Source organism: Pantoea brenneri, from assembly GCF_038594305.1.
Lineage (GTDB): Bacteria > Pseudomonadota > Gammaproteobacteria > Enterobacterales > Enterobacteriaceae > Pantoea > Pantoea brenneri.
The window spans coordinates 1-56,605 of the sequence record NZ_JBCGBG010000011.1 but is presented as its reverse complement, the minus strand read 5'-3'; the positions used below and the strand labels follow the sequence as shown (position 1 = coordinate 56,605).

At 51.9% G+C, this 56,605-nt stretch carries 61 protein-coding genes, 1 tRNA gene and 1 pseudogene (1 of these 63 cut by a window edge); 37 read left to right on the top strand and 26 right to left on the bottom strand.

The features are described from left to right. The 3 genes and pseudogenes from darA to AABB92_RS22640 all read left to right on the top strand — a co-directional run. Positions 1-2,182: the 3' portion of an antirestriction phage head protein DarA gene (gene darA / locus AABB92_RS22650; protein WP_052720730.1), read on the top strand. Its footprint begins 302 nt before the window's first position; the window shows 2,182 of its 2,484 coding nt (coding positions 303-2,484); its start codon lies off the left edge, out of view; it ends in the stop codon at positions 2,180-2,182. After that, complete coding sequence (locus tag AABB92_RS22645; protein ID WP_052720729.1) at positions 2,179-2,403, top strand: hypothetical protein; 225 nt, start codon at positions 2,179-2,181, stop codon at positions 2,401-2,403. Before darA ends, AABB92_RS22645 begins: the two co-directional genes overlap by 4 nt. Continuing rightward, a pseudogene (locus tag AABB92_RS22640) lies at positions 2,382-3,452 on the top strand (hypothetical protein); the annotation flags it as partial. The gene AABB92_RS22645 and the pseudogene AABB92_RS22640, both read left to right, overlap by 22 nt. 165 nt (positions 3,453-3,617) lie before the next feature. On the opposite strand, the gene AABB92_RS22635 reads toward AABB92_RS22640, so the two are convergent. Continuing rightward, complete coding sequence (locus AABB92_RS22635; RefSeq protein WP_046289634.1) at positions 3,618-4,532, bottom strand: hypothetical protein; 915 nt, start codon at positions 4,530-4,532, stop codon at positions 3,618-3,620. A gap of 259 nt (positions 4,533-4,791) precedes the next feature. On the opposite strand from AABB92_RS22635, the gene AABB92_RS22630 reads away from it, so the two are divergent. Continuing rightward, positions 4,792-5,283, top strand: a complete 492-nt coding sequence (locus AABB92_RS22630; RefSeq protein ID WP_031378030.1) for a glycoside hydrolase family 24 protein — start codon at positions 4,792-4,794, stop codon at positions 5,281-5,283. Here AABB92_RS22630 and AABB92_RS22625 read toward each other — a convergent pair. Both AABB92_RS22625 and AABB92_RS22620 read right to left on the bottom strand, forming a co-directional pair. Continuing rightward, positions 5,280-6,170: a hypothetical protein gene (locus tag AABB92_RS22625; RefSeq protein ID WP_031378031.1), complete on the bottom strand. Its 891-nt coding sequence runs from the start codon at positions 6,168-6,170 to the stop codon at positions 5,280-5,282. The two genes, AABB92_RS22630 and AABB92_RS22625, sit on opposite strands and share 4 nt — an antisense overlap. Before the next feature lie 391 nt (positions 6,171-6,561). Then, positions 6,562-7,563: a hypothetical protein gene (locus AABB92_RS22620; protein ID WP_031378032.1), complete on the bottom strand. Its 1,002-nt coding sequence runs from the start codon at positions 7,561-7,563 to the stop codon at positions 6,562-6,564. Between the two features lie 276 nt (positions 7,564-7,839). Between AABB92_RS22620 and AABB92_RS23510 the strand changes: the two genes are divergently transcribed. The 3 genes from AABB92_RS23510 (at position 7,840) to AABB92_RS22610 (ending at position 8,923) form a co-directional block, all read left to right on the top strand. Then, complete coding sequence (locus tag AABB92_RS23510) at positions 7,840-7,998, top strand: ash family protein (protein ID WP_152659139.1); 159 nt, start codon at positions 7,840-7,842, stop codon at positions 7,996-7,998. Beyond that, positions 7,991-8,248 (top strand): Thoeris anti-defense Tad2 family protein, encoded by a 258-nt coding sequence (locus tag AABB92_RS22615; RefSeq protein ID WP_031378033.1) that lies wholly within the window; start codon positions 7,991-7,993, stop codon positions 8,246-8,248. The genes AABB92_RS23510 and AABB92_RS22615 overlap by 8 nt, the downstream gene beginning before the upstream one ends. A 228-nt stretch (positions 8,249-8,476) precedes the next feature. Then, complete coding sequence (locus AABB92_RS22610; RefSeq protein WP_052720727.1) at positions 8,477-8,923, top strand: hypothetical protein; 447 nt, start codon at positions 8,477-8,479, stop codon at positions 8,921-8,923. A gap of 995 nt (positions 8,924-9,918) precedes the next feature. On the opposite strand, the gene AABB92_RS22605 is transcribed toward AABB92_RS22610, so the two are convergent. Then, positions 9,919-11,511: a phage portal protein gene (locus tag AABB92_RS22605; protein ID WP_238585888.1), complete on the bottom strand. Its 1,593-nt coding sequence runs from the start codon at positions 11,509-11,511 to the stop codon at positions 9,919-9,921. 187 nt (positions 11,512-11,698) lie between these two features. On the opposite strand from AABB92_RS22605, the gene AABB92_RS22600 reads away from it, so the two are divergent. From AABB92_RS22600 to AABB92_RS22530, 15 genes are all read left to right on the top strand, one after another. Next, positions 11,699-18,571, top strand: a complete 6,873-nt coding sequence (locus AABB92_RS22600) for an SNF2-related protein (protein WP_046289633.1) — start codon at positions 11,699-11,701, stop codon at positions 18,569-18,571. Between the two features lie 30 nt (positions 18,572-18,601). Then, positions 18,602-19,030, top strand: a complete 429-nt coding sequence (locus tag AABB92_RS22595; protein ID WP_031378207.1) for a hypothetical protein — start codon at positions 18,602-18,604, stop codon at positions 19,028-19,030. Between the two features lie 8 nt (positions 19,031-19,038). Further along, positions 19,039-19,320, top strand: a complete 282-nt coding sequence (locus tag AABB92_RS22590; protein WP_046103137.1) for a hypothetical protein — start codon at positions 19,039-19,041, stop codon at positions 19,318-19,320. 154 nt (positions 19,321-19,474) lie between these two features. Continuing rightward, positions 19,475-19,639, top strand: coding sequence for a hypothetical protein (locus AABB92_RS22585; protein WP_161797064.1), 165 nt, complete (start codon positions 19,475-19,477; stop codon positions 19,637-19,639). A gap of 49 nt (positions 19,640-19,688) precedes the next feature. Next, positions 19,689-20,366: a PDDEXK family nuclease gene (locus AABB92_RS22580; protein WP_238585887.1), complete on the top strand. Its 678-nt coding sequence runs from the start codon at positions 19,689-19,691 to the stop codon at positions 20,364-20,366. Further along, entirely contained in the window at positions 20,367-20,885 is a 519-nt protein-coding gene (locus tag AABB92_RS22575) for a hypothetical protein (RefSeq protein WP_046289631.1), read from the top strand. A gap of 59 nt (positions 20,886-20,944) precedes the next feature. Continuing rightward, complete coding sequence (locus tag AABB92_RS22570) at positions 20,945-21,181, top strand: hypothetical protein (protein WP_152659138.1); 237 nt, start codon at positions 20,945-20,947, stop codon at positions 21,179-21,181. Between the two features lie 140 nt (positions 21,182-21,321). Next, positions 21,322-22,611 (top strand): DNA-directed RNA polymerase subunit alpha C-terminal domain-containing protein, encoded by a 1,290-nt coding sequence (locus AABB92_RS22565; protein WP_152659137.1) that lies wholly within the window; start codon positions 21,322-21,324, stop codon positions 22,609-22,611. A gap of 428 nt (positions 22,612-23,039) precedes the next feature. Continuing rightward, positions 23,040-23,112, top strand: a tRNA-OTHER gene (locus AABB92_RS22560). 954 nt (positions 23,113-24,066) lie between these two features. Further along, a complete protein-coding gene (locus AABB92_RS22555) occupies positions 24,067-24,195 on the top strand; it encodes a hypothetical protein (RefSeq protein ID WP_255352441.1) in 129 nt (42 codons plus the stop codon). Between the two features lie 754 nt (positions 24,196-24,949). Continuing rightward, the gene (locus tag AABB92_RS22550; protein ID WP_031378182.1) at positions 24,950-25,165 is read left to right on the top strand and encodes a hypothetical protein; all 216 of its coding nucleotides are present in this window, start codon (positions 24,950-24,952) and stop codon (positions 25,163-25,165) included. A 2-nt stretch (positions 25,166-25,167) separates the two neighbouring features. Beyond that, entirely contained in the window at positions 25,168-25,752 is a 585-nt protein-coding gene (locus AABB92_RS22545) for a Thoeris anti-defense Tad2 family protein (protein WP_031378181.1), read from the top strand. A 521-nt stretch (positions 25,753-26,273) separates the two neighbouring features. After that, positions 26,274-26,558 (top strand): hypothetical protein, encoded by a 285-nt coding sequence (locus tag AABB92_RS22540; protein ID WP_031378180.1) that lies wholly within the window; start codon positions 26,274-26,276, stop codon positions 26,556-26,558. Positions 26,559-26,568: 10 nt separating this feature from the next. Then, complete coding sequence (locus AABB92_RS22535; RefSeq protein ID WP_072051053.1) at positions 26,569-27,036, top strand: type II toxin-antitoxin system PemK/MazF family toxin; 468 nt, start codon at positions 26,569-26,571, stop codon at positions 27,034-27,036. 352 nt (positions 27,037-27,388) lie between these two features. Then, on the top strand, positions 27,389-27,796 hold the full coding sequence (locus tag AABB92_RS22530) for a hypothetical protein (RefSeq protein ID WP_031378179.1): 408 nt from the start codon (positions 27,389-27,391) through the stop codon (positions 27,794-27,796). A 15-nt stretch (positions 27,797-27,811) separates the two neighbouring features. On the opposite strand, the gene AABB92_RS22525 is transcribed toward AABB92_RS22530, so the two are convergent. Both AABB92_RS22525 and parM read right to left on the bottom strand, forming a co-directional pair. Continuing rightward, a complete protein-coding gene (locus AABB92_RS22525) occupies positions 27,812-28,354 on the bottom strand; it encodes a hypothetical protein (RefSeq protein WP_031378178.1) in 543 nt (180 codons plus the stop codon). A gap of 2 nt (positions 28,355-28,356) precedes the next feature. Continuing rightward, positions 28,357-29,484, bottom strand: a complete 1,128-nt coding sequence (parM, locus tag AABB92_RS22520) for a ParM/StbA family protein (RefSeq protein ID WP_031378177.1) — start codon at positions 29,482-29,484, stop codon at positions 28,357-28,359. A 185-nt stretch (positions 29,485-29,669) separates the two neighbouring features. Here parM and AABB92_RS22515 point away from each other — a divergent pair, with 185 nt between their 5' ends. Both AABB92_RS22515 and AABB92_RS22510 read left to right on the top strand, forming a co-directional pair. Next, positions 29,670-30,947 (top strand): hypothetical protein, encoded by a 1,278-nt coding sequence (locus AABB92_RS22515; protein WP_031378176.1) that lies wholly within the window; start codon positions 29,670-29,672, stop codon positions 30,945-30,947. Next, positions 30,947-32,458, top strand: a complete 1,512-nt coding sequence (locus tag AABB92_RS22510) for a terminase (protein ID WP_046289630.1) — start codon at positions 30,947-30,949, stop codon at positions 32,456-32,458. The genes AABB92_RS22515 and AABB92_RS22510 overlap by 1 nt, the downstream gene beginning before the upstream one ends. Positions 32,459-32,584: 126 nt before the next feature. Here AABB92_RS22510 and AABB92_RS22505 read toward each other — a convergent pair whose 3' ends face one another. Continuing rightward, on the bottom strand, positions 32,585-33,664 hold the full coding sequence (locus tag AABB92_RS22505; protein ID WP_031378175.1) for a hypothetical protein: 1,080 nt from the start codon (positions 33,662-33,664) through the stop codon (positions 32,585-32,587). 611 nt (positions 33,665-34,275) lie between these two features. Here AABB92_RS22505 and AABB92_RS22500 point away from each other — a divergent pair. The 6 genes from AABB92_RS22500 to AABB92_RS22475 all read left to right on the top strand — a co-directional run bounded on the left by AABB92_RS22500 (position 34,276) and on the right by AABB92_RS22475 (position 38,177). Then, on the top strand, positions 34,276-35,307 hold the full coding sequence (locus tag AABB92_RS22500) for a tyrosine-type recombinase/integrase (protein ID WP_008927019.1): 1,032 nt from the start codon (positions 34,276-34,278) through the stop codon (positions 35,305-35,307). Between the two features lie 93 nt (positions 35,308-35,400). Next, positions 35,401-35,733: a hypothetical protein gene (locus tag AABB92_RS22495; protein ID WP_031378174.1), complete on the top strand. Its 333-nt coding sequence runs from the start codon at positions 35,401-35,403 to the stop codon at positions 35,731-35,733. Next, positions 35,733-36,191, top strand: coding sequence for a hypothetical protein (locus tag AABB92_RS22490; RefSeq protein ID WP_031378173.1), 459 nt, complete (start codon positions 35,733-35,735; stop codon positions 36,189-36,191). Before AABB92_RS22495 ends, AABB92_RS22490 begins: the two co-directional genes overlap by 1 nt. 107 nt (positions 36,192-36,298) lie before the next feature. Continuing rightward, positions 36,299-36,790, top strand: coding sequence for a MarR family transcriptional regulator (locus AABB92_RS22485; RefSeq protein ID WP_046289629.1), 492 nt, complete (start codon positions 36,299-36,301; stop codon positions 36,788-36,790). Then, on the top strand, positions 36,777-37,373 hold the full coding sequence (dut, locus tag AABB92_RS22480; RefSeq protein ID WP_072051052.1) for a dUTP diphosphatase: 597 nt from the start codon (positions 36,777-36,779) through the stop codon (positions 37,371-37,373). The genes AABB92_RS22485 and dut overlap by 14 nt, the downstream gene beginning before the upstream one ends. Positions 37,374-37,382: 9 nt before the next feature. Continuing rightward, a complete protein-coding gene (locus AABB92_RS22475; RefSeq protein WP_031378170.1) occupies positions 37,383-38,177 on the top strand; it encodes a hypothetical protein in 795 nt (264 codons plus the stop codon). 181 nt (positions 38,178-38,358) lie between these two features. Here the strand turns inward: AABB92_RS22475 and AABB92_RS22470 are convergent, their stop codons facing one another. Further along, positions 38,359-38,712, bottom strand: coding sequence for a hypothetical protein (locus AABB92_RS22470; RefSeq protein WP_152659136.1), 354 nt, complete (start codon positions 38,710-38,712; stop codon positions 38,359-38,361). Between the two features lie 193 nt (positions 38,713-38,905). Between AABB92_RS22470 and AABB92_RS22465 the strand changes: the two genes are divergently transcribed. Further along, positions 38,906-39,283, top strand: coding sequence for a peptidase (locus tag AABB92_RS22465; RefSeq protein WP_031378168.1), 378 nt, complete (start codon positions 38,906-38,908; stop codon positions 39,281-39,283). 2 nt (positions 39,284-39,285) lie between these two features. Beyond that, positions 39,286-40,548 carry a translesion error-prone DNA polymerase V subunit UmuC gene (gene umuC, locus AABB92_RS22460; protein ID WP_031378167.1) on the top strand — a complete coding sequence of 421 codons (1,263 nt, stop codon included), beginning with the start codon at positions 39,286-39,288 and terminating at the stop codon, positions 40,546-40,548. A 61-nt stretch (positions 40,549-40,609) separates the two neighbouring features. On the opposite strand, the gene AABB92_RS22455 is transcribed toward umuC (AABB92_RS22460), so the two are convergent. From AABB92_RS22455 to AABB92_RS22410, 10 genes are all read right to left on the bottom strand, one after another. Continuing rightward, positions 40,610-40,855: a hypothetical protein gene (locus AABB92_RS22455; protein ID WP_046289628.1), complete on the bottom strand. Its 246-nt coding sequence runs from the start codon at positions 40,853-40,855 to the stop codon at positions 40,610-40,612. Positions 40,856-41,183: 328 nt separating this feature from the next. After that, complete coding sequence (locus tag AABB92_RS22450) at positions 41,184-41,411, bottom strand: hypothetical protein (protein ID WP_152659135.1); 228 nt, start codon at positions 41,409-41,411, stop codon at positions 41,184-41,186. Positions 41,412-41,730: 319 nt separating this feature from the next. Then, on the bottom strand, positions 41,731-42,492 hold the full coding sequence (locus AABB92_RS22445) for a hypothetical protein (protein WP_052720722.1): 762 nt from the start codon (positions 42,490-42,492) through the stop codon (positions 41,731-41,733). A gap of 177 nt (positions 42,493-42,669) precedes the next feature. Further along, positions 42,670-43,740: an acyltransferase family protein gene (locus AABB92_RS22440; RefSeq protein ID WP_031378165.1), complete on the bottom strand. Its 1,071-nt coding sequence runs from the start codon at positions 43,738-43,740 to the stop codon at positions 42,670-42,672. A gap of 113 nt (positions 43,741-43,853) precedes the next feature. Then, on the bottom strand, positions 43,854-44,513 hold the full coding sequence (locus tag AABB92_RS22435) for a hypothetical protein (protein ID WP_031378164.1): 660 nt from the start codon (positions 44,511-44,513) through the stop codon (positions 43,854-43,856). 161 nt (positions 44,514-44,674) lie between these two features. Continuing rightward, positions 44,675-45,106 carry a hypothetical protein gene (locus tag AABB92_RS22430; RefSeq protein ID WP_152659134.1) on the bottom strand — a complete coding sequence of 144 codons (432 nt, stop codon included), beginning with the start codon at positions 45,104-45,106 and terminating at the stop codon, positions 44,675-44,677. A gap of 75 nt (positions 45,107-45,181) precedes the next feature. Continuing rightward, positions 45,182-45,544: a hypothetical protein gene (locus AABB92_RS22425; RefSeq protein WP_052720721.1), complete on the bottom strand. Its 363-nt coding sequence runs from the start codon at positions 45,542-45,544 to the stop codon at positions 45,182-45,184. Continuing rightward, the gene (locus AABB92_RS22420) at positions 45,544-45,852 is read right to left on the bottom strand and encodes a hypothetical protein (protein ID WP_046289625.1); all 309 of its coding nucleotides are present in this window, start codon (positions 45,850-45,852) and stop codon (positions 45,544-45,546) included. The genes AABB92_RS22425 and AABB92_RS22420 overlap by 1 nt, the downstream gene beginning before the upstream one ends. Further along, the gene (locus AABB92_RS22415; RefSeq protein WP_031378135.1) at positions 45,845-46,069 is read right to left on the bottom strand and encodes a hypothetical protein; all 225 of its coding nucleotides are present in this window, start codon (positions 46,067-46,069) and stop codon (positions 45,845-45,847) included. The genes AABB92_RS22420 and AABB92_RS22415 overlap by 8 nt, the downstream gene beginning before the upstream one ends. Before the next feature lie 2 nt (positions 46,070-46,071). Further along, entirely contained in the window at positions 46,072-46,752 is a 681-nt protein-coding gene (locus AABB92_RS22410) for a hypothetical protein (RefSeq protein ID WP_031378136.1), read from the bottom strand. 204 nt (positions 46,753-46,956) lie between these two features. Between AABB92_RS22410 and AABB92_RS22405 the strand changes: the two genes are divergently transcribed. The 3 genes from AABB92_RS22405 to AABB92_RS22395 all read left to right on the top strand — a co-directional run bounded on the left by AABB92_RS22405 (position 46,957) and on the right by AABB92_RS22395 (position 48,579). Further along, positions 46,957-47,328 (top strand): type II toxin-antitoxin system RelE/ParE family toxin, encoded by a 372-nt coding sequence (locus AABB92_RS22405; RefSeq protein WP_031378137.1) that lies wholly within the window; start codon positions 46,957-46,959, stop codon positions 47,326-47,328. Further along, positions 47,315-47,614, top strand: coding sequence for a helix-turn-helix domain-containing protein (locus tag AABB92_RS22400; RefSeq protein ID WP_031378138.1), 300 nt, complete (start codon positions 47,315-47,317; stop codon positions 47,612-47,614). Before AABB92_RS22405 ends, AABB92_RS22400 begins: the two co-directional genes overlap by 14 nt. 155 nt (positions 47,615-47,769) lie before the next feature. Then, a complete protein-coding gene (locus tag AABB92_RS22395) occupies positions 47,770-48,579 on the top strand; it encodes a DUF6602 domain-containing protein (RefSeq protein ID WP_031378139.1) in 810 nt (269 codons plus the stop codon). A 102-nt stretch (positions 48,580-48,681) separates the two neighbouring features. Here AABB92_RS22395 and AABB92_RS22390 read toward each other — a convergent pair whose 3' ends face one another. The 7 genes from AABB92_RS22390 to AABB92_RS22360 form a co-directional block, all read right to left on the bottom strand. Beyond that, complete coding sequence (locus AABB92_RS22390; RefSeq protein ID WP_046289624.1) at positions 48,682-48,951, bottom strand: hypothetical protein; 270 nt, start codon at positions 48,949-48,951, stop codon at positions 48,682-48,684. A gap of 10 nt (positions 48,952-48,961) precedes the next feature. Next, positions 48,962-49,315: a hypothetical protein gene (locus AABB92_RS22385; protein WP_031378140.1), complete on the bottom strand. Its 354-nt coding sequence runs from the start codon at positions 49,313-49,315 to the stop codon at positions 48,962-48,964. Next, complete coding sequence (locus AABB92_RS22380) at positions 49,312-49,791, bottom strand: class I SAM-dependent methyltransferase (RefSeq protein ID WP_031378141.1); 480 nt, start codon at positions 49,789-49,791, stop codon at positions 49,312-49,314. The genes AABB92_RS22385 and AABB92_RS22380 overlap by 4 nt, the downstream gene beginning before the upstream one ends. After that, positions 49,784-50,428 (bottom strand): hypothetical protein, encoded by a 645-nt coding sequence (locus AABB92_RS22375; protein ID WP_031378142.1) that lies wholly within the window; start codon positions 50,426-50,428, stop codon positions 49,784-49,786. The genes AABB92_RS22380 and AABB92_RS22375 overlap by 8 nt, the downstream gene beginning before the upstream one ends. After that, positions 50,428-50,604, bottom strand: a complete 177-nt coding sequence (locus AABB92_RS22370) for a hypothetical protein (RefSeq protein ID WP_161797063.1) — start codon at positions 50,602-50,604, stop codon at positions 50,428-50,430. Before AABB92_RS22370 ends, AABB92_RS22375 begins: the two co-directional genes overlap by 1 nt. A gap of 505 nt (positions 50,605-51,109) precedes the next feature. Further along, complete coding sequence (umuC, locus tag AABB92_RS22365; RefSeq protein WP_031378143.1) at positions 51,110-52,375, bottom strand: translesion error-prone DNA polymerase V subunit UmuC; 1,266 nt, start codon at positions 52,373-52,375, stop codon at positions 51,110-51,112. After that, the gene (locus AABB92_RS22360) at positions 52,359-52,799 is read right to left on the bottom strand and encodes a LexA family protein (protein WP_031378144.1); all 441 of its coding nucleotides are present in this window, start codon (positions 52,797-52,799) and stop codon (positions 52,359-52,361) included. The genes umuC (AABB92_RS22365) and AABB92_RS22360 overlap by 17 nt, the downstream gene beginning before the upstream one ends. A 130-nt stretch (positions 52,800-52,929) precedes the next feature. On the opposite strand from AABB92_RS22360, the gene AABB92_RS22355 reads away from it, so the two are divergent. After that, on the top strand, positions 52,930-53,133 hold the full coding sequence (locus AABB92_RS22355; protein WP_152659133.1) for a hypothetical protein: 204 nt from the start codon (positions 52,930-52,932) through the stop codon (positions 53,131-53,133). A gap of 1,362 nt (positions 53,134-54,495) precedes the next feature. Here the strand turns inward: AABB92_RS22355 and AABB92_RS22350 are convergent. Further along, positions 54,496-55,380, bottom strand: a complete 885-nt coding sequence (locus tag AABB92_RS22350; RefSeq protein WP_046289623.1) for a RepB family plasmid replication initiator protein — start codon at positions 55,378-55,380, stop codon at positions 54,496-54,498. 534 nt (positions 55,381-55,914) lie between these two features. Between AABB92_RS22350 and AABB92_RS22345 the strand changes: the two genes are divergently transcribed. Continuing rightward, on the top strand, positions 55,915-56,454 hold the full coding sequence (locus tag AABB92_RS22345; protein WP_425343574.1) for a Ref family recombination enhancement nuclease: 540 nt from the start codon (positions 55,915-55,917) through the stop codon (positions 56,452-56,454). The last annotated feature ends 151 nt before the right edge of the window (positions 56,455-56,605 follow it).

The following is a 56,605-nucleotide window of genomic DNA, read 5'->3' as shown; positions in this document are numbered from 1 at the left end:
CGCAGGCGCGGATACAACCGGGCAGAAAACCGTGGGCGGCGCGGTGATTGGTAAAGTGCGCCGTGTGGCCAGCATACCGGTTATGAGTGCGCTGATCCCATTATCAGACGGGCAAAGCGTGTCGCTGGTGTTCCACTCTCCGACCGCTGACAACGGCAAAATCCGCAATCAGGATACGCTGGTGGCGTTTCAGTTCCTGATCAACAGGCGCGATGTGACGCACATTGTGGCTCCAATCGGCGGACGGGATGTATCGCTGCAGCAGGTTACGCAGGCGCTTTCTAACCTGATCGAGAAGAACAGCGGCAAATTCACAAAGCAGAAGGACGCACAGACGAAGCTGCGCGCCGAAGTGGAAACCACGCAAGCCGAAACGGACAAGCTGGCGGAGCAGCAGTCTGCACTGCTGGAGGTGGTGGATGCACAAACCGCGCGCGTGCAGATGCAGCAGGATAATGAGCAGACGCTGCGCGGCAAAGTCGCGGCACAGCGCCAGATTAATGACGACCTTACCGGACAGCTGGCGGCGCTGCAGCAGGCGAAAGCCAGTGAGCCTGAGAGCACGGACACTTTCAGCGATCGCACTATTCAGGTTAAAGCGCGCCTGAACATGGACGGACAGGCAACGCTGAGCAACGGCGCGACGGTCCGCTATCACAGTTATGACCAGGACGGAGAGCTTAAAGGCAAGGTGATCATCACCGAAGCCGACGGGACCACGTTTGAAATGCCGTCCAAATCCAGCCAGGGCGCAGAGATGGGTAAAGCGGCTACCAAACTGCTGAAAGCCTACCGCACCGGCGCGGCGGAGTCATATCGCGTTGCGGCAGGTGCGGCAGCGCCGGTAGAGCCAGAGCCAACGCCTGGGCAACGTAAGCTGTCAGCGCGTGCCACTGAAATGACCAAAGGCGAAGGCGCGGAGCGTGACGGGCGCCTGCTTATGTCTGTTGAGGGGCCAGAGGACTTCATGCGTTATGCAGAGAAGGAGCTGGATAAAGATTTTACTAACTCTCAGACCGAAGAAGCAGGCGAGAAATATGGTGATATTGCGCTGTTCTATGGAGTGGATCGTGGGGATAAATCGCTCTTTATGGCAGCCTGGAAGCAGCTCAAATCCGACTGGATGAATGGCGCTGAGTTACCTGTAAAAGAACCCGCACCACAGCCACAGTCACAACCTGAACCACAGCCACAACCGGAACCTGTCACACCTGCAGCCGTCTGGCGCTATGCGCTGGTAAACCGTCCAGTGGGTATCGGCGCAGTACCGCCTGAATATACCTCAGTTGCAGATCAGCCAGCAGCGGGCCAGCCGTACAGCGGCGTTGCGCGCAACGGCATTATTTCCTACGACCGTCCGCTGACCGATAAAGAGATTGCCGACTTTGAACTGAAGCTGATCCCGACGCATGCGGACCTTGATGCGCTGGCCGACGCCGTGGCCGCCAAGATGAGTGATTACGCCGCACAATACCTTGAAATGTCGGCAGAGGACCAGGACACCTACGCAAAACAGGTGCGCATGGTTGCCCGTAAAATTCTGATCGGCGTTGCATACCCGGAAGGTGAAGACCTGGATTATTTCAATCAGGCCATTGATGCCAGGTTGCAGACCCTGGCCGCAGGTGAGCCAAAGCAGGAAAAGACTGACGTGACTGACGATCGAGAAACGACAGACCCATTCTGGATGGCAGCGAAGCGCCTGGGTGATCTCGTCGGCTGGGCGTCTGATCTTGTAAATGCCTGGGCTGAAGCGCAGGGCTATGACAGTGAGCAGATGAGGGTGGCGGCGGATTATGTGGCGGCTAATCAGAGTCCTGAGTACCTGAAGGCAGTAGAGGCGGCAATGGTCACTGGCAAGCGTATCCCACTGGTGGAGGAACTGAGTACCGCTGAGCCAGAGCCACAGCTACAACCGGAGCCACAACCGGAGCCACAACCGGAGCCAGTGCCGGAGGCTGATACCGAAGCGAAGAAAGCGATCGATTATCTCCAGGGGCTGACCTCGCTCGATACCGACGATATGGACGTGATCCGCGCTGGCCGTAATCAGGTCCGCGAGGCAATTGCAGCACTGACGGCCGCGGGCGTGTTTGATGAAAACGAGTCCCTGGTCAATGACGCCGTGCAGCACCTGAGCGATCTGCTGGTGGCCGTGCAGCGTAATGGGGTGGCCGCATGAGCTTAACCGCACTGCAAAAGCTGGATTTAGCCGACCAGTTGGACGAGCTGATTATCAAAGCGCCGACCTTAAAGGGGCTGGACCTGCTGGATCTCAATGACCAGATGGAGGCAATCATGCTCCAGCTGGGTTATGGCGCTGCACCAGCACCCGCCACCAGCGCACCCGATCCGGTCCCGGAGCCAGCGCCCCTCCTGATAACCTCCGACCGGCGAAGCTGACTGATTCAGGCATGAGCAGCCACGGCGCGCCAATCGTGGGCGCTGATAACGTGGTGGAGTCGGGCAATGGCCGCTCGATGGGGATCACACGCGCCTATGAGCAGGGACAGGCCGACGAGTACAGGCAGTACCTGATTGAGCACGCAAAAGATTACGGCCTTAAAGCGTCGGATATCGCGCAAATGGACATGCCGGTACTGGTGCGTGAGCGCATTACCGATGTTGACCGTGCGCAGTTTGCGAAAGACTCCAACCTCTCCGATTTACAGGAAATGGCAGCGAGTGAGAAGGCCTTTGTAGATGCCGAAATGCTTGATGAGCGTCTGATGGCCATCTTCAATCCGTCCGACGACGGCAACCTTCTGGCACGCTCAAACGACGGTTTTATCCGGGCATTCATGAAAGAGATTGGCGACACAGCGACCGCAGGCTTGCTGACCGAAGACGGGCGCCCGACGAAGCAGCTGATTGACCGCATGCAGAATGCGATCTTTGCCCGCGCCTACAAGGATGAACGCCTGGTTAAGCTGGTTTCTGAAGAGCCGGATCCTGAAATGCGCAACATCCTGACGGCACTCAATACGGCGGCCAGCGAGTTTGCGCAGATGCAGATGCTGTCCGGAGACGTTCACCGGCAGGCCGTCACCGGGCTGGTAGACGGGGTGCAGTCGGTGGATGGTCTTGATCAGCAGGCAATCGCCGCGCTGCAGGATGCTATTAAGCTGGTGCGCCAGGCAAAAGACAGCGGGCAGGCCATACAGGAAGTGCTGGCACAGCAGGGACTGTTTGAGGAATCCAGCAAAGAGGCCGAGGCACTGGCGCTGTTTATCGTGGCAAATAACCGCAGCGCCAAACGTATCGGGGCCGCGTTTAAAAAAATGGCGCAGAAGATCAACGACGAGCTGTTACACCAGCAGCAGGCGCTGGGAGATATGTTCGGCGGCGGCGAGCTGACGCTTACCGACGTTCTGACTGCCGTATCCGGGGAGATCGAAGAAGAATTTGGCGAAGGTAAGGGGTTAAACTTTGCCATGTTCGAGTCTGTGAGCACGCCGGCAAAGGACTAACTTTTAATGGCTCATAATGCGTCAGCTCAGACTTGAGCTGACAGTTTTACTGGCATCACATCATTAAATTTGACCGTCTGTTTGAGCGAGGAGCAGACATTAACGCCGCGTTCAACCGCTTGTCCGATGAACGCCTTTTTAGTTGAGCTATTTATTCCAAGCCGTAATGCTGTATAAATGCTTATTATTAAGCTTTTCATTTACTTCGTCTTTTCGCCCTAAGTAAACAAATTCCATTATGTCATTAAATTCTTCATTCTCAGTACTACTCTTATCAAGAATCCCTTTATCTAAGTAGAGTGGTTTTGCCTGCTCAAAGTTATTGTAAAGCAATCCTTGACTCTCTAGCATTAAGGCGACTTGCTCCAAACGCTCTAGGCAACAAATGTACATATTTGCAGGGGCATTAGCAACAGCTAACTCCGCTTGCGGTTTTCCATAAGCAACTTCAATAGCGGAAATAGCTTCATCCGTGTAAGGAAGTATGCTAGATAACTCACTTTTCCTTTTATTTAGCCAACTTAATGCGTCCTTTTTGTCAAACGCTTTGAGCAGAACTAAACATAACTTATCAATAACTAAAATATTGTCCTTTTTATAGTTATAGAGATTGTCGAGAACAAAAAACCTAATGATTGGAGGGAGTATGGAAAACGCGGACACAACTTCACTGCTGGAACCAAATTTATACTTTTTAAAATACAAAATAAACAAGCTTGCGTACAATTTAAATAATGCTTTAATTGCAGAATCTACATCAGTATCAAGAACAGGTTGTGGGTTTTTTGTATGGGTGCATTTATTCCCTAATTTCTGTAGCTTTCTAACAGCCCCCATTAAAAATTTATCATCAGAACTCACATCCTTTAATTTCTTAATAACTTTAAAATTACCGAGTGTAACGTCTTCGTTTTTAGGGAAGTCGCCTAATTTTCGTACGACAACTTCTGCATATTGTCGAATTGTAGAGATTTTACCGATATTTGATCTGGATTCTAAGTAAAAGGCGTCACTAATTAGATCTTTAACTAAATCTTCATATGCTTTATTTATGAACTTCATTTTTCTGCATCCGTGATAGAGAACTCTTGATGGCTAGTATTTTAATAACATCCATGCGCATTTAGCCCCTTTGACCAGCCCGGCTATGCTGTGAATGATTACTTAAAGTCAGACAATTACTAATATTTGTCAAATCCATTTTTTTGCGATAGCGCGTATGCGAGTTACCCCGCCAGAGAACAAATGCGGCTTTTTTTCCGCTGCAAAATACAAACTCCATACAGTCCGTCTCTTCATCAACACAGAGAGCGGAACCATAATGGACCAATCCCCAAACCGTAAAGCCTTTGGCGACATGTTGGCCTTTTCCGAAGGCACCAGTACTCATCCGTTAACCCGTATGCGTGGCTATGACGTCATCGTGACCGGGCTGGGCGAAAAACAGGGCGAAATCTTCACCGATTTTAGCGATCACCCCTTTGCACATCGCCCTGCAAAACAGCTCAATCAAAAAAGCCTGGCGTCTACTGCTGCGGGCCGCTATCAGCAGCTTTATCGTTACTGGCCTGCCTACAAAAAGCAGCTGTGTCTGCCTGACTTTAGTCCTGCCTCACAGGAGCGGTTACTCGATCAGCTGCTGAAAGAGCAGGGTGCTTATGCAGACGTACTGGCAGGGCGGATCCGCACGGCGATCGGTAAAACCAATGATATCTGGGCCTCGCTCACTGGCTCACCTTATGGTCAGAAAACGCACAAGATTGAAGCGCTGCTGACGGCCTATGTGAACGCTGGTGGCACTGTTACCGATTAACAGCCTCGAAAGCCTTCAGGTATGACTGAGTAATCCAAACCCGCCGAAAAGCTGCCGCTCAATGGGTCAGAGTAGCGGCGGCCTTTCGGCATCCTGCCACCAGCAGGCTTTGCCCTGAACGTGGACTTAAGCGCTTGGTAGGCTTCATGCAGTACGCCACCTTTACGCTGATACTCTTCTGCGCTTCGCTCATTTTGTGCTGCTGACGATGCTGCTGCCAGCTGCTTTTGCGTGTTCTGGTAGATCCCGAATTTTTTCACCGCGGCCGGTTGTGGTTCTGACGATTTTTCAATCACAGAATTTAATGGCTCCCCATTTTGTATTTCTCTTTTACTGGAGGAATCTCTTAATTCTTGTTGGTCAGATTGACCAGGGGGAGCCTGTTCATTCTGACTAGGGGTGTTGTGGATAAAATCGTTTTTAAAGAAGGCGTTAGCGATAACTCTCCGGACTATGGTCTGGCGTCCGGACGGCTTCAGATTTGCCTCTTTCAGGGCTTCCAGGCTGGCCCGGACAAAGGACAGCGCTTTACTGGTAAACGTGTATTTACTGGGTTTGCTGACGCTATGATTTTTCTCGTCACGCTGCTCTTCATAGCTGAGGATCCCCAACTTGACTGCAGCACGATAAGCACGCTGAACGGTAGAGATACTGCAACCGGCTTCTTCGGCCAAATTCCTGAGCGATTTGACGATGATGAAATCGGACGTGGAACCGGCCAGATTGCAGGCGAATTTTAAGACACGGGTAACTGACTTTGGGAGGGGGGAAAGTTCGATAATAGGGGTGAGATCAAAGCCTGTAATTCGGACAGATCTGTGCTCGTTATTTGAGCGAAGTACGGGAAAAGTGTTGCCGGGATCGGCGCTTTTAGCTACTATAGGCACGCTTTTTGTTCCTTCAAGTTGGACATTATTTTTTGTTCCTTCCTGTTTGGGATACGGGCACGCTTTAACTCCCTGCTACTGGGAATTAAGAGATGGTGTCCTCCACGAGACAACAGGTGCAATGCCTGAGTCAGTGGTTTAAAAGCAACTTCCTACCAAAGAAGTTGTACGGCACAACGCCGGTGTGGTCCGCTAAACCACGCAATGTTGTTTAAAAATCGTCTGCGCTAACAGGCGATTTTTTTTCGTCTTCATATTCAGCCGCTAAACTGAATTTGAGGCCGGATGATAAACGTGATCCGATAAAGGATCAACACTCAGTTTTTTCCTAATTTTTAGTTATCACTAAAACGTGCCCCTATTTTCAGGGCACGATTTCTTTTTCCTCTTCTTATCTTAGGTTAATCCACAGCAGCGGTGCTGAGGCCACGGCTGGCGGGCGCGTCTCTGGTAATGTGTGCTGGTAGGCGGTTCCGATCGGCAGCGTTGCCGTTGCACTTGTGCCGATTGATTCCAGCATTGCCGCGACGATCTGCGCGTCTTCTGGCGTATCCATCCGGCATAGTGCCGCCTGTTGGGCTTTACTTAAAAAAAGCGGCATGTTAGCCAGCGCATCCTTCATAATTCGGCGGCGTGCCTTTGCGACAGTGCCTGCGTTCTCAATCATCAGCTGCGCATTTCGCAGACGTTCCTCCAGCTCCAGACGCTTTCCATGCTCAATGTGAAGCGCAGATTCCATCAGCGAAGAATCAGCAGACTCCATCATTGGCGCTTGGCCGCGCAGTGTTTCAAAGTGCTGGATAATGTCAGCCGCTTGGTTCTCTGAATACCCCTTTTCCATCAGGCCCGCGTGCATCGCGTCAGCGCGTTCGCTGGCCGATTCAAGCAGAAGAGCAGGGTGATCCTGGCTGATATAGTTCGGATTGGTCACATAATCGAAGCCGTGAAAGCTGGTCACTTTGGAAATGGCGTTGTCATCGCCGCCTGTCGCCCATGACCAGCCACCGGCGCGGGAACGGTTCATGCCGTCAACGATATTGCCAGGCTCGGTGTCCAGGATCTCCTGAACGTGCGTCACGATACCGTTATCATCCACGCTGGCCTCAAGCGTCCGGTTAGACGGCACGTTTTCCAGCGTCACCGGCTTGCCGTCGATCATGACAACTGCAAATTCCGGCAGATTGAGCCGCCCGGTCTTGGCGTAATAGGCGGCACGGCGTCCGTGGCCGTAATACCCGAACATTTCCCCCAGCTGGATTCGCTCCAGGGTTTCGGGGCTGGCGAACGTTTCGCGGACAGAGCGCAGCAGGTAATTGCGGTCATTCTGTGGCGTGAAGCGGCGGATTTTATCAATCAGAGAAAAACGGTCCGTAACAGTGCGGAGAGTGTTCATAAAAACCTCATAATCACAATGGGATACCCCGCAAAGCGGCGGCAGCGCAGGCGATCACCAGCGCGAAGGGATGGTAGAAAGGTTGTAATTTATGAGGTTAGCGATTATTCAGTCGCATCTGGATCTAATGACCAGTGGATAATTTCACATAAGACATATTGAATTTATCAGCATGGTGGCTATAGTGTGCGCGCCGCATGAGTTTAGCGGTCAGGATTGGAACCCTGCCAAAGCATAAGAACTGGCACATAGTGCCTTCGGCGCTACCACGTCCGGATGAATCCGGGCGTATCAATGGTGGCGTTGGTGGGGCTACCTTCGGGTAGGCCGGTTTTCTTGTGCACCGGTAGTTCCAACCCTGTCAACGTCACCACCCGGAGATTGGAACCTCCCGTTGTGACGCGTCTCAAAGCACAGGGAGCATTTCATGTCTGATATCCCCGACACGCCACCCCAGGCGGAAACAGGTTTCAACCACGCCATGACAGCTATCAGCCAGACGGACAGTAATATCTGTCGTCGTACCAAATGGGGCGATACACCTGTTCATGTATTCACTGAAACAGACGCTGACAGTCAGAGGCAGTTTATTGTCATGAGCGAGTCAGGCGTACTGTCTTTTTATGATCCTACTCCTGACGACATTATTTCAGCTGACTGGAGAGTTATTTCGCTGCTACACTGAAGCGTCATGATTTTGCTTATGGCTGAGATATCAGGTCCGGTTCAGGTTGCGTCCGTTAATTTACTTTGATTAACTCTGTACGCCTCGGATTCTCATTCGGGTACGTAAAATTTAGTGCCAGGCTGAATTTACAGGCTCCATACCCGCAGACCAACTACCAATAATAATAATCAATATCATTATCTTTCTCCTGTTTAAACAGGATCAATATTGCATAAAGGAATTAGCATGTTAGAGGCTAAGAAATACTATGTCTGCTTTCACCATGAAAGCGGTATTCTGATGCACCGTGAAGGCTGTAAACTTCTCCCAAAAACGCCTGAAAGCCGGATATTTATCGGCACGCTCTACACCCCGCAACAGGCAATGACTGTGGCACTGGGCCATCACAGTAATTCTGAGCGATGCCCAGAATGTTTAAAAATCCAGAATCCTGAAGAAAAAGACTCCCGCAAGGAGCGACTGCTTAATCTCAGTCAGAAACCTAAAAAGAGGCCTGCGCCCAAAGCAAAGAAGGCGATAGCGACGCAGGCATGCCAGCCTGTTAAGCCTGCTGCTCCACTGATGAAACAGGCAATTGCGCGGGAGCAGGCCGGTCCGCAGCAGGTTGTGAAAATTAAAAAAGGTGTTGAGGCTGTTGCTGTACAACATTTTGTTTATGACTGGCCTAATTAGCTGCATCCAATATCGCAAAGCAGCTTTCTGAAAAGTGGCTGTCTGTAACCGCACGAAGGCTTACTCAAGTGCGGTTTTTTTTGCCTGCAATTAAGATGTTATTAAGCATTAACATAATAACCCTTAATAATAATTTTTGGTGTTAACTAAACAGGAAGCAATAATTTTAATGATCAGGGTAAAATTACCTCTTGTTTTATTTAATGAGTTTAGGTAGGGCGATAAAATGCAATGCAGTAAAATTCATTTTTACATGGCTTTTTTAGCCTAGCATAATTCTCATTAGATATACTGAATTGGCTAAGATTTTCCGATGTAAAGATTGAAATTCAGGGATTTACATGCCACTAAGTGATTACATTGTAAACAATGCGAATGGTGATTAGGACAGGATAAATATAGAGTTCACTAAAAAATGTTTTAAAATTAAAACTAGAGTGCTAAATTTTGTTAACGCAGACGAGCTAATGTGAAAAAGTTCGATATATAAATTTTACATAGACACGACTGCGGCTATCACGGATTATGGATAATTACGAATAGCAACAATTCCGAATGGTACTTCCATTACACGCAGCAAAAGGATATGGCATGTACAGCGCCATAAAGTTCTACGTCAGTGACCACGGTAACAGCGGGTTACTGCTGCACCGGATTGACTGTCCCCGGCTACCCGCTAAGGAAGGCAGGACATTTATTGGCAGCTGTTATTCACTGTTACAGGCACTGAGCGTGGCAAAACGAAGTTACAAAGGGGTGATGCCGTGTCCATACTGCGCGGCACTTCCTGAGATAAATGCAGCTGAATCTGATGCGTCTGTTTTATTAAACACCGCCCGAAAGCCGCAGAAAAAATAAGCTGCCTGTCAGTCTCTCTGGGTTATTGATTTACAGGACGGCTAAATATCACTCTTATTTCACATCCTTCTGTATCGCATTGATAAGGCGTTTATCAACCGCACATCCCCTGGATGTGCGGTTTTTTTAAACGCTGGTCAGTTGTCGGGTGTTGTCACATAACGGGCAAATGCCACCAGCTCGTCATGCGTCCAGCTTTCCGGATCCGAACCGCCAGGCGCTGATTCATTCATCATGCTGCCATTACCGCCTTCCTCATCCTGCGCGTCCGCCTTCTTCCTGCTCTTCTCAAACTCCGCCAGCATTTTGTCGAGCGTGCCGCCGTCCATTTTCAGCTGATCGCTGAACAGGTAGCGCATGAACGTGTCGTTCTCCGCCAGCTTGTTGTTAGCCTGCAGCGCGTCCATGACCTGCACCATCAGGGTAATGAAGTTGGCGCGGGCGTCCAATTCCCGGTTTTCTTCTTCCTGAATGGCGGTGTTCATTGAGTTGAACTGAACTACATAGGGCCGATCCTTAACCGGGTAAACTTTGCCGTATTTGAATGCCAGGTGAATATCGATCAGCCGGTAAATCATTTCCTGCGCGCCCTGTCGCAGCCACTGCGCCCGGAGTGCCGCCTGTATAGCCGTCTGAATCCAGCCGCCTTCACCCAGCCCGCCCGCCATCTGATCGGCCCAGCCCAGCATAGTCGAGTCGATACCGAGCGCAGCGCACAGCTGGCGCAGGTGAAACATCACGTCCTCAATGCCGGTAATGTCCGCGGGTATCGACTGCGTATCGATCGTAATGCCGTTTTTACCTTCTCCCATCACCGGGATCACATGGTTCATAACGGTTGGCATTGTGTTGCCGTTAACCGCTTTTTTCTGGAGTGCTTCGCCGTGGCGCTTGAGCGTCTGCGACACAGTGCGGGTGTAGTTCGCACCGACCACCGGATCGAGTGAGTTGGTTGTCAGGGCAATAAGGCGGTCAATTTTGGCGGCGTTGTAGCGTGTTGCCTTCAGCGCATTCAGCGCGCCGACCAGATTCAGGAAAGGCTCATAGGCATGCGCCAGGAAGCTGGTGCCGTAGTTCTGTGTCTCCGCAACCTCCTTGTCCTCTTCCTCTGATAGCAGAGAGTAACCACGATTGCCGGACGTCACGGGCTGAACGTTGCGTGTCGGGGTCCAGTACGGATTTTTCATCGAAACCAGAGACCACGGGGTTGATAGTGTGCGGGTGTGGGTATCGGGTGCCAGCACGTAGTCACCGCCGAATCCCACCAGCTGATCGCCTTTGTAAAACTCCTGAATGAAGTAGGGCAACGAATAATAGCTGTTTTCCAGGCTGGTGATCCCTTTCCCGGTCCGGGCATAAGGGCGCACGTAGGAGACGCCGAAAATGGCCATCGTCATGGCCAGCGACGGCAGGTGCCGGTTAATCATCGCGCCCAGATCGTCCTGCAGCTCTTTCGCCCGCGCCGCGCCTTCTTCGTCGGACGGATCGACCGGCACGATAGCGAATGCAAGCCCGGTTTTTTTATCCGGCGAGAGTGCGTGGCCGATGTGAATATTCAGCGCGGCTGAGCACGTCGGACTATTCGCCATTTCCTCCAGAATTGCATAGCGCTGCAGCCTGTCCAGCGGCAGCTCCGCGCCCAGGTAAAGACTATCACCAGCGGAAGTCATTTCCCCCGCCTTTCCCTCGTTGTAGGCCATCGCCGCCAGCCCGGAGCGTGAGACGACCACATTCTGTCCGTTGGTCCAGGCAAGGCTCTGTGGTGCCTGTGTCGTCGCTCCCCGGAATGCCTGCCTCAATGCGCTTAAAACGGACAAAGCCTTATTTTTATTAGTCAAATTTATACGCCTTATTTAATAAACCTTTAGAATCCAATAAATCATATTCGCTTTATGCAATCTGAGGGAAAGTTACACAGTGGAAAATCCAGCAAACAGGGCGGTGCAGCAGGCGGGATCGGTTGAGGAACTTATCCGCCTGGTCATGCGCCTGCACAAACAGCGGACCGTAGTAGCGTTTGGCGTGACCAAGCGGGAGGGCGTGAGCCTGCAGCGTGAGCGCCGGAGTGCAAACGACAATGCGATCGCGCTGCTTAACTCACTGCCCCAGGGCTTCGACGGCAATAAATTGACCGACGATCAGCGCCGGGTGCTTGCGGGCTACAGTGGTGAGGGCGGTCTTGAGGGCAGCGGCGGCAGTCAGTATGAGTACTACACGCCGCCGTTTATGGCCGAGGGTATCTGGGATCTGTTTTCCGATTACGGCATCACCAGCGGTCACATGCTGGAGCCATCAGCTGGTACTGGCGTTTTTCAGGAGACAAAACCGGCTGGCGCCATGATGACGTCGGCGGAGATTTCGGACACGTCCGGACGCATTAACCAGCTGCTGCACCCGGAGGACGATGTTCGCCTAGGTGCGTTTGAGATGCTGGCGGCAGCCGTGCCGGATAACAGTTATGACCATGCTGTAGGCAATGTGCCGTTTGGCGACTCGCGCACTGGCTTTGCCGAGCTCGACCCCGCTTACCGCGATGAAACCAACGTCGGCCACTACTTTGTGATGCGCACCATCGACAAGGTGAAGTATGGCGGGCTGGTGGTGCTGGTGGTGCCGAACGGCATGATCGACGGCGGCGGCAACAACAAAAAGCTGCGCGATCGCGTTTCCCGTGTGGCGGAGTTCCTGGGCGCGCACCGCATGCCGTCCGGCACGTTTGCCGAAAGCGGTACCGCAACGGTGGTGGATGTGTGGGTACTGCGAAAGCATACCGAAGCGCTGACGCAGCTGGTGCATGATAGCGATGAACAGTCGCTTGAGGCGGCAAGCGTGCTATGGCCAACGTTCATCCGGGGCAAGTGGTTCGAAACCGAAGGCCGTCGCTTTGTTCACGGTGAAACCGAGCGATCTGACTTCAATAACATCCTGGTGGTGAAGAAAGATGGCCAGCTGACCAATGCGGCAATGAAGGCCGCGCTGTCGCGCCGCTTTGATAGCCGTATCGACTGGGATCGGCTGGGTACGCCTGCCGCCGTCTGGCAGTCGCCGGTTGAAGGTGATAAGCGCCTCATGGCTGGCGTCTGGCACACCTATGACGGCACTCGTTTTATCAAAGACGCCACCACCGCATCGAGCGGGATCGACGCGGAGCGGTTCGGCGCGGCGACGTTTGGCGACCTGCAGACAAAAACGCGCACCATCAACGGCATGCTGTCGCTGGACAGCCGCGCCCTGTATGCCGCCAGCGTGGAATACCCGCAGCTGTTTGACGATCGCATTCACGCCGCGATCCGTTTCGCCATGCAGCAAAAGCCCGGCCACCGCTGGCGCGTTATGCGTGCCTCGATTATCGGTCTGCGCATCAATGACGCGCTGAATACACAGATGCTGGGCGGCGACGCCAGCGGCATCATTGCCGACGCTGCCCGCCTTGTGAGCGAAGAGGTGGGCCAGTACGGCACGCCGAAAGGCCTGAAGCTGGTGGGGCTGTCTGACGCCAGCGCAAAGGGCTGGCTGAGTTTTCAGGCCAACGTCAGCCGTGAAGGCGATCTGTCGGCGCTGCTGAACGGCACCATCGACCGTAGCGAGGCTGTGGCAGTTGATTTCACCAACCCGGAACAGGTGGTATCACATCTTTTCAGCGACGTTGATATGGTTCCGGTTGCGCTGGCCGCCTTCCGCACCGCGTTTACCGGCCAGTTGCCGGAGGATGACGACGCGCTGCTGGCGCACCTGGCGACCTTCCCGGAGATCGCCCTCGATGGCAACGGCAACATCATGCCGCTGGCCCGCGCCACCAGCGGGAACGTGCGCGGCAAAGTCACCCGCCTGGCGGGGCTGATTGACGACGCGCCGGATGGCCCGGTAAAGGCGAACTATGTCCGCCAGCTGGAAGCCATTAACGAGAAGCGCAATCACACGCCGATCGAAGACATTACGGTTAACCTCAATGCCCGCTGGCTGGACCGCCGCCTGATCAAAGAGTTTCTGATCGAGCAGGGCTTTGATGACTTCAAATACACGCAGGACCTGGAAAACGACAACGGTTATCTGACCGCAGAAGACAATTACGCAGGCAAAGACGGCGTTTTCTCTGGCTACCAGGTTCGCTCTGTCACCAGCAAAGGCGGCGTGACCGAGTTCAAGCGCGCCAGCTACAAAGACGGCTACTACAATCAGCTCGAAAACTACCTGAATGGCGTGAAGCCACGCGGGGTAAATGCCAATGCGTACCTGAAGCGCATCAGCGATCTGGAGTCACATTTCAACGACTGGCTGCGCACGCACCCGGACGTGGAAACCGTCGTCAGCGACTACAACGACGCCTTTAACGGCTACGTTCCGTTTGAGCACTCGTCTGCCTCGCTGCAGCTGCAGCAGATCAGCGGCAAACGTATTCCTCTGAGCTATCAGAATGCGGAAGTCCGGCGCCTGTCGGAAGACGGCCGCGGCATCATGGGCTTTGGCACAGGTCTGGGTAAAACTACCACGGCGCTGGCGCTGGAAGCCTATAACTACGAGGTGGGGCGCAGTAAGCGAACTGTCTACGTTGTTCCAAAAGCGGTCCTCCAGAACTGGTATCACGAAGCCCAGGGCTTCTACAGCGCCGAGGCCTTCCAGAACATCCTGTTTGTCGGGCTGGACGAAGTGCGCGGCGAAGATGGCCAGATCATGCAGGCCCAGGAGCGCGACGAGAACAACGAGCCGAAACTGGACAAAGACGGCCAGCCGGTGATGCGTAATGTCGTGAAAGAGTCCGCGGCCGCAACCGTGCTTGAGCGCATGAATATGATCCCGGTTTCCAACTATCGCGCCGTGGTGATGACCAAAGAGCAGTTTGGCGATATCCCGATGCGCCCAGAGACAATCGAGGAAAACTCCAGCCAGGCGGTCTTTAACCAGATTGAGAATGGCCGCACGGACCTGATGAAGTCCACGCACCGCGCCGCCACGTCCCGTAACAAACTCCGCGACAAAGCCGCCGATACCGGCACAAAGAAAAAGAGCCAGATCCCTTACTTTGAGGATATGCACTTTGACAGCGTGATCGCAGACGAAGGGCATAACTATCGCAACTCGCACAGCGCCGGACGTGAAGCGGGCCAGCTGGCCTACCTGCCTAATCCGTCCGTCTCCAAGATTGCCCGCGATATGGCCGTGAAAAGCCAGTACATGATGAAGAAGTACAACGGCCGCGGCGTCGTTATGCTGACCGCCACACCGCTGGTCAACTCCCCGATTGACGCCTTTAACATGCTGTCACACGTCGTGTCGCTGGATGAATGGAAGGCGATGGGGATTCTGACGCCGGATGACTTTGTGCGAGTGTTCGGTGAAACCGAATCCGTAACTGTGCAGAAGATTTCAGGCGAATTGGAGGACAAGCAGGGGCTGGTGGGCTTCAAAAACCTGGACGGTCTGCGCGGCATCTTCCACCGCTGGACGACGCTGAAATCTGCTGCTGATGTGAAAGACAGCGTGAAGATCCCAGGCCTCGACGAGAAAACCGTGGGTGTGCCGATGACCCGCGACCAGAAGGAACTTTATGAAGAGCTGCGCCAGCGCGCCAGCCGTATCGGGCAGAAGGAATCCCTGCAGGACAATGGCGACGGTACTATGTCCATTGTGCAGAACGACGACGATTTCATTTTCTCTGTTATCCGCGACATGGATAAGGTGGTTATCGATCCGGACCTGTACCGCTCTGCTATCACGTTCCGCTTCCGTGAAGAGGACACAGAGCTGGCGAAACAGGTGGCGCGGGCGCTGCCGGGTGAGGCTGGTGGCCAGCTGCTTGCCGGTGATGATGAAGAGACCGCTGAGGACGCGGAAACCGGCCTAACCGACACGCGCACCAGCAAGGTAGTCAAGACCACGCTGAAGAATCGCGGGGGCGTCGTGGAGCTGGTGGTGAGCGATACGCTGGAGCAGCAGGTATTGGAAGCGATCGCCGCTGCCGGTATCAGCATGGAAAACGTCTCGCATCCGGTACCACCGAAGTATGCCGCGCTGATTGAAAACCTGAAGGCAGGCCTGCCAGACGGTAAACAGATCATTTTCATGGATGAAAAGTCCCAGCACAACAAGCTGCGCCGCATCATCGCCAGCGCCCTGGGCCTGACTGAGCAGCAGATCGGCATCATCAACGCGACGACAGTCAGCAAAGCGTCGGGCGTGAAGGTGAAGCCCGTCAAGAAACCGATTGAGCCGGTGGAAAAGGCGGACGGCAGTTTCAAAGATGGCGCGTGGGATAAGTACTATCAGGATCTTGCGCGCTATGAGGATTATCAGGCCGCGCTGAGCGACGCCTCTCTGGCCGGAATGGAAGGCATTGCCGCTGATTACAACGAAGGCCGCACGCCGATCATCATCTGCAACAAAAAGGCCGAAGTTGGGATTAACCTGCACAAAGGCACCGCCGATACGCACCATCTGACACTGCCCTGGACGCCTGCCAGCATCGATCAGCGCAACGGCCGCGGCGCCCGCGTGGGCTCCGAGCGCGACACCATGCGCGTGCATTACTACTGTGGCAAAGGGTCATTTGACGAATTCCGCCTGGAGACGCTGCAGCGCAAGAAAAACTGGATCAACGACGTCATGAAATCTGACGTTTCCAGCATCAGAAACGGTGATGTGGAGTCCAAAGAAGAGCAGAGCCTGCTGCTGGCCGCTAACCCGGAAGAGCGCCGCGCACGCGTGGATGCACAGCTGAAAGCGAAGCGTGAAGCGGACCGCCAGCAGGCCGAACGTGAAGCCGTTGCCGCGCTGGATATCTACCTGAAGGCAAGTGTTGCGGCTGCCACGCCAGTTGAAGTGCTGGAAGAGAACATTACCAAGCTGTCTGCTGCCTTTGATGCGATTAACAGCGAGATTGATGGTCTGCGCGAAGACGTCACCAACGCAGAAGCGGCCTATAACCGTGAGCTGGAAAGAGACGGCAAGCGATCAGCTGATGCCTGGCGCGGTCAGGATCGTCGAACGGCGCGTGCTGCACTGCGTGCAGGCCTGGCGAATCAAAAGAAGCTGGAGCAGGAGATGGGCGGCGCACGTAAGGCGCTGACGCGCTCCAAAAGCGCGGCCAGCACTATCAAACGCTCCCGCGGGGAAGTGGAACGTGCAATTAAGTCCGGCGCGCTGGAAGTCGATCCGGACGTGCTGCGCGCCCCGGAGCAGTACATGAAGCTGCCGGACGGCCAGCTGGTACGGATTGGCGCGTGCTATGAAATCTGGATGAACGATGACCGTCAGGAAAAGGGCGTATTCCAGATCCGTAAATTCTTCCCGGAGAAAAATACGGTTGAGGTTGAGCTGATCCATAAGCCGCTGCGCAGTTATACCGGGCCGAACATCGGTGGTTTTGCAGAAATGCCGTCCGCGCTGGTGGGCGATCGCGTGGATATCACCACTGACCAGGCTAAAGCACTTCAGAAGGCTGCACGGGGCATTGAACCGGCAGAGCTGGTGGACACGCTGAGCCGCGCTGACTTTTACGCTGCCATTCACGCGGGCGTCCTGAACGTGCGCACAGACGGGTGGCTGTACCGCGACAATGATGGCAGGCTGAAACTGGCTTACCTGGGCGGCGGCGCGATCAGCTCCAGCGAAGAACGATCGGCAGAAATGTGGCTGTACCCTGACCATAGCGACGAACAGCTGAAGCGTGAGCTTTACCAGTACAGCGTCGATAACAACATCTACAGCGCGCAGGGCTTCTTTAAGGCAATGTTTGGCCGTAATTACGATACCGCATTGCAGGCTTACGGGAAGCAGGCGGGCATGGCGGACGTGGTTAAAGTCTTCAAACGGCTGGTGGCCGACTTCGAAGCGAACGACTCTAAAAAGCGGACAGTGACCGGCGCGAATGATGAAGAGGCACATGCCGCCTTCCTGGGTTCGGCGCAGGACCGTTACTACTGGAGCAACGTTATCAGTCTTCGCCAGTTCCGTAACGGCATGGAGGGCTTCTCTAACCGTCATGAGTACGAAGGTATGTTCGATCAGCTGCGTAACGAGATGGCAGACGGCAAGGTACAGGCTGTCAGATCACTGACAGAGCAGTATGCCGCCGCCGCGCTGCAGCAATTCCGCCAGATGAGCGAGAGCGACAGCCAGGCCGGTATTGCTGTGCTGCTTGTAAAGTCGAAGTTTGACGCTTTCAGTGACGTTGACCGGGCTGCGACCGTTACAGAGTCACCGGCTGCAATTTATCTACGCGCCGGCGCAACACTGGGCGCGCTCGATGATGCCGGAATTAGTGCGGAAACATTCGCATCATCCAACGCTATCAAGCAGCAGCTGACGATGGTTTATGCGTGGCTGGAGCGGATGGAGAAGGGCGAATACCGGGAGTACGCGATGACGTGGGATGACTACAAAGCGCTGATAACCGGCAAGCTGTCGCCAGACGTTGTGAAGGCCCGCCGTGAAGAGGCCAGCAGACTCGCAGCGGCCGCGGCAACGACAGTACGCACCATTCAGGTACAGAAGCAGTCCGATGGCTTCCAGGTCATGAAAAACGAGCTGGAGCTGGTTGCTTCGCGTAAGTGGCGAAACCGTACCTTTAAAATCGACTTCCCAGCAGGTGGCGCTTATGTCCTGATGGATACCAGCGATAAGCCGGTACTGAAGCGTAAGCAGGTGCGTGACCTGATCAAAGAGAAGTACGGCGCAAAATTCTGGAACTTCGAAGAGGATCCTGTCGCCGGTAATGAGTTCACACAGGCCGCATGGCTAATCCCTTCCTCTCACGATCTCGATGCGCTGCGCGCCGATATCGTAAACGCATAATTCAGGAGCGGCCCGCAAGGGCCGTCAAATATGACGACACTCATTGATACCATCAAGCCAACCGAAACCTACATCGAGAGCCTGCTACCGCTGGCGCTGGACGGGCGAACCGAAGAGGCGTTTTTAGTAAACTATCTGGAAAATTTAGTAAAACGCGTCAGCAGTGCGAGGTTTGCTTACCGGGCATTTGGTCCGTGGTGGCCAGCCGTCAAAACGTTATTGCTGGAACATGCTACTACTAAATTTGGGCAGGTAGTCGAAAGCGATGTAGCTGAAATATACTCGCTTTCACGTCCCGCTCTTACGGTCATAGCTGCGCACCTGTACGCTGACGACCGTACCGAAAACGATGCCGTATTCAGCGCGGTACATCTGCTTCCCGTGATGCCTTCGGCGGATGATACTGAACCTTACATGTACGTCAGCTATGATGAATCCATAGAGAAAAGAAGATTTTAGGAGACACCGTGCCGCGAGAGAACAAGTACCTTAAGCTGGAGGAACTGGAAGCCTATGCCTATGCCAATGGTGCTGAGCTGAATTTTTACCCCCCAACCGGGGTATTTACGATGCGCAATCGCCAGGATCATGAAGCATGGGTTTGGGTGATTAATCCTTATACACAGGAGAGAGTTAAGCGGGTACGGGAACTGGATAAAAGCAGCTGGATTTCCGCACTGCAAGACGCGTTAAATCGGCTCAAAAATGCCGGTGAAGCCTTGTCGCAGGTGAAAAGTGACGAAAAGTAGTGTTTTTAATTGACGTTAAATTAGAAAACCCTTAGATTGCATTAAGCAGCTAAGGCTGCGACAAAGAAAAAGCCCGACCATAAGGCCGGGCTTTCACTTTGCAGGGGTTCAGTTTGGCGACGTACACCCCTGCACCAAACAAAGAGAATATACCATGAATAATTTAGCGCAGCGTGATTTTGTTAATGCCACCTCAAACAAGGCTGTTTCTGCAAAAGCCACGTCTTTTTCTAATGTGATCGGCAGGTTCTTCGTGCTTTGCTTCAGTACGCTCGGTATTATTTATAGCCTGGCGTTCATGTGGATGGCCCATCAGTAAAATGATAACTGCCTGTAATAACTATCTTTCAAAGATGTAGATTACAGGCTTGTTTTTTCCCGTCTCAGCGTTAAAAATACCCCCCAACGCAGATCCACTTTTTAGACTAATTAATCATCGGTTGGCAATTTCGGATATGCGCTTCAGTGAAGAGTGGTTGCACTCCTATAAAAAAAACCAAAAAACCCGCACCAAAGCAGCTGTTAAATCTGCTGGCGGAGCGTCGGTAAAATCCGGCAAAGCCTCTGCCTGGTTAGCGGCAGTTATTGAAATATCGGTTCACGCAAAAGCGCTGGCCGCTCTCGTCAAAAATCCCGATCTGCGCAAAGGCAAGCAAGAGCATTACGATCAGGTTCGAATCTTTGACCATTTTTACCGTCACAACAGGGTTATTTATGACCATCTGTATGCCGTACCAAACGGAGGATTTCGCTTAAAGGCGACCGCCGCAGCGATCGAGGCTGAAGGCGCAAAGCGGGGCGTTCCGGATATGTCCCTGGAAATACCGGCAGGCATCTATCACGGAATGCGGGTAGAGCAGAAACACGGTAAGAATATGCCTTCTGAGTATCAGCTGACGTGGTTGCGTCGCCTGAAAGCGCAGGGGTATTACGTTCTTTTATCATTTTCACCTGAAGAGACGATCAGCGTGATAGAGCAATACGCAGTTCTCAAAGCAGGCGAAGTAATGCCAGCGCATGAGAATGACGTTTTCTGGAGCGAATAAGTGCTTTTTGACGCGCAGTTTTTTACCGGATGCCCGACCTTTGAGCAGTATGCGCGCCGTAAAAAAACGCGTGACGGCTTGGGCCGGGGGCTTTCGGTTTTTGCCGACATGGCTATGGACGTCGGCATTTTCAGAGTACCGAAACAGGAGCTTATGTCGCGCAGCGGCATGAGTAACCGCCAGCTGAACTATTTCGGCGGCGTGAAGGGGATCAGTTACATCTTGAGAAAATCATTAACAGAGGGACGCGGACGCATGACTACGGCACAGATTGAAGGTTTGAACAAAATTGGAATCGGTGCCATTACGTGCAGCTATGACCGCGCCTTGCTGAAAATGAAAGAGGATCCAGAATTGCTGATGCGGCGGGAAGCGTGGGAGGTGGGTTACTTTGTGTCGCTGGAGCAGGAGCATGAAGGCTGTGATGTGCTGATGCTGACCCGACCGGACGGCGGCGTTGAGATTCACGATCTGAGCATTAACGATATGCGCGTCAGCGACTGGGTAGTTATCAGTTGATGGGGCAGGGTAAGCCATACCACTACCATACGGTCTGCTACATGGGCGACAACGGGAAGATGCGATCCGGAGTCGTGCAGCTGGCCACACGTCAGATATCTCGCCAGGCGCTGGAGAACGTTCGGGCTACGCTGAGCTTTGACGAAAACGCAGTGCTGATCTCACACAGCTACCTGGGCAGGATGACGCAGGCAGAGTATGAGACCGGCGAGATTAAAGTGCCGTCAGTACTGCTGAATGTACTGATGATTGTCACTGTCGCCGCCATAGCCGTAACGGCGCTGAAACTACTGTAATCCTCTGCTGGTGGCTGAGTCCGAGACAACGCTACCAGCAACCCAGCCTAATCATTTAATCAAATCTAAGAAAAATCTTAGACAGTGGTTAATTTCGAGTTATCATTCTCCGCAAATAACATGCGGATCTGATTCTCAATATGACTACTCTCGCTCCACTCCAACAGCTGCAAAATCTCCCTTTATGCAAAGTCGATGACGAAGTTCTTCACCAGGCCTTTGTCACCGCTTACGGTCAGCTTAATTCCATCCGCAAACGCCTGACGCTCGATGACCTGGAGCAGCGCCTTCTTGATAACTGCACGAACGCGCTGGAGCAGATCCAGATTGATATTGGCATGCGCCTTAATCATGAAACTGACACGTACAACCTGATGCTTGAAACGCTGGAGCAGGCGCAGCAGCAGCTAAGCGCCCAGTCCGCTTTGCAGAGTGAAGTAGCGCAAATCCGTCTCGATGCAGAGAACGCCATCGAAGAGGCACGCGAGGCGGCTAATCTTCAGGTGCTGGAGGCGGACAACCGCGTAATAAACGCAGAGAACCAGCTGGAGGGGGTGAGATCAGCCCTTACAACCGCGCAGCTGGCCATTGCCACAATGACGCAGGAATACACCCAGTATCGACGTAAAAATCCTGAGCGCCTGGCGCGTGATCTGAATGAGCGTGACAAAACCATTTCGCAGATGCGCGCCGATCGCAAGAAAGACAGCAGCAAACGACAGGAGCTGCAGAGTAAACTCAACATTGCGGATAAGGTTGTCGGAGAAGAGCGCCGCCAGCGCGCCGCGACGGCCAATGATCTGATGAAGACGACCGCTCTTTACAACCACCTTAAGGAACGCGTCGATTTCCACGATGGCCGGGAAGACGTGCGGCAGTTCCTGCTTCAGCTGCCGGACGGCACCGGCGACGTGGGCTGCTACATCTACAACTTCCACTTTGGGCTTAGCGTTTTCCACGGTATCCGCGATATCTCGATCGAGACAGCTGATTTTCATTTTCAAATCCGCACAGCGATGATGCTGGCTATGGACGTGGTGCCGGGAATATGGGGAAACCCTGTATTCCGCCTGCTGCCGGAGCTCGTACCTATGTGGGACACGACTATCAATGACGAGCTGCACACACTGATCATGAAGCGCCTGGCGCAGGATTTCCCACGTCTTCACCAGCGCATTCAGGACGGCAAAGCTGCGCCTGTTTCCGAGCTGGCCATACCGACACGCGTCCTTAACGCACTGATTAAAGCCGGGTATGAGACTGTTGCAGATGCTGGTGGCGAACTGCCTGACCAACTGGCGAAAGTGAAGGGGCTAAGTGAGGTATCAGTGAATGAGATCCGCGCAGCAATAAACAGCTGGTGCATTAAATGGGCGCAAGTGAATGGTGACATCGAGAACATCAAGAACCCTAAGATAAAGCGGCGCTAACCCTTTTTGAGATGCTTTGAAAATCTAAGAAATTTCTTAGATTTTCATTGCTTCATTACTCTGCATTGTGTACATTTCTCCCCGCTGACAAGGGCTTAACGGCTCCGTGCAATATTCATAATAGGCATTTGGCGGATTACTCATAACTGTCTGTTTAATCCGCTCTTTTTTCACAAATCAGAGTCTATTCCAGAGTAGGCTTTGCTGTGTGTAGTAGGGTTTTTGGCCCGGTAGTTTCCGGGCTTTTTTTCAGGTTCAGCCTTGAGTGCATCAGGGTGTGCTGACGGCTGAAACGGGGAAAACGCTTTAGCAAGCGAGGCAAACGCACTGCAAATCTGGCGAGGTTTCCTGACCTCATACGTGACGCAAGCGGACAGGTTGACCAGATACCTAAGTGTCCGCGCCGGGTATGCACCGGCAAGTATTCAGCATGGGTAGCGAAGAGGCCGAACGCAGAAGGTGTTAAGTCCGCCGCCGGTTCAAATCCGGCCCCATGCACCAGTTCGTAACGGGCCGCCCCCGGTTATTAGCTTTTTCCGGGCGTGTTATGAGTAGGGTGAACGGCAAGTAGCCCCTCCTGTCATGGCAGTGAACGCGGTTGATGGACTAATCCCGCGCATAGAACGCCCCATGAGGCTTAAACATGCTCCCGCCTGATCCTCGTAAGGGATCACCATTTGTGAGCGCGCTGGTGCTTCTGTCGTTTTACCTGGCGTTTGGCGAAAGATTACCTCTGTCAGCGCGCTCACAAATGGGGGAATGCGGCTATGCGCACGCGGGCCGGAACAATCACCTATCGGTGTGCAAATTCCTGTTCTATGCTCGTCCGTAGGTTCCGTATCGGACAGCTGGAGGCACCAGCCCCCCATGCACTACACGTCAACACCAGGCGATGCCCTGTTTACTGGCTAATTTGGCTGGTGGCGGGGCAGGGTATCGGCAGGCCTCAACACGCCGTGACTGCTGGGAAAGTCCAGCCCATAACGGCGAGGACACTGTAGGGTGACTTAAACGAGCACCCGGCGCGTGGTTGCTCAGTGTTCTCGGCCGTTGTGGTGATCGCTTTAACACACCGTAGGAGTTGTGGATCCGGAATCCACGGGGCGAAAGCCTTGCCTGTGAATTAACACGGGCGGTCAGCGATGGGCTGCGAAAGCAAAGCGGGTTTAAGTCCCGCCTCAGTGAACAATCGCGCTAACGGGAAACGGTCACAGCAACCCTATTGAGCCCGGCCAGTAACGATATGCCAGCGATCCCTGCTGGTGGCCGAAAGTGGGGCATTTGGGACATGTGGGTGCGGAGCCTGGGCGTTTTATTTCCTTCTCGTCTATTTGGTTATCCGGTCAACACAGAATGTACCAGCCAGCGAATAGGTTGTTGCCATCACGGGTTGAGCGCCTGGGCGTTTAGTTCTGACTGCTGGAAGAGACAGCATTCCTCCACGAAGGACGCAATATGTCGTTATCAGAGTTTGCTGCAGAGCACCCATTTCTCACTTTGATTTATGCGCTGGTGGCCATCTATGCCATCGAGACATTCATCAAGGCGGTAAGAGGCGGCAGGAAGCAGAAGCGCCGCAAATAAGTCACACCAACAGGAAAGAGCATTGCGCCGGATATATGGCCTGCCCCTGTGTAACTTCCCCTGGCGGCAAAGTAGTAAGGTCGCAAAGGCAACGTTACGGGACACGCGGCGTAAGGTGGTCAAATGCAGTGCTCTCTCCGTTGTGGTGCATTCGCAGTTGCTGCTGCGATCGCAAGACTGGCCCCCGCATCCTCAGTCGCGTACACAGGGGTTAAAGCCGCCAGTAACCAGGTTGACCAGTCACTTGAGAGGTTATTTGCCGGGTATGGCACCGGCCACCACTAACGCTTTACCTGACATATCAGGCATCATCAGTGTCATACAGTCAGTTTATCCGGATGCAGAACGCATGAGTGACAGCAACTACACGAAGACTATGAGAGCCATGCAGTTTGTCATGTTTCACTGCCTGCTTAATGCAGGACTGTTTGCCGGTCACAAATGGCTGATCGCGCAACTGGTGGCATGCTGAGACAGGACAACAGGTAAGAGCGCCTGCAATGTGCTTTTACCGTTGTGTTGCCGCTTAACGGAAGCAACCGCCGTTCCATTAAATAGCCGTAAGGCCTGATGGGGACAGACGGACGGTAGCCGGTTCGAATCCGGGCAGCACAATACCATTATAGCCACCCGGCCACGCGCCGGCGCAGGCTTCAAATTACCGCCGTGCGTATCCCACGCCGGATTTAACCAGGTGAACTTTGATCACCGGCGCCTGCCGGGGATTCTGCACGCCTGCAGGAAGAGAAAACGCATGAAGAAGATCGCTCTGATGGGCGCAATTATGGGAAGTCTCAGCTGGGTTGCCCGCCGTCCGCCGACCGTTCCGGTCCCGCAGGTGAGAACGTTGCTGGTGAATGAGAACTGGCCACCCCTGCAGGAAGACATCGAGCAGGGAATATGTCGTCTGGCCACAAACATTCCTGACGTGAAAAAACAGAGACAGGCAGCGCAGAAACGAGGCTATTGATAATGATGACCGCTCAACAGTTAAATTCAACCATCGCCATGATTGCAGACGCAGAAGCAGACTATGCAGGTGATTACATGGCGCTGCTGGCTGTCATTGCCCGCCTGGGATACACCATTACAGAGACGTCTGAGACCAAAACTGACGGATACGCAGCCGTTATCAGCAAAAGTGGCCTCACAATGACCGGTTATGGTGAAACGTTGAACCACGCCGCCTGTGCCGCGCTGATTAAGCTGAATGATCTGATTCTGCGCAATGAAGCGCTGATTGAGAAGGGCGAACTAAATTTCAGGCAGGAGCAAGCACCACTGGCCGTCGCCCAGCTGTGGCTATCAGAGGGCTGTAAAGTGGCGCGGGCAGCATGGGGGAAGGGTGTTTATCTGCACCTCACCAGAGGGCTGACACGCGCAGCATTGAACGGTTCTGATATATACGGTGTACCGGCCCGCTACTTTGATTGCAGCCAGGATGTGGCCGTAACTCAGATGCCCCAGCTTTTGCTCGTTGATACAGAAAAGCTGACTGTCTCCGACTGGGCGCCAGCCTCAACGGATCTTCTCGCAAGCGACTGGAAACTGGTGTAAGCGATTCACAGAGTTACGCTGTAACGTGATAACAAATTGTGAATGAATTGTGATGGTCTTAGATCCTTTGCATGTATATCAAATCTATATCAATGTATTGACGAGATGATATACTTTTGATATATTGCAAGTGGAATATTAGTATTCTTTGAACTGTAAATCGTAGAACTGTAAATCGTAGAATTAAATAATTGTAAAGCTGAATCAGAAACCCTATAGGAACTGTGAAACCTTACTTGTGAGAAATTGTATGAATTTTGAAATTGAGATGATGAGTGGATTGGATAGTGAGGACATAAGTTGTTCCCAGCACATAAGAGGTGTCCGCATGGCAATGCAGGCACCTCTTCACATCAGGGTACTTGATGCAGCAATAGCATCAATAACACCTGCCAATAAGATATAAGTCTGGCGCAACGTCTGACTGTCTAAGCGTGATAACGGCCTCAAAAGCGTTTTATTTCTTTTCCCTTTTGAGCAAGCTGCCCGCTTATTGATCTAAAAGATATCGGAGTAACACAATGCAAAATTCAACTGAAAAACAAGTACATAGCTTTTTGTTCAGATTAAAACGTCAGGACTCACCTACAGGAGTCAGCGAAGATACAATGAACTTGCTGATGAGTGGGCTGGGCCTGAGCCAAACCGAGGTTGCGCATCTTGCGCTGAGAACGTTAGCCGATAATTATCTGCCGACATATCAGCCCGATGATGAGCAGCTAACGCCAGCTCAAATCCAGATAATTCGCGACGCCAGTGCGGCAAGTGACATTCCGGAGGAGAGTTTTATCAATAGACTGTTCTGATGGAGACAAAATGGCAGCTCAAAGTTCAAATAGCACTACCTTTAATCCTTATCACCCACTGGCCACGCCTGGCTCAATTGTGTGGTGCAAGTTTCAAAACCATAATTTGCCAGGCGTTCCGGCCAAACTACGACCTGCCTTAGTGCTGGCTAACGATCCAACGAACCATGCTGTCATCGTTGCTTATGGAACCTCCAATACAAGTAAGTGCTTTGTTGGTGAGTTCATTATTCCAACTACCGACCCTGACTTTGCTATCACTGGGCTCCAGCATGATACAAAGTTTGATTTGGCTAACACAGTAAAAATATTTTATACAGATGAGTGGTTTGCTCGCGCTCCTGCACACAAAACTCGCATCCCGCAACCAACAAATCCTACAATGGGTGCTTTAACGCCTACAGCGATGAACTCTGCCAGGGCGGCAAACGAAGCACTGTTGGCTAAGCTTTCAAAAACAGCTCCCAGAAAAAAGTAGAAAAGCCATGCCCCCCTCTGGGGGCCATTATTGGGCTGAAAAACGGATATTTTCTTAAGTTAATTTTTAAAATCTAAGCAAAATATCCGGGTTTACCATGAAAATACCGCTGTTCACTTAATTTTTTGTGGCACGGCATTGCGCCACTGAGTGTGTCATTTCATACCGTCCGTACTGCGGTCATCATTTCCAGATAAAGCCACCAGCCAGTAAAGATCTGCATCCTGCATGCGTGGAATCGTCCTGAAAACCCATTTATACCTGCTAATAATGGCGATATTTACGCCATTCAACCTTGCGCTGATTATACAAACCTTAGAATTGCTTGTAGTGATTAAAAGCGGAGCAGTCTATGGAACAAAAGGTGAGCAGTATTGAGGTGGCCGATCTGTTAATTCGCAGGAAGGACTATATGACGGTGGCCGAGGTCACTAAGCTGGTGGAAGAGGAATACCCGCACCTGATGGTTAATACCGGCATTATCTCGAATATCCTGCGCTCCTTTGTCCGTTCGCCGTTCGCACAATGCCGGGTACATCCCGACGCCTATCCCCGGCAGTATCGTCTGGAGGCCATGAACGGCTACATTTTCAAGGTGAGGGGAAGAAAGGATCTGAATTACGACTCGCTGTGTGTGGAAAGCGCTACAAAGCGTGTGCTGCAGAAGAAGGAAATGGAACAGCTGTCGATATGCGCGCTGGCGCGGGAATTGATGGATATGTGCAGACGGGGAAGAATGGAAAATGCCCCGCTCATGTGAACGGGGCAGAGCGACTTAGCCTGAAACTCTGTGGCGTGGCAGCTTTAAGGCGCTCGATGCAACACCTTTGGGTGCTTCTTCAACGCGCATGGATGAATTGTCATCCTCATTATGAGTAACTCTAACCGCCTCCGGCTGACTCTCGGCCTGTGCTGGTTGAGCGGCTTCGCTGGAATTATCCTCGGCCTGTGCCGGTTGAGCCTTCTCAGCTGGTGGCGCTGCAACGACAGCGGCTGCTGGTTCTGCCACTGGTGCCTGTACCGGCTGCATACCAGGCGTCGGCGGCGTGGTTTCACCCAGCGTGACACTGATTAGCGAAAGCAGGCGCTGCAGCCGCTCACGCTTGGTCATGGTCATGAACGTATCAGCATACGTCTCTTCCATCAGCGCGAGGATTGGTGCAAGGCCCATCATTTCGACTGCATAGCCTGATCGAATGACGTTGATCACAAAGGCGCGTTTTGCGGGATTCGTCTTCAGCTTGTTGTAGTCTTCGAGCATAGAGCGGCTGAAAAGCCCGCCTTCCTCAAGCCCGGTAAATTTAATCACCTGTGCCATAGTTAGCCCTTCTCGTTGGTCCGGCTACGGATATCGCTGACAGACGCCGCACTATTGATATCCGCCAGAATATCGGCCTCTGAGGCCTGCAGCGCCAGATAGACGCCACGCGCTATAGCCATTTCAGGGTTATTCGGCACAACAACAACATCATGCCAGTCAGCGGTGTGATCGGTCAGTCCTGGCAGCTTGCCTGCGATGTAGTTAGCGCCGCCACCAACAACCAGCACGACGTCAACATCACGGGTATTACGGTGCAGCGCACGCACGTCTTGCCAGATTTTCTCTGCCAGCTCAGATGCGGCCTGGTCGATGACTTCGCTGATATCAATACGTTTCGATTTAGCGCTTTCCAGACGGGAACCGATATAACCCTGACGAATGATGGCATCCACGCTATCGACGCTGAGATCAGATGCGCCGAACGATTTACCCAGCTTTTCTTCAAATTCTGGCAGCAGCGCATGGACGCGCTCAATCATCTTCTGAACGCCGTGCTCATAGCTGGCCTTCTTCACAGGCATCAGGTCTTTATCAACGAGAGCGATATCACAGGTGAAGCGTCCCAGGTCTACAACCAGCGTCTGCTCAGCGTCGGCCAGCTCCGGATTATCAGCCTGTGCCGAAACGATGGCAGGAACGGCTTCAGGGAATACTTCGACGTGAATGATGTTAGCCGGTTCGCTGCCGTCGCGGTAATTGGTGACAGGCGTTTTCAGGCTGGCAACCTTTTCACGGATACGGGCTTCATTAATCACACCCATAGCGCTATAAAACTGGTTCACCGGCAATGTTTCACCAATGATCACATCACGGCCACCGAGGCCAGCACGGTTCAGTGCATCGGCAATCAGGACGCGGTGAGCAGGTGAGACCTGATAGTTAGGGTCACAGGTGTCATACAGGTCATAGCCTTTCTTCATGACGGTGTAAGCGCGCTCTTTGCCGCTGGCATCCGTTGTCAGCCATGTTGACTGGGATTCAGCCGCGAAAGACTGCTGGTGGCCCTCCAGTATCAGTGAGGGGGTCACAGAGGTGATCCAGCGTCCTGAGACTTCATCAGCGTAAGTCAGCGCAATGTTGCCAGAGCCTGCGTCTACTGCCACTAAAACAGCTTTATTCTTAGTCATTTAATATTATCCAGTGGTTAATTTCATACTGCGAACGAGCAATCAAAGTACCACATATTCCGGTTTTGTCCATTAGTAAGGCACTAAAACGGCTCGTTAGCTGCGATAATGATCATTAATGTGATCACTGCAAATTACAGACTCCATACCATCCCGGTTCATTGGCCTCTTTTGAACGATAAACCATGTCCAAAGTTAACTGGGATGACCACAGAAAAGCCTTCATCGAGCAGAAGGCGCAGAACGGGATAACCGTCAAAGAGTACTGTGAGCACTACGGTCTGCCGTTTAACACTGCACGCCGGGAGCTGAACGGCAAAGCGCTGGCCGCGATGCGTGATCAGGCTGGTGATCACAATCATGATCATTCGAGTGATCACGCTTCTGATCATCAAAATGATCACACCAAAAAAGAAGACCTGATCATCCGCAGAAACGGGCGCAAAGTCAGGCACAGTGCGGCTTTAGAGGGGGTGCTGGAACCACGCGCTGACGCAGCAGCGCAGCCAGGCGCGAAGAAAAAGCCCAATGCTTCACATGCCAAAAAGATCATAAATGCCGGTGATCAGTATTCCGGGCGCCCGAAGCACACCCCGAAGCCCCGCGGAGAGGGCAAACCGTTTGAAGAGGGGCATGAAACTAAGCTGGTGGCCAATCGGCGCGGCTACCCGCGGCCGGAGGATTACGAATCAGCGTTAGAGGTGCTGGGCGAGGGCGTGGAAGCCAGCGCCATGACGGTGCTGTTTGACTCGCTGGCACACATGGACCTGCTGAAGCGCACCACGGCGCGGGCGGTCGAACTGTTTGAGATTGAAGCCGACAACCTGAAGAACGGCGGCAAAAAGGATGATGACGAGGGCGGCGGCGGGCCGCACCCCATCCTGAAGATGACCAAGCTGATGATCGAGGTCGGTTATCTGGTCAATGACCACGCTACGCGGGTGGCGGCGATCGCCAGCGGCACCGATAAGAACCGGCGCGACAATGAGAAGCATGCGCTGACGCATAACGCCGGTGAGGTGATCAGCCGTGCGTACCAGCTGCGCGAGGAAAAAGACTGGGATTTACTTGAGACGGCCGAGTACATCGAGCGGCACGGCATTAAGCTGCCAGAGTCGCTGTCCAGACGCCTTGAGAACGAGCTCAAGAATGCTGAGCCGCCAGTTGATGAATCCGGGGCGGTCAGTGAGGATCAGCTGGACCGGGATGCGCGGAAATTCCGTGAACAGCAGGCCACCAGCGCGGCCTTTGTTGAGGAACGGCGCGCAGCGGTCGCGGCGCTGGTTGATGGCGGAGGATTTGGTGACGTCCAGGCGGACGGAGAGAACCGCGCCGGCGAAACAACGGGCGAGGGCAATCTCACAGGCAACTTTGACTTTATGGCCACGGCGGAGCTGTACGGTGATGATGACGATGATGTACCGCCAGAGATAGACGTCATACCAGGCGAGGATGAAGCCTGATGAGCGGTAAGAAGCGCATAAAGAGCGTCACCACGGACCCGCGCTGGCGCGATATGGTTATCCGCTACCGCTATAACTGGGCGCTGGCCGTCGTTGAGCTATTTGGCATGATCCCCACTTGGCAGCAGGAAGAGATCATGAACTCTGTGCAGGAGACGGGGAGCCAGACAACCGTCACGTCCGGGCATGGTACGGGTAAATCATCCCTGACGGCCATGATGCTGCTGATCTACATGATCATGTACCCGGATGCCCGCGTAATCATCGTGGCCAACAAAATCGGGCAGGTTAAGACCGGCGTATTCAAGTACGTCAAAACCTACTGGGCGAACGCCGCCAGACGTCACCCGTGGCTTCAGAACTACTTCACCCTGACCGACACCATGTTTTATGAGAAGTCGCGTAAGGGCATCTGGGAGGTGCTCTGTAAGGGCTATCGCCTAGGTAACGAGGAAGCGCTGGCTGGTGAGCACGCCGCACACATTCTGCTGATTCTCGATGAGGCGTCGGGCATCTCTGATAAAGCGATCGCTATCATGCGTGGTGCGCTGACAGAAGAAGATAACCGTATGCTGATGATGTCGCAGCCTACACGCCCCAGTGGTTACTTCTATGATTCGCACCATTCGTTAGCCAGACACCCGGATAACCCTAACGGCTTCTGGAATGCCATTGTGCTCAACTCCGAGGAAGCGCCGCACGTTACCCTGAAATTCATCCGCGAAAAGCTGGTGGAGTACGGCGGGCGTGACTCTCTGGAATACATGGTGAAGGTGCTGGGCCGCTTCCCGCGCAACGTCAGCGGATATCTGCTGGGGCGTGACGAGTGCGATCGCGCAGCGCGCCGGAAAGTGTATCTGGAGAAGGGCTGGGGGTGGGTGGCTACCGCCGACGTCGGTAACGGGCGCGATAAGTCGATCCTCAATATCTGCAAGGTATCCGGGTACGGCGATGCGCGCCGCGTCGTGTCGTTCAAGCTGCTGGAAATGCCCGGCACAATGGACCCGATATCGTTCGGTGACTACATCGCCAACGAATGCACCCAGGAGCGTTATCCGGGCATCACCATTGCCGTGGATGGTGACGGCGTGGGTTCAGGTACGCTAAAGCAGCTAGAGCGCCGGGGCGTGAACGCAGTCAGCATCCGCTGGGGCCAGCCACCTTTTAGTAAGAAGGTGAGAGAGCGATTCAAGAACCAGCGCGCCTGGTCGAACATCATGGCTGCTGACGCGATCCGTTCGGGCCGGATGCGCATTGATATCTCGCAGCACACCGCAGAGCAGGCTTCAAAGATTCCGTACTTCATGGATGAAATGGGGCGAATCATGATGGTGCCGAAGCCGCAGATGCGCCAGAAACTCAATATCAAGTCGCCTGACCGATGGGATACTTACTGCTTCATTTTCCTGATCGGCTACCGTCCGGCAGAAGCCGAACTGAGTGAAGATATGGCCGACTTCACGCAGAGCAAACTGGATGAACTATCGGAACTGGATGCGCTGCTGGCCTGACCACCAGCAGGCAACCACTGTAGTCAGTAAACGAATGAGAATTAGTCAAAGTGGCTGATTTACGGGCATAAAAAAGGGCGCTTATGCGCCCTTCTGTTTTACCTGCTGGTGGCAGAATACCGACTGTTATTTGCCCTGATTTTTCAGGTTACTTTCCAGCTCACGCAGCAGGCTGTACATATTGCGCATGTTCTTACCAGCGCGTGGCTCTTCGCCGCCATAGCGCTTGCGGATCTCTGGCATGGTCAGCTGTTCGGTGTCGCCTGCTGCTACCTTCTTCTCCAGCAGCGCCCAGTCGTATGCTTCCAGCTTTTCCAACAGGTCGCGGTTCTCGTCTATTTCAGCCTTAAACAGACGTGCTTCACCTGCGTCTTTTGCCTTCGCAATCTTAGCCTTTGCCCTGTTCTCAAACTGAGCGCGGCGCGTGTTCACTGTGTAGGCCACAGAGGAACGCTGCGCGGCCAGCTGCTTGCTGTAATCCACGTCTTCCATCGTGTACAACTTGGCATTCGGCAGTACTGAGCATGCTACTGGTGAGATCACGTCGTAAGAGGACGTGTAACCGCCATTGCTGTTAACGTTCAGCTTGATATCACGCTCTTTATTCAGGTTCTCACCGTAGATGAGCATGCCATGCGCGCCATAACGGAACGATTCGCCTTCGTCTTTTTTGTCGTCGGTGTAGCGCGCAGTCACCTGAATGTCAGAGTAGTTGCTGGTGCGGGCGCGGTACATTGCGCCAGGAGCGGCGGCTTCAAACGCCTTCATTTCATCTTCCAGCGACATGATGGCACCGGCAGCGAACGGAACCTTGCGCAGCTTGCCGATCTGCTTCTCATAGCGCTTCAGGATATCTTCGCGGGTGTGGTTCGCGGTCGCTGTTGCACGGAAGCGGTTAATCGTAACGTGCTTCGGCTCTATGATCAGGGTCGGCACCGGAAGGTAAAGGTTCGTCGTGATCGCGATAGAGCGCGCCTGGCGCTTCTCTTCAGCCAGGTCGGCAAAGCTCTGCCAGTCTGCCAGCAGATGCTCTGCGCGCTGAAAGGTCTTCTTGTCAGTGATAAAGCCGATCGGGCGGCATTCTTCGCCCAGGGCGTTTTTATCAATGAAAATCAGGTTGTCCGTGATGAGAGTCAGCCACTCGGTCTGTACCTGTAGAAAATGTTTATAACGCTTCTCAAATTCTACATCGCTGAAGTTAGGCATAATTGTATTCCAAAAATATTAATGAGCGGTACAAGTCTCTCTGGACTTAATGCAGGCGAATATAGACAGAATCAGTAGCCATGTAAAATCAACTCTCCTTAGAATTGCAATAATAAGAATAGTCTGCAATGTGCATCTGTCAGATATTTCTGCTGTACACGCCAATTAACGAAACTGTGTGTTCAGGATTGTGTAACAGGTATCAGCTGCAAAGCGCCTGGGACAATGATCCCAACCGATAATAGTTACCATAGGCAATTAAATTGCATGCCAAATGATCATATATGAAGGCATGGTGTCGATCACCTACAATAACGTAACGAATTTGCAAATTTTTCGATTTAGCTACTCTTGCAGGTAGTCACTGGTCAAAAAGTGTCAAAATAGGAAACTTTAAATAATAAGTGTTATATAAAGTTTCCCTCATTTCATGTATGCTTGATCAGTGGTTGATGATCAAATGATCAGATAGCCGGAGCCGCTGGCAAAGTGTCTACTTTCTGAGCGGTCCTGCACCTGGCGTCGCTACGTGAAATCTGACGCATCACACCCCTGCGGTTTTCGTAGATTTTGCGTAGCGTTGTCTCTCTGATTTAGGGTGAAATATAAAAATGAAACATCTGGCTCAAATAAAGACCGGCGCACTCCCGGCTGAATTAACGCAATTAACGCCGGAAGACATTGCAAATAATCTGCGCAGATTTATCGCAGATAAGGCCGCTTATTCCGAGAATACTTTCCGCGACCTGTTATCTGTTATCCGGCGCTGGGCCTTCTGGTGTAACGAGCGCGACGTGGGCTATCTGCCGATCGACCCGGAGCTGGCGCGGGAGTACTTTCTGCAAATGGCAGAAAGCGGTCTGGCATCGAGCACGATCGACAAGCACTATGCCATGATGAACATGCTGTGCCGGGAAAGCGGCCTGCCGGACCTCCGGGGAAGCGTGGACCTGAAACGATCCATGAAGCGCATCCGGCGCGAGGCCGTTTTGCAGGGTGAACGCACCGGCCAGGCTGTGCCGTTCCGCCTGCCGGACCTGCAGCTGCTGTCGCACCTCATGGGCCGCTCCGACCGGCTGACCGATCAGCGCAATCTGGCGTTCCTGTTTGTGGCATACAACACCCTGTGCCGTATGTCCGAGCTCAGCCGTATCCGGGTGCGCGACCTGGATATCAGCGATAGCGGCCATGTGGTGATCAACCTGTCCCACACTAAAACGATGGTGACGGCCGCGGGCGTGATAAAGCACCTAAGCCGCGCCGCTGCCGGTCATCTGATGCACTGGCTGGAGCTGTCCGGGCTGATTCATCACCCGGACGCGATGGTTTTCGGTCCGGTCCGCCACAACAACACGGCTGGCGTCTCTGAAAAGCCAATGTCAGCACCGGCGACCGAGAAGATTTTCAAAGACGCATGGGATCTGCTGGGAAAAGAGCCGGTCCAGGACAATAAAGGCCGGTACGCCAAATGGTCCGGCCATAGCGCCCGCGTGGGTGCCGCGATGGATATGGCCGAACGAGACGCGACGATTACTCAGATAATGCAGGAAGGCACCTGGCAGGATCCAAAAACCGTTATGCGCTACCTTCGCCGCTCTGAAAGTCAGAAAGGAAAAATGTCGGGCATACTTGACGGAGAATAGAGAATTAGATTTATTAAAATCTAAAGAAATAATAATTGTAACGTCATCATTTATCCCCCACAATTCGGGCCATCCCGCATCCTGCGAATACCGATGGCCAGACAACAAATCTTACTTACGCGCACGTTTTCCATTGACGGCCACCAGCTGACCTTTACCGCCATCGAGCGCGGCGGAGTGGCGCTGGTGGAATATGGCGTGTCTACGCTGTCAGAAGCCGCACCACTACTGACCCTCGAAAAACCCAGGATCGACCAATATAGCGCCTGCTACTACGTGGAAAACATCACCGACCGCGCTGCAAATAAACTACTGGAGTATTTCAGAAGTGAATTTGCCGCAGTTGTCGGGCTGGTGGACCGCGCTTTCACCCGGCAGGAAACCAACACCTTAAGCAGCCGGGAACGGCTCTTTTCGGGGAAATAATGTCTGTTACCGGCAACGTCGTTAACTTCTTCGTGGCTGTGGCAATGGCACACGATGTCTCTAACCCTATCGGCACTTATTCCAGCGGCTCCTACGTCGATTCCTGCACCGGTCAGTACTGGGGCGAGGAAATATTCAGGCACCCCAAAACCGTCGCATCTCTCGTTAAATATGGCGCGATCGAGTACGCCCGCGATCCGGACCACGGCGAAATCATTCGCTTTGAAGACCGGCGCGAAGTGCTCAGTGAGTTTGCGCGTGGCTATGCCGACGTTGAGGACGGTCAGTGTACCGAGGAAGGCGCGATCGAGTCTGTCGTGCCGCATGCCTATCTGTCAGGCGCGCAGTTCTGCCGCAGGCGCAGCAAGCTGGGCGGCATGGCCTTCAGGCTGGATCAGGGGCGCGTGTGTCACGGCGTGGTGTGCGTTGATACGGGCGAGAAGTGGACGCAGGGCTAAAGAAAAAGGGAACCATTACTGGCTCCCTTATTCCGTTCGTTCTGGTTCAAACGTTAACCACTGGATGTAGGTATCCGAAATAAACCAATGGCAAGGATAACAGAACATTGAAGCGCCTTTTACCAAAACTTAAAGTTTTTCGCGCCCGATATCCGGAAACGGCCTCAGCTGTGCTGATGCTGTTGAAAGATGAGTGTATCGCCACGCGCCGCCGCTTTACCCGCGCCCTGCCGGACACGTCAACGCACGTCATCCGGGGAACGCTGCTGGACCTTCTGAAAAACGGACTGATTACGCGATCCATTGATAACGAGTACAGCCTGGCGGTGACTCCCGCGTATGCCGCCAGACTGACGCCCCTGAAAATGGGGAAGACCGAAGAGTACATTCTGATGCTGCTCGATCGGAACCGGTTCATCACCGCCAGACAGGTACGCCAGGAGTTTGATGTAAGCCATTCCCTATTCCTGCAGTCCGTAAAGAAACTGATTGCACGCGGGCTGGTGGAGTACACAGATGTCCCTCTCTATGAGAACTCTGTCCGTAAGCGCCGCCATTACACCTTTAAATCACCGGAGTTAAGCCATGCCTCAAATTAAGATCAAACGTCTCACACCAGACGCCAAACTGCCGTTCCGTGGTTCGGACGGCGCTGCAGCGTGGGATATCACCGCGCTGGACGTGAAAAATAACGTCGTACTGACTCAGGGCGCAACCCGTCAGCCGCGTGCGTGGTGGGTCACGACCGGACTGGCCGTGGAGATCCAACCTGGCTACTGCATGAAGATTTATCCTCGCTCCGGGCTGGCTGTGAACAACTTCCTGCGCCTGGCGAACAACGTGGCCATCATCGACAGCGATTACCGTGGCGAGATCAAACTGCGCATGATTGCCGATGAAGGCGGTCAGTTCATCGAGCCGAAGGCTGGCATGGTCATCGCGCAGGCAACGATCGAGAAAGTTGAGTCAGTCACCTGGAAAGAAGTCGATCAGCTGTCAGAAACCGCCCGTGGCGATGGCGGCTTTGGGTCTACTACGCCGGTACAGACCAACCCGACGCCTGTCGAAGACAATACCAGCACGACCGCGGCCGACTCGCAGGAGCCCGCACAGGTTGAAGAGTCAGCGGTGAATGAAACCGCCACCAGTACCAGCGCCAGCACTAAGACCACCAGCAAATAAGGCACGATTATGACTAAATACATTATCAGCAAGACCACGGCCATTGAGGTCAATGAGAAGAACGAAATCGCCCCGGAAAATCTTGAGATTGCGCTGGTGGCCGCGCTGGGCTTTGAGCCACAGGAAGTAGAAGGCGTCACTGTGTGGGCTAACAAAAATGAGCGCTACTGGCTGCTGCACAGCCAGGAATTGCCGGAGGATCCCGCTAAACGACAGGAAGCGGTAGACGCCATCAATGAGAAGACCGGCGCGCTGCCTCTGGCTCCGACGATGGATAAGAGCTTTGCGCAACTGCTCATGCGTCAGATGTCGATGAACGTCACCGGCGAGGCGTTTGTGGAAGGTTCGCTTACCGGCGCGTGGCGCGTGGAGACGGTCAGCCCGTACATGCCACATAATGCGCAGCTGCACGGCGTCCTTACCGGCAGGCTGCAGCATGTCAGTGTAGTACATACCTCATTGCCACTGGCCGTGTGCGTCCTGTTCCTCCAGGCATTGGGCGTTGGCCAGCATGCTTACGTGTACATCCCGGACGGCGCAGAGGCTGAGCCACAGCTGATCTACATCACAGTTCAGAATGAGAAAGCCCTGAAGGAAATGGCCCCTGAAACGAACCTTTTCCGCATGGAAGGCTTGGACAGGTTTGCGGTTGTCGGACTGGATGCTGATATGGTGAAAGAGGCCATCGAAAAGGCGCAGCTGCAGCGCACTATCCTGCTGGCAAAGGCGAAAACCGACGTCCCACAGCCTGAGCCGGAGCTGGTGGCCGCAGCGCCAGCGGCTGAACCGCAAAAAGCGGAATAAAAGGCGTTAGTGCCTGCCAGAATTTGTAGGTAACGATGCTCCAGACTGGCAATAAAAAGCCTTGTATAAATCTAAGGGTTTGGTAATTTAACAGTCGGATGTTGCTTGATTGATGTTGCCATTAGCCTTTGCTCTCCAAAGCCCCTTAATCGGGGCTTTTTTTATGCACGCAAATCGGGGTTTATGCTCCTGGTTTGTCCAGAATCAAACGTTCCTCCCCTTCTTTTACGCGCTCAATAACAATTCTACCGCTGTTATATAAATAAATACGGTGCGTCTTGGTCTGATTGTCATCCCAATAGCAAGGATCAGACTCGATGTTTTTCCAGCCATAATCTGCATTTATGGCAAGAATATTCAGACGTGTTGTAAAATCACCCGGAACAAGCCCATCAGCGTCGTCAATCTCTGTTAGCAGTCGTTTTATTAATGAAACTGCTTCCTGACGATTTGTGACAGGTGGATGGATTCGAAGTTTTTCGAAGAACAATGCTATGCGCTTGTGATGTAGTTCTTTAAGGGCAGGAGTTTTCATAAATTTTCCGAAAATTTGATTGGAGTACAGTTTACATTTGAATGGCGAGGCTTTACGAGTAAGCGACAGTAGATCAATACCGGCACATCCTTTCTCATAGCGAACATTGACTTGCACATCTGAGCATTGCTGCTTGTAGCGTCTTATACTCATACCAGGAGCTATATCACGCTGATCACAATGGAGCATTGCAATGGCCTTTCAGAGCCCCGCCCAGAACTATACTGAAACGCGCCTGAATCTGGGCGATCTGGTATCCCTTTCCCCTTACTCAACCTATCTCATGCGAAGCGAAACTGACTGCGCCGGCGCCGGAATTGTCAAAGGCTCCGTGCTGGCCATCGATCGCGCCCTGAAGCCGGTACACGGCCAGCTAATCGTTGCTGAATTTGACGGCGAACTGACATTAAGGCGGTTGCTGCTTAATCCGGTTCCCGCCCTTCAGGCGCTGGACACGGACGAAACTGTAACGCTGCTCGATGTAAGCCAGGCGCTTCCTGTGTGGGGTGTAGTGGCTTATGCCCTGACCGATGTAGCCGGGATCGGCTTTAACGGGCCAGCAGGAGAATAAACATGTTTGCGCTGGCCGATGCCAATAACTTTTATGCCTCCTGTGAAACCGTGTTCAGGCCCGATCTGCGTGGTAAACCGATTGTCGTCGTTTCGAACAATGACGGCTGCGTGATCGCACGTTCGGCGGAGGCAAAGCGCCTGGGGATCAAGATGGCGGCGCAGCTGTTTCTGAATGAGCGTTTTTTCAGGCAGAACGGTGTGCATGTGTTCAGTTCCAACTATGAGCTTTACGGCGATATGTCGGCGCGCATGATGGCCATACTGGGTGAAATGGCTGCAGGACAGGAGGTTTACTCTATCGACGAGTCATTTCTGGACGTCACCGGCATTAGCAATCTGATCCCACTTGAGACGTTTGGACACCAGATGCGTGAGCGCATCCGGCAAGAAACCGGCCTGATCATCGGCGTAGGCTTCGGCCCAACGAAGACGCTGGCCAAGCTGGCAAACCATGCCGCGAAGAAATGGACGCAGACACAGGGCGTGGTAGACCTGTCCAGCCGTACCCGGCAGCGAAAGCTGCTTCACCTGACCGACGTCGGCGATATCTGGGGTATTGGCCCTCGCATTACTAAGCGCATGCACCAGCTGGGGATCACCACGGCTCTGCAGCTGGCGGACAGCAACATCAGCATGATTCGGAAAAACTTTGATGTCATCGTTGAGCGCACCACCCGCGAGCTCAATGGCGAGTCCTGTATCGCACTGGAAGACGCGCCGCCGCCGAAGCAGAACATCCTCAACTCACGCTCATTTGGTGAGAAGATCACTGAGCTGGAGGACATGAAGCAGGCCGTCACACTCTATGCCACCCGTGCCGGAGAAAAGCTGAGAGAGCAGAACTCGCGTTGCCGACATATCAGCGTGTCGATCGCTACCGCCAGGCACGCAAACGAGCCTCAGTATTCGAATACCGCCTCATGCGTTTGCGACTACCCCACCAGCGACACACGGGACATTATTGAGTCTGCGCTACGCGGGCTGAGTGCCATCTGGCGCGACGGCTACCGGTACGCCAAAGCTGGCGTAATGCTGGGTGATTTTTATCAATCTGGTGTGGCGCAGTTTGACATGTTCAGTGAGCAGCAGCCGCGGGCAAACGCAGATGCGCTGATGGCCGCGCTGGATGCTATCAATCGCTCCGGGAAGGGGAAGATATTCTTCGCAGGACAGGGAGAGCAAGACAGCGCGTGGCAGATGAAGCGTGAAATGCTGTCACCTCGATACACCACGCGACTTGAAGACATCGTAAGAATAAAGTAAGGAAATAATCGGAAAATAGATATTAAAAAAGCCGCCTCAGAAGGCGGCTTTTGGGCGGCTTTTAACCGGTCCGGCGAACGATTTGGCTAACTCGCCCGGTTGAAAGGTCGTAAATTTCAGCAACTTTTCTCTGAGGAAGACCAGACTGGACTGCTGAGCGGATTTCCAAGTCACGTATCTTCCTGTCATGAGATTTCGTTACTTGTTCATGCTGCGCTTTTCCCAGTTCTATCTGGCGCTGCATTCCCTTTACTTTACGTTCTAACTCTTTTATGCGGTGATCATGTTCATCAATTTTTGAACCCATGATACTATCTCCCGATAAGGTTTATTGGATGCGTTTACCTGTTGGTTCACTTCTTTGGCGGAAGACCAACTGGTAGATCTGACAGTAAGCCTTTTTTTTCCTTTAATCAATACCATTCAATACTGTTTATTCATCAACATAAAAAATACATATAAAACATTCACTTAAGTTACATTGTGATTTGCAATTAAACTTATTGTTAAATTATCTAATAATAACAACACCTTACAAAATCAAAGTTTAGTTTTTTTGTCCGCCCCTAAACAAATGCGGAAAGTGAGCTTACTAACTATAGTGAACGTTACGCCCCGTCCGCATGCCGGTTAACTTATGTCCGGCGCTGGTTAATGTCTTCTCGCAGTGAGTCTCTCTCATTCTCTGCGTCCACCAGCCGCTGTGACAGCATCATCAGGCCGTTATGGTGTGAGTACGTCGCCAGGCGGGCTTCTGCTTCCTCCAGCTGCGCCTGCTGCGCGACCCATTGCTCCGTGTGCTTTTGCTTCATCGCCTCGATAAACATTTCGGCTGCCGCATCGGGATCACCCTCAAACGTCACCCTACCCTGATTCACTATAAGCTGCGCTCTGGTACCGTCTATTGCGCAGAAAGTTACCACTAGCGGCGCCGGGGCGATGGGCAGAGAAAATGCTGCGCCGGCGTTCAGGGTTAATTCGCCGGCGTTGAATGTTTCAGGCGATGCGGCCGCATCGTTAGAAAGGGTGTGTGAGTGGGCTGGGATCGTCATGCTGGTGGCCTCTGTAACGGTGTCGTTTAACACCAGCCCTGTAAGCCGGTATCAGCAGGTAGTCATGAAACTGACTGCATATTAGATAGACTTCCCTGTAATACGATTTACCAGCCTTGCGCTGGCTTTTTTATATTTCAAGGCTAACTCCAGCACTTCTACCTTCGTCTGAACTCCATCGCTTATACCATCTTGAGGCTGCACGATAGGATATTCTAAGTAAATGAGCAGTGGCTAAAGGCGTAAGCTTATTGTCAAAAAGCCTATATATCCCTTCAATTCCTTTCTTGCTTAGATTTCCGTTCGCTAAGAAATTATTAGGATGGCCTGGCTCCACAAAATTAACAACTTCCTGCGGCAGTCGCTTAAGCTCTTCATTAAGATCTGCAATTTTCCTCTCATGATTCGCCCCCTTTTTGTATATTTTTTTTCTTAGGGATTTTATTTCTTTTATATAAACCTTTTCTGCTGAATAGAATGCTATCGATGCAAGGCCTAGTGACAGAATGTAACCTTTTAAGCCCATGCTGTGCAGAACTTTTTCCCTTAAATTACGTGCGAAAGATACTGCATCATACTTATATATGGTCGATTCTCTAGTTTGTTTTCCAACATACAAAGATAGATTGGAGTACGGGCCTATATCAGCTGTAATCTCATAAATCCTATGCCCAATGGTATTCCTAAAGTCAATCAATTCTTTAATTTCTTGACTTTCTTTCTTTGATATAACCCCTTCTGACTCAAGCCTTAACCTTGCCGCTTTAAATTTATCTATTTTTCTATCGCACTTCTTTTTTGTTTTTACTTCATCATCAATAGTGTCTGATGCTCTAAGCGAGTCAATAATACTGTTTCTTAAATCCTCCATGTAAAATAAAACCAGTATCATTTCCAGTGCCCTTAGCTTTAATACATCAGACTCTAATGTAGTAAGCGAGTTACCATGCGGACGATGCTTCTTTCTCATTTTATTTACTCATACCGAAACTTTAGCAACCCTTAATAATCATGCTAAATGTGAAAATTGCAAGTTTAAAAAACCCGCATGTAGCGGGCTGATTCAATTTTAATTATTAACTTGACGCTGTATGTCAGCTTTGCGGCGGCGCACGATCTTCTGCCCGATTGGCTCAATGTAACGGTAGCTGAGCCAGCCCAGCAGCAGCGCCAGCAGGACGTTACACACGAAGAACGTCATACCCTGATCCGTGAACGCCTTTGCTAACCGGGCTTTGGTCACAATGTGGATCAGGTATACAGAGAAAGAAATATCCCCCAGGAACACTAGCCAGCGCGGCGTGATGCGCCCTAACCAGCTGTCGTTGAACGCCACAGCGGCCAGCAGCAGTGCCAGCACGGTGCCGGATGCCATCATGCCATGCCCTATATGCTGGTAGCTGATAATGTGCTGTACAAACAGGGCAATTGCAGCCAGCAGGAACGGCACCCGCATGGCAACAGGCAGGCGCGCCATGTGCGGGTAAACCAGACCAATCAGAACGCCTGCAGCGAACTGCCAGATAATCGGGTTCGTCATCAGGTTAAGGTAGGCGTAGCCCATGTCATAACCTTCCACCAGCAGCGTCGGCTGGTGGCCTGCTGCCATCGGTACGGCCACCAGCACCGCGCCCAGCATTGCGGCCAGCGCCACCCAGCGCGCGCGCACCAGCAAGCAGACAGCCATCATCAGGTAAAACAAAAACTCATAGTTGAGCGTCCAGCGCACGCCCATAAACCCGCTGTCGTCCACGTAAAATGGCGCGTGCTGCGGCAGGTAAACAGATAGCGTCGCCGCGCTAATCACCGCCTGCGTCTTATCAGCATAGTGAAATGTCGCCATTCCTCCGCTTAAGAAAAAGTTGATCAGCAGCAGAATGAAGTAGGCGGGCAGCAGGCGCAGCGCACGGCGCTTCAGGAAGTCGCCTGCTGCAGCAAATCCGGTACCCATGCGCGATACAGAGAGTGTAATAACAAAGCCACTGAGGATGAAAAACAGATCCACACCAACAACGCCGGTTGAAAGCAGTTTGGTTAATGCCGGGTACTGCTCCTGTATCTGGTAGCGGAAATGAAAGGTAACGACGGCGAGGCAGGCAAGCCCGCGCAGCGCCTGAATAGATTTGAGTTGTTGTGTCATAAGTCCGTTTAGAAATCGTCTGTTTAGCGTAAAGAAGGGCGCATTCTAGGGATGCTGGCGGCTGAGGGCAACCGCCAGGCAAGCGCGGGGAACGCCTGCTTTAAGCGGATCTGTTATTCCTGCGGGCTGGTGGCCCTGGTACTGGCAAGTTGATAAATCATTGCCAGTGCGCGTAGATAATCTTTATCCCATAACAGGTAATCGTCTACAGGCACATCTTCCGGCAGTGGATGCCATTTATCTTCCCAGGCATTTGTGAGGCTGATTACGTCAGGCAGTGAGGCTACTACGCCCAATATTTTGTCTGCCTGAAGAATTGCAGACTTCAGGGCGTTTCGGGTGATCTGATCTGCAAATTTATTTCTGTTGGCGTGCCACTTTTCTCTGAGTTCAGTCAAAGCGACTGAGTAGTTTATCCAGTCCCAATAGTAGCCTTCCTGGACTGGCCCATTGTTTGAGTGCGAAAGCATATTTTCTTCCCAAACTTCAGGAGCAATCGGTGCTCCTTTTACCATTGCCGCTAATGGATGTTCGGTTGGTGTAAAGAAAATATAGCCTTTACCTGCATCATGCAGCGCAACCGTAACTTGGTTGAGAGAGCAGATCACATTTGCGAATGCCAGGTTTGTACCCCTTTCCTGAAAAGCATACTGCTCAATGTGAGGGTGATCGATAATTTTGGATACCTGAACTCCCTCCCCTGATAAGCCTTTTTGAATCTCTTCAAGGTCAATAATTAGCTGGCGGTCGCGGTGGTTTGGCTGATGATTCATAACAGACCCATTGTATTAAACATGTACGGATACCTTACAAGGCTTGGGAGCCATTGACTACGAAAAATAACCATATCTATATGATTTAATTGTATTTTGCAAAGCTGACTTTGCAAGGCTTGATAAGCCAGCTTGCCAGATTATCCGAATAGCTACTGTGTTTAACCGTCACGTAAAAACGTGTCACCGCATTTGCTGCAATACCACTGTCTATTGTAGTTCTCACGCGCCCTGCGCCGGTTGTGCCGGTTGAGGTACGCCACCAGCGCGGTTATCAGCGATGCGATGATTGCTCCGGCAATTACCGAACCCAGTACTGTGGTCGCCGGTATGTCGAGTATCAGCCAGGCAGACAGGAGGAACGAGGCGACAAAAATAAGCACATCCAGTTTTCGGCCTGCTGGCGCATTGCGCGAAGCAGCAACTGACTGACGCGTTGATTTGCCCTGTCGCCTGCTGCCGCCCGATCCCCGATTTGATATCCATCCCGTGTGGCTGACGCTGCGCGTGTTTGATGTTCCCTGCTCATAGACCGCCCTGCTGCTCTTGACGCTTCCCGAACCGCAGTGCGGGCATTTAATCCTGATTTCCATTTTCTGCCGTTCTGAATTGCTTGAAATGATAACCGGCCACCAGCCGGATAGCTGGTGGTCAGTCAGTAAGAAGTGTTAACGCCACTTTGGCAGGCCCAGCAGGTCGAACTCAACATAGAGCGGGATCCCGGTTGTGTGCCGGTGGCCCACCAGCGACTCCCGGCGCTCCGGTATCTCGTCTACTTCCACGGCGTTTTTGCACAGATACACCGCCTCTTCCGGGTCTTCGAAACACCAGCGATACTGGTACACATCCGTTGGCGTGATCCCCATGCAGACGCTGAGCGTATACAGAAGGCGCAGAAGCCCGGTCCAGCTGCCGTCCGGTAACTTGCGGGCGTGGATGATGCCGCATTTCGTGGTGAGATAGTCGTGAACTTCACTGTCCGGCCAGCCCTCAAAAGAGAGCCAGCCGAACTTACTTAGCCGGTCGTCCATTAACGCCCGGACGCCGGATGTTTTCTAGTGGCCAGCGCGGGCTTTTGCGACGGCTGGCGCATGATGAACGTCGGAAACTCGATGCTGGCTGCTTTGTCGTGAAACAGCGCCATTGTGCGTGCCTCTGCGCCACCACCAGCGGCAATCTCAACATTCCCTGCCGGTTGACCATAGATGTCGCTAAACCGCTCTGCAAGCGCCTGAGCGACGCTGTAGCAGGCAGGGTTTAAATCGGTACTGCCATCAGGCTGCTGCTCCATTATGAAGCCGTGTGCCAGAAACAGCGCCCTGATTTCCTGTTTAATCACTGGTGTTCTTATCCTGTTGCTTTGCGGCGTCCGCCAGCTGGCACACGTCGTTAAGGTGATGCTGTATCCACTCTGAGAGTTTCATCCCTTCCCGCTGCGCCTGCGCAACGTACCGGTTTTTAACTTCCTGGATGACGCGCATCTGAATCTGAGCCGTCGCGGGAACGGCTCCTTTAAGTGCATTTGAAGCCCGTGGATTACGTGCTTTTTCGGTCATGATTAGCCTCGGTTAATTTCTCCCTCTGCAGGGGTATATTGTTGATAGATGTCGGTGAAATACTCATTACAGAATCCCTGCGCGCAATCCATTTCCTGTAACGCCGTCAGGGCATCAAGCGGGCTTCCGTCATATTCAAACAGAGAGAACTCATACGGCAGGTTAAACCGTGCTGCCGTGATGTACACCATAAACGGCAGGTTATACTCCTCGGCCTTTTCACACATGATCATGGTCCACTCAAACGCGAACTGATATTCGCCTTCCGTGTCTGTCATGGTGGCCGTACCGGTGACGGTATCCGCAGTGTGTGAAGTCACTACGATCTGCTGAGGGTCCCACCAGTCCAGCTCAAACATATTGCTGAGCGTCATTCTGTGCGCCGGTGCAGTACCCGGACGCCAGCCTGATTTGAGGATGAAGTCGATGTGATCGCGGTAGCCCAGGTTGATCTCTTCAAAAGTGTGCTCATCGCCACTGTAGCCAAAGCAGAGGTGATTACGCAGCCAGACAACGGTCGCCAGGTCTGTGCAGTTGGTAGCCACCAGCTCGTAATTATTTTTGATATCCGCGTAGGCTTCTGCCGCGATAAAGCCAGGCTGCTGGCTCTGCTTGATTGCGCCGGTCAGGGTGTAAGACATGTGCTGGAGCGCAGTGGTGGCAGTCATTGGAGAGATATTCATAACAGTCTTCCTTAGTGCCTGGATCCGCCAGGGCGGTGGCGCTAAAGCAGCGCCATGACGTGCAATTTATAGAGCTCACATTTGATTGTCAATACAAACAAAACCATTTAATCTCTTTTAATAAAACACTATTAATAGCTTGCTATTATACCCCGCAGGCTATAACCTTCACATAGCTCGCAGGTTATACATGGAGATCGCTTAATGGCATGGGAAGTCATCACAAGAAAGCTGTTTGATGTTTGGTACGAAGGGCAGACTGAAGAGGTTCAGGAAGAAATTGCAGCATACTTCCTGATACTTGAAGAGATCGGCCCTCAATTAGGGCGTCCGCAGGTAGATCAGATTAAAGCGTCTAAGTACAAAAACATGAAAGAGTTGCGTGTACAGATAGGCGGGCACCCATTTCGCGCCTTCTTTGCCTTTGACCCGGAACGTAAAGCGATTGTTCTGTGTGCCGGAGACAAAAAGGGTGAAGACGAAAAATTGTTCTACAAACGTATGATTAAAATTGCAGATACCGAGTTCACTTCGCATCTGGAATCACCGGAGACTAAAGACGATGGCAACGCTTAAAGAAATGATGGCTAAACGCTCCCCGGAAAGCCGTGCGCGCATCGAGGCGCGTGCTGCTGAAATCCGTCAGGAAATTACACTTGCCAAGCTGCGCGAAGAATTATCTGTTTCGCAGACTCATTTAGCTGAAGTGTTAGGCGTAAAGCAGCCTTCTGTGGCAAAAATGGAGAAGGTTGATAACGATCCTAAGCTGTCTACGTTAAGACGCTACATCGCTGCTCTGGGCGGAGAACTGGCGCTCGACGTGACGCTACCTGATGGCAAGCGCATTGCACTGAGCCTGTAACACGCTCTAATCTTAATATTTAAAACCCGCTTCGGCGGGTTTTTTATTATTGCCTTCATTAATTTATACGTTTAGAGTCTTTAGCCAGCATAATCTGCACTATAAATTAATACAGTCATCATCTATATGAATTATTTATCAAGAAAGGAAATCTAATGAGCGCAAATATAATAAATAAAATCCTTAATCACAAGGCAAAAAGATTCAAGAGTATCTTTTCAGATGACTCAGTAGACCTGTATTTTAACAGCGAAAGAAAAACGTTTCATGCAGCTGAATTTGGAAGATATAGAGAAAATCTGACTGCTGATTTTCTGAAAGCATTCATTCCGGGTTATACGGCTGTTTCAACAGGTTTTATCGTATCTCAAAAAAATAGCGTAAGTACGCAATGTGATATCATACTTTATGATAAAGAGCTTACCCCCTTAATTCAGGATGATAACCTTAACCAGTTCTTTCCAGCTGATTGCATCAAAGGCATAGGAGAGGTTAAATCTAACTTGAAGCAGTCGCAGTTGAAAGAGGCTTTAGTAAAACTAGCAAAAGTCAAAATGGTTAGTTTTGAAGTTAGTCTACGCTCTGCTGGTCACAATGGCGACATATATGACAGGGAGCAAAACTGGAACCACGCTTATACTTTCTTGATTTGCAATAGAATTGAGGGCGATACATCAGACCTCGCCAAAGATATCGATGATTACTATAACCAAAATTCTATACCCCATAAGTTTAGACATAACTTTGTATTATCTTTAGACGGCAATGCGCTTTTTTATAGAGATAGCGAAGATTATTCTGTCGCCTCTCCCGTAGTTCGTTCAAATGGAGCTGACGTTATTTGCACTCCAGCAAATATCGATAGGGATTTTGATCGCGCAATTAAACACTTTGCTCAGCTGACATATACAAATCTTTCTCTCCAAAAACGTGTAATAATGAATCTTATGGAATATTTAAGTTAATTATTAGCTGACATTAATACCTAAACCAGTAGCACGCTTTGCGCATAGCGTGCTATTGCTAAAAAATTATAGCTATTCCCGCTTTTTACCAATCAGCACCTGCTATTTCACCTCACTTATGGTTTCTTCGGCCCAGTCACGGTCAAAACCCGGCATAGTGTCAAATGCGTCAGCGATATCAGCCGGGATCGCGTCGATATACTCCAGCCCTGCCTTTGCCACTTCCACCAGCTCCGAACCGGTACGGCGCAGCGCCAGCAGCTCTCTGGCCATCATCTGCGTCAGCGCGTGATTTGGCGCAAATGCCAGGTTGTTCTGCGGTTCAGCGGCGAACATTTCCAGCTCTTTATCAGTCAGACGATCGTTGATCATGGCGGCTTCCTCAGTTCTCTGTGGCGATCAGTTTTATTGCTGGCTCAAAGTCAGCAGGCGTTGTATGACCCTCAATGAACGCCAGGCGCATAGCTATGTTATGACGGCCGCGGGATAGCAAAAATGCCACGGCGCCGGCGCAATGCGCTTCTTTCCCGGACGGGCTATAAATCTCGCCGCCTTCGCCCTCTTCCTCGCCAGATCTATGCGTGGTTTTATGGCAATAGAACGATGAGTAGTCGTCTAGCAACAGGTGCGCTTTGATGCCCTCAAGGCGTCCGGGATTCAGCTTGATGCCACCAGCTTTCAGAAACGGGCAGTTCGCGCAGGGCGCTTTGAGTCGGAAGAACTTGCGCAGGTTCATTGCTGCTCTCCGTCTTTGATGAAGGTAAACCAGTGCGTTAAACCACGCTTCCCGCTGATGTGGCCAAACAGGGGTTTCTGATCAGTTAGTGCCAGAATGTCCCGCGCCCGGATCTGCGTTTCATTCCATTTAAAAATCAGCAGGCCGTTCGGACGCAGCACGCGGAAGGCCTCAGCAAATCCGGCGCGCAGATCGTTGCGCCAGGTTCCGCGATTGAGCACTCCATATTTAAGGCGTTGCCAGCCCTTTTCGCCTGCCCGCTCCAGGTGCGGCGGGTCGAAGGCAATCACATAAAATGAGTTATCCGGGAACGGTAAAGATCGGAAGTCGGCAATCACGTCCGGGCTGATAACCAGCTCCCTGTCGGGCAGCTGGTGAGTCTCTTCCCGGATATCAGAATACAGCACGCGGGGATCGGCTTTATCGAACCACATCATGCGCGGGCCACAGCACATGTCTAATACGGCCTTATCCATGCGTACGCGCTCCCGCACACTGCCAGTCAGCGCAGCCTTCAAAGACATACGGATTGAGTTGCCAGTGAATGCGCCCACAGTCCGGGCAGTTGAGGCGCGTCTTTCCAGTGCCTGGCTTGCGGCGGCGGGCGCGACTGATATGCGCCGGTACTCGCAGGCCAGCACCCTGCACCATGCGGCGATGATCCAGCATGGCGATCGGGAACGTGCGGCGCTTTACTGCGTCGGCCGTGGCGAACGGTAGCCAAACCAGCTCGGCCGTATCGCCCGGTCTATCGAAAATGGTCGCTTGCGTGAAGTCGGTCGTCGGCAGGCCGCCGTTTCGGAGCCAGTACAGATCATTGCCATCCCAGCGCCCTTTCTGAAAAGCAACGTATCTACTGCAATCAGGAGTAATAACCGACTCACCGGGTACGTGCTGGTGGTCAACGTGAACGACGGCCAGCGCATCCACGCTGTCAGCGCAAACGGGTTGATCGATAATCCGGCCTGTATTCCAGCAGCTCTGTGCTTCTGCCAGGGTATAGACATGTGCTTTTGCGATATTGGTGTTGTAGCCGTGACCATTCTGGCACCAGAAAGAGGCATTACTGCCTACCGTATCCCTGGTGCAGATCATGTAAAAACGTTCAGTCATCAGGCATCACCGCTATCACGATTGAAGGCAATAACTACACGGTTAGCCGCATCCACAATGGCAGCGAACTGTGCCTTATTCACTTTGGCATGAGGTGATTGTTTTGCGATTTCAGCGATTAAAGCGCTGACAAGAAACGGCTGGCTCAGATTGAGGGATTTAGTAGTGCCGGTCATGTGTAATATTCCAGTGGTTAATTCCACGCTGGAGTTTATTACATTCTAAAATTTATTTAAATTTAATGTTAACCTTAATTTGACAGATAAAACTGATACCTGCTGGCTTTAAGTGCATCCAGCAGGTCATCAGATAAGCATAAATTTAAAGCGGGATGTATCGGAGGATCAGTTTAAGGTGTTCGATTTTGCTATGTAGGCGTCAAATGCACGCAACATCGCAGGCAATCCGCACAAGGTAGCGACAGTTGCCAGCGCCAGTACTGCAAAGAAAAGTGTCATTAAAACAAAAGCAAAGTTTGCTGTGTCAGTCATATCCGTACAACTCCAAGCCAGAAAAAGTTAACGCATTTCATTACTTTATGCGTTTTCGGTTTTTTCTGATTGTAGGCACACTCTAAGAAGCGATCAAGAAGTGATCAGCTCAACTACTAAAAGTAGTGGCACTGATTACTCTATAATTACACTTAAGTTAAATTGCTGATAATGACGTACTTATCTCAAATTACTTCATCTTTACGATGGGTAGCTCTTCCCAGCGCGTCAGATAGCGCGGAGATAACATTTCCCGCTTCATCTGGTAGGCCGGATTGACACCCTGACCGGCAATAAACAGCGTGCCGCGCTGGTAGCTGTTCAGCTTATCCATCACAGCCATCAACTTATCGCTTCCAGGGCGCGGCGGTGACTCATCAAAGAGGTTCAGCTGCTGCTCTGAGCCGCAGATCTCCCCCAGCATCACTCCGGCCTTCGCATACTCATAGCCCTCCCGCCAGATAGCTCTGAGGCCGCGCACGGCGGCATCAATCAGATCGCGGGTATCCTGCGTGGCCGTCGTAAACGAATGGCTGGCACCGCGTGAATAATACGGGCGGCGCGGATCATGTTTGCTGGTCTGGATGAATACCGTGATATTCCGGCAGTACTGCTTTTCACGCCGCAGTTTTTCACCGGCGCTGGTGGCAAAGAAGCAAACCGCGTTACTCACTTCATCCAGGCTGGTGAGCCGTTTGCCGAACGAACGGCTTACCACCAGCTGCTGCTTAGTCGGCGGGTTCTCTTCGAGCTCGAAGCAGCGTTCGCCGCGCAGCTCCCGCACGGTGCGCTCCAGCATCACATTGAAGTTTTTGCGGATCATAGTTGTGTCAGCGCGGGCAAGGTCGAGCATGGTTTTGATGTTCATCAGCTGCAGTCTGGCCCCTATCTTTCTGCCGACACCCCACGTCTCGGAGACGTCGAGCAACGATAGCAGCTTGTCGCGCCGTTTCGGGTCGGTCAGCACCACCACGCCGCCTGTTTTAGGCCAGGTCTTTGCTGCGTGCGTGGCTACCTTACAGAGCGTCTTCGTCTCTGCTATCCCTATGCCGCACTTCATCGTGGTGTGCTGGATTACGGTGCGCCGGATATCTTCTCCGAACGTCTGGAAGTCCACCAGCTTCTCCATGCCGTCCAGAGAGCCAAACACCTCGTCGATCGAGTACGCTTCCAGGTTCGGGACATACTCGCCCACTATCGTATGGAAACGCTTACTGAATGCGTCGTACAGCGTGTAGTTGCTGCTGAACACCACCACGCCGTAACGTCGGATGGTATCGCGGATTTTAAACAGCGGATCGCCCCGCTTCAGGCCTACGTTTTTCGCCTCGCGGTTCAGCGCCGCAATACAGCCGTCATTGTTGGTCGCTACCACGACAGGACGCCCGTAAAGGTCCGGCCTGAATGCCAGCTCGGCCGACACGTAGAAGGCATTAACGTCACTGTGCAGGAACATTGTCAGTACGGTGGATGACGTATGTCACCACCCCCCATATTTCCAGACCATCAGGCTCGACAGGGATCGGCTTATAGCGCGGATTCATGGCCAGCAGCATCGGCACTGGCCTCAGCTGCAGCTTTTTTACCGTAAACTCCCCGTCCACAGAGGCAATTACGATCTGGCCGTCTGCCGCCGCCTTCGATTTATCAACCACCAGCAGATCGCCGTCAAAAATACCGGCCCCTATCATCGACTCACCCTCGCAGCGTACAAAATAGGTGGCCGTTTTGGCCCTGACGCAATACTCGTTCAGGTCCAGCGGAGTATCTTCGTATCCGATTGCCGGAGACGGAAAGCCCGCTGCGACCGTTTCAAGAAACTGCCTGAAAGCCTGTCTGGGCGCGGCTTCATCAGGTATTGCTATTATCTCTAAGCGCATAATCACCCCTCCTTTTAACTGTATAAAAACACAGTATAAGATTAAGGATATGGAATTGACCAGTGGGCGATTTCATATAAGAATAAGCTCACTCTAAAATTTTACGAATTTAATCACTATGAACTTAGGTTTGAAGCAGATCGAACTGGATAAGATGCGCGGCATTTGGAAGGCAAAAGGGTTTGTAGAAGCAGGCAGAAGCGAACCGCTGCGCATTAACCGCACCGACTGCTACATCACGTTTCAGCGTAAAAACTGGGTGTGCAAAGACCTGAACGGGAACACAATCGACAGCAGAGCAATGCTTTATGCTTTACTAAAAAATAATATATGATTGACTAAAGGCCGCCATCGGGTGGCTTTTTTTATGCTGGTGGCCCAGATAACAGCGTGCGACAAACGTTGCTGGTTTCATGGGTATAGTGTGTTAGCTACTAAGCACCTAACTGAAAGCATCAAGAGTTGACGAGTATCCGCGTTTACAATTGTGCGGCATTTCAAAAAACTGACAATGTTATACTGCAGATCATAACGAATTGCCTGGAATAGTCTTACTTAATCCTTTTACAATTGAATAACAAATACGCGCCCGATCAAAATTGAAAAAGAGTTATCCACAGCTTAACTTATTTATATTTATCACTATTTTTTTAATTCTCATTACAAAACGAACAACTGCGTTTGGTCAAGGTATTGTATTGCGGCCTATTTATGTCATGCTTATTTTGTATGTAGAGAGTAAGTCAAAATCATCAACAAAAAAACCGCCCGTAGGCGGCTTCATTGAATCCAGAAAATGTTATCAGGCATTTATCTGGAAGGTGAAAATTGTTATCAGGCAATCTTCACCGCTGCTAATTCGCTTAAAACAGCGAACACAAGCATAAGTTTCCAAAGCCAGTATACGTCGCATGACCTACTTTGCAACTTGTGTATAGAAAATCTCTTTCAGGAAAGGCACTGTGTGGTTTTACAAAACGGTTAGTTAATTGATTTTTTTTTCGTCAATAGAGTACTTTTTTACCGCAATCTTAGACGCATATGCCGGAAAGGCAATGAAACCAGGCACATGATTGTGGCATGCTAAGTTCAGACAAAACAGCGAGGGGGATTATCAGCCCATTCGGTACCTTGTTGTCCTGTTAATCCCGACCGAACACAAGCATAAGTTTCCTCTTGCTTGCGGGGCGTACCGAACGCCACTGGTCATAACCTGCAAGGCATTCACAATGAAGCGCAACGGACTCATCGTTGTGTCATTGCTGGTGGCGTTACTGCATCCAAACGGAGGTGAAGGTATGAACATCAATACCAGCATCAATGTGCCGGTGACAGTAATCCATAGCAACTGACTGTAAGCCGCCTTTGGGCGGCTTTTTTTATGCTGGCAGCCGAGATGACAGTGTGCGGTAAATGTCGTTGGTTTCGTGGCGGGCAGTAGCAGTTACATCAAACAAGATATGGCATGAATGTTAGTCTATTCATGGCAAGCATTAGTCTATTCATGGTTCTCACCACCAGCCAATGCTCAGTGTTAGTCTATTCATGGTGTGCAGGGCATTTCGCCCGCATGACGCCTAAAATTGCAGCTATTTTCTAACATTTACCATGAATAGACTAATGCCGTCCATGAATCACCTAACGTTATGCGTGCGTTACCGGTTTTCACCTAACGTTCACCATGAATCACCTAACGTCATTCAGCTGGTAACAGCTCCGGGCGGCGCGAATGGATTTGGAAGTACACTACCCCATCTTTCTTCACTTCTGAGTAGGTCAGATAGCCTATCTTCTGTAGCTCCTTCATAGCATTTCTCACTGCCAAATTTTGCGCACTGATACTGGATGTCAGATTAAGCCGTTCACGCAAACGCTCCAGTGATATCTGTATGAACCCATTTGGCATACTTTCGATGTATACATAGAGAGCTTGAGCAGATTCCTTGCGTGGTAATGCCTGTATGGCCTTAAGCTGCAACAAGACTTTATGATCAAACGCATATAGCTCCCATAGCCTGGAGTCGCCCTCCAGCGAGATAACGTCTCTCTCGATATCGAACGTCGCACTTTGCAGTAAGTGGGTGATAGTGCCTTTACTGCCGTCTTTGTTTTTAAATGAAACCACGATGGATGCAATGCGGCTAAGTGATGCAAAAAAACGGTCACGCGCCCGCTGGTTGATGTCATCAACAGCGATGCCCGTTAGTTTGGCAAATTCAGTGAACGGCAACTCTATTCGATTGGAGTGGTCGCCATATTTAGAGAACGCCCGTATAGCGCCTATCCACGTCTTGAAGTCTGTACTCATATCAAGGCGACTGCCGCGGATGTTGATGTTGGTGTAGCCCTCAGCCTTAGCTATTTCGAGCTCGCGCAGGTCTTCCGATGCGTCAATATTGGAGTTTCCGCGTCCGGCTATGGGCTTATTTTTAGCAGATGGGACAAAAACTCCCAGGCGCATCAATGCTATTGGCTGGACAGTTCTATTAGCCGTTGGTGTCAGTGTATAAGTCTTCCCTTCTTCACCACCAACAAATGACAAGGCATCATTTATTGTCTTGATTTGATTACCATTTCCCATTGATATCGCCTGATTGTAGTGATGTGAATATTTATGGCCGTCACCATGAATAGACTAACACCCTACCATGAATAAACTAACAATTACCATGAACAGACTAACATTCACCATGAATAGACTAACCATTACCATGAATAGACTAACGTAAAATGCAATTTTCCCTATAAAATACATGAACTTGAAAGCATGGTGATCTGTTAGGATCTATCTATGATCTCTATATGATCGATTTATATGATCTATCCAGTGGATAAGTGGATAACTCCACAAGCCACAGATTATCCACACTCCAGCCGGGAAAAAGTGTAATTGTCCCACGGTTAATTACGGATTGCTTTACAGCAGGCATGAGCTGATCAACAATCTAAAAAATAATTTAGATTTGATTAAATCATGGAAAATGCAGATTTTCAGGCTGTACGGGAAAAGCAGGCCAGAGCGCAGCAGCGCCACCGCGAGAAACAGGCAGCAAAACTGGCAGATCCGGAGTATCGCCAGCAGCAGTATGCTAAGCAGAAGGCCACCAGCAGCAGAATGATTGCCAGGCAGATCGAGAAGCGCAATTCCCCGGAATGGATTGCAGAGCAAAGAGCCAAAGCAGTAAAACGCGCTGTAAGCGCCTCTGAGCGTCTGAAAGAGAAAAAGCCTGCACCTGTGACACCGAAGCGGCAAACACGCGCCAGCGCATCAGGCAGAGGCCTTAAAGGGCGCACCCCGACCGCAGCCGAGCGCGTAGTAATGGATGCACTGGGAAAACTGCCCTGTATTGCCTGTCTGCAACACGGGAAAGAATCACCGCTAATCAGCCTGCATCACATCGAGGGCCGGACGAAATCCGGCGCGCATCTGTTACAGCTCCCCCTTTGCGATCATCACCACCAGCACTCCGCTCCGGCACACATCCGCGCTGAGTTCCCCTGGCTTGTGCCAGTACATGCTGATGGCATCACCGGCGGCAAAGCTGAGTTCTCCCGGCAGAACGGAACCGAACAGGAATTGTTGGTCAAAGCCTATAATTTAGCTGGTATCATTCATTTGCTCCCCAAAAATAGGACTGAGCTACTCACAGTTTGACATCCTCAATCAGCTATAAACATAACCTTAAAGGAATATAAAATGAGCATTGAAGGAATGGTTGAAAATTACGGGAATATTTCAAAAACTGAAATAGATACCATGTTTTCAGGCGCGCAATACATAATGAATAGCATGATGGTTTTGCAAA

Bases quoted from the DNA above. Each gene is read 5' to 3' on its own strand.
- AABB92_RS22645 (WP_052720729.1), top strand. From the start codon at position 2,179: ATGAGCTTAACCGCACTGCAAAAGCTGGATTTAGCCGACCAGTTGGAC.
- AABB92_RS22635 (WP_046289634.1), bottom strand. From the start codon at position 4,532: ATGAAGTTCATAAATAAAGCATATGAAGATTTAGTTAAAGATCTAATT.
- AABB92_RS22630 (WP_031378030.1), top strand. From the start codon at position 4,792: ATGGACCAATCCCCAAACCGTAAAGCCTTTGGCGACATGTTGGCCTTT.
- AABB92_RS22620 (WP_031378032.1), bottom strand. From the start codon at position 7,563: ATGAACACTCTCCGCACTGTTACGGACCGTTTTTCTCTGATTGATAAA.
- AABB92_RS23510 (WP_152659139.1), top strand. From the start codon at position 7,840: ATGAATCCGGGCGTATCAATGGTGGCGTTGGTGGGGCTACCTTCGGGT.
- AABB92_RS22615 (WP_031378033.1), top strand. From the start codon at position 7,991: ATGTCTGATATCCCCGACACGCCACCCCAGGCGGAAACAGGTTTCAAC.
- AABB92_RS22610 (WP_052720727.1), top strand. From the start codon at position 8,477: ATGTTAGAGGCTAAGAAATACTATGTCTGCTTTCACCATGAAAGCGGT.
- AABB92_RS22595 (WP_031378207.1), top strand. From the start codon at position 18,602: ATGACGACACTCATTGATACCATCAAGCCAACCGAAACCTACATCGAG.
- AABB92_RS22585 (WP_161797064.1), top strand. From the start codon at position 19,475: ATGAATAATTTAGCGCAGCGTGATTTTGTTAATGCCACCTCAAACAAG.
- AABB92_RS22570 (WP_152659138.1), top strand. From the start codon at position 20,945: ATGCGATCCGGAGTCGTGCAGCTGGCCACACGTCAGATATCTCGCCAG.
- AABB92_RS22565 (WP_152659137.1), top strand. From the start codon at position 21,322: ATGACTACTCTCGCTCCACTCCAACAGCTGCAAAATCTCCCTTTATGC.
- AABB92_RS22555 (WP_255352441.1), top strand. From the start codon at position 24,067: ATGTCGTTATCAGAGTTTGCTGCAGAGCACCCATTTCTCACTTTGATT.
- AABB92_RS22550 (WP_031378182.1), top strand. From the start codon at position 24,950: ATGAAGAAGATCGCTCTGATGGGCGCAATTATGGGAAGTCTCAGCTGG.
- AABB92_RS22545 (WP_031378181.1), top strand. From the start codon at position 25,168: ATGATGACCGCTCAACAGTTAAATTCAACCATCGCCATGATTGCAGAC.
- AABB92_RS22540 (WP_031378180.1), top strand. From the start codon at position 26,274: ATGCAAAATTCAACTGAAAAACAAGTACATAGCTTTTTGTTCAGATTA.
- AABB92_RS22535 (WP_072051053.1), top strand. From the start codon at position 26,569: ATGGCAGCTCAAAGTTCAAATAGCACTACCTTTAATCCTTATCACCCA.
- AABB92_RS22530 (WP_031378179.1), top strand. From the start codon at position 27,389: ATGGAACAAAAGGTGAGCAGTATTGAGGTGGCCGATCTGTTAATTCGC.
- AABB92_RS22525 (WP_031378178.1), bottom strand. From the start codon at position 28,354: ATGGCACAGGTGATTAAATTTACCGGGCTTGAGGAAGGCGGGCTTTTC.
- parM (WP_031378177.1), bottom strand. From the start codon at position 29,484: ATGACTAAGAATAAAGCTGTTTTAGTGGCAGTAGACGCAGGCTCTGGC.
- AABB92_RS22515 (WP_031378176.1), top strand. From the start codon at position 29,670: ATGTCCAAAGTTAACTGGGATGACCACAGAAAAGCCTTCATCGAGCAG.
- AABB92_RS22510 (WP_046289630.1), top strand. From the start codon at position 30,947: ATGAGCGGTAAGAAGCGCATAAAGAGCGTCACCACGGACCCGCGCTGG.
- AABB92_RS22505 (WP_031378175.1), bottom strand. From the start codon at position 33,664: ATGCCTAACTTCAGCGATGTAGAATTTGAGAAGCGTTATAAACATTTT.
- AABB92_RS22500 (WP_008927019.1), top strand. From the start codon at position 34,276: ATGAAACATCTGGCTCAAATAAAGACCGGCGCACTCCCGGCTGAATTA.
- AABB92_RS22495 (WP_031378174.1), top strand. From the start codon at position 35,401: ATGGCCAGACAACAAATCTTACTTACGCGCACGTTTTCCATTGACGGC.
- AABB92_RS22490 (WP_031378173.1), top strand. From the start codon at position 35,733: ATGTCTGTTACCGGCAACGTCGTTAACTTCTTCGTGGCTGTGGCAATG.
- dut (WP_072051052.1), top strand. From the start codon at position 36,777: ATGCCTCAAATTAAGATCAAACGTCTCACACCAGACGCCAAACTGCCG.
- AABB92_RS22475 (WP_031378170.1), top strand. From the start codon at position 37,383: ATGACTAAATACATTATCAGCAAGACCACGGCCATTGAGGTCAATGAG.
- AABB92_RS22470 (WP_152659136.1), bottom strand. From the start codon at position 38,712: ATGAAAACTCCTGCCCTTAAAGAACTACATCACAAGCGCATAGCATTG.
- AABB92_RS22465 (WP_031378168.1), top strand. From the start codon at position 38,906: ATGGCCTTTCAGAGCCCCGCCCAGAACTATACTGAAACGCGCCTGAAT.
- umuC (WP_031378167.1), top strand. From the start codon at position 39,286: ATGTTTGCGCTGGCCGATGCCAATAACTTTTATGCCTCCTGTGAAACC.
- AABB92_RS22455 (WP_046289628.1), bottom strand. From the start codon at position 40,855: ATGGGTTCAAAAATTGATGAACATGATCACCGCATAAAAGAGTTAGAA.
- AABB92_RS22445 (WP_052720722.1), bottom strand. From the start codon at position 42,492: ATGATACTGGTTTTATTTTACATGGAGGATTTAAGAAACAGTATTATT.
- AABB92_RS22440 (WP_031378165.1), bottom strand. From the start codon at position 43,740: ATGACACAACAACTCAAATCTATTCAGGCGCTGCGCGGGCTTGCCTGC.
- AABB92_RS22435 (WP_031378164.1), bottom strand. From the start codon at position 44,513: ATGAATCATCAGCCAAACCACCGCGACCGCCAGCTAATTATTGACCTT.
- AABB92_RS22430 (WP_152659134.1), bottom strand. From the start codon at position 45,106: ATGGAAATCAGGATTAAATGCCCGCACTGCGGTTCGGGAAGCGTCAAG.
- AABB92_RS22425 (WP_052720721.1), bottom strand. From the start codon at position 45,544: ATGGACGACCGGCTAAGTAAGTTCGGCTGGCTCTCTTTTGAGGGCTGG.
- AABB92_RS22415 (WP_031378135.1), bottom strand. From the start codon at position 46,069: ATGACCGAAAAAGCACGTAATCCACGGGCTTCAAATGCACTTAAAGGA.
- AABB92_RS22410 (WP_031378136.1), bottom strand. From the start codon at position 46,752: ATGAATATCTCTCCAATGACTGCCACCACTGCGCTCCAGCACATGTCT.
- AABB92_RS22405 (WP_031378137.1), top strand. From the start codon at position 46,957: ATGGCATGGGAAGTCATCACAAGAAAGCTGTTTGATGTTTGGTACGAA.
- AABB92_RS22400 (WP_031378138.1), top strand. From the start codon at position 47,315: ATGGCAACGCTTAAAGAAATGATGGCTAAACGCTCCCCGGAAAGCCGT.
- AABB92_RS22395 (WP_031378139.1), top strand. From the start codon at position 47,770: ATGAGCGCAAATATAATAAATAAAATCCTTAATCACAAGGCAAAAAGA.
- AABB92_RS22390 (WP_046289624.1), bottom strand. From the start codon at position 48,951: ATGATCAACGATCGTCTGACTGATAAAGAGCTGGAAATGTTCGCCGCT.
- AABB92_RS22385 (WP_031378140.1), bottom strand. From the start codon at position 49,315: ATGAACCTGCGCAAGTTCTTCCGACTCAAAGCGCCCTGCGCGAACTGC.
- AABB92_RS22380 (WP_031378141.1), bottom strand. From the start codon at position 49,791: ATGGATAAGGCCGTATTAGACATGTGCTGTGGCCCGCGCATGATGTGG.
- AABB92_RS22375 (WP_031378142.1), bottom strand. From the start codon at position 50,428: ATGACTGAACGTTTTTACATGATCTGCACCAGGGATACGGTAGGCAGT.
- AABB92_RS22370 (WP_161797063.1), bottom strand. From the start codon at position 50,604: ATGACCGGCACTACTAAATCCCTCAATCTGAGCCAGCCGTTTCTTGTC.
- umuC (WP_031378143.1), bottom strand. From the start codon at position 52,375: ATGTTCCTGCACAGTGACGTTAATGCCTTCTACGTGTCGGCCGAGCTG.
- AABB92_RS22360 (WP_031378144.1), bottom strand. From the start codon at position 52,799: ATGCGCTTAGAGATAATAGCAATACCTGATGAAGCCGCGCCCAGACAG.
- AABB92_RS22350 (WP_046289623.1), bottom strand. From the start codon at position 55,380: ATGGGAAATGGTAATCAAATCAAGACAATAAATGATGCCTTGTCATTT.
- AABB92_RS22345 (WP_425343574.1), top strand. From the start codon at position 55,915: ATGATTGCCAGGCAGATCGAGAAGCGCAATTCCCCGGAATGGATTGCA.